53 protein-coding genes and 1 tRNA gene (2 of these 54 cut by a window edge) are annotated in these 56,900 nt (G+C 58.7%); 29 read left to right on the forward strand and 25 right to left on the reverse strand.

Going from position 1 to position 56,900, the window contains the following annotated elements:
- From OSC50_RS05685 to OSC50_RS05720, 8 genes are all read left to right on the forward strand, one after another.
- A protein-coding gene (locus OSC50_RS05685; protein ID WP_181081702.1) for a YkgJ family cysteine cluster protein crosses the window boundary here: on the forward strand, window positions 1–135 show its 3' portion. Its footprint begins 120 nt before the window's first position; only the last 135 of its 255 coding nucleotides appear in the window; its start codon lies off the left edge, out of view; it ends in the stop codon at window positions 133–135.
- A 41-nt stretch (window positions 136–176) separates the two neighbouring features.
- Complete coding sequence (locus tag OSC50_RS05690; protein WP_181081701.1) at window positions 177–782, forward strand: START domain-containing protein; 606 nt, start codon at window positions 177–179, stop codon at window positions 780–782.
- Window positions 783–885: 103 nt separating this feature from the next.
- Window positions 886–1,122 (forward strand): hypothetical protein, encoded by a 237-nt coding sequence (locus OSC50_RS05695; protein ID WP_253508959.1) that lies wholly within the window; start codon window positions 886–888, stop codon window positions 1,120–1,122.
- Window positions 1,123–1,336: 214 nt separating this feature from the next.
- Entirely contained in the window at window positions 1,337–1,678 is a 342-nt protein-coding gene (locus tag OSC50_RS05700) for a ribonuclease E inhibitor RraB (RefSeq protein ID WP_181081699.1), read from the forward strand.
- A gap of 136 nt (window positions 1,679–1,814) precedes the next feature.
- A complete protein-coding gene (locus OSC50_RS05705; RefSeq protein WP_253508957.1) occupies window positions 1,815–2,018 on the forward strand; it encodes a hypothetical protein in 204 nt (67 codons plus the stop codon).
- Between the two features lie 70 nt (window positions 2,019–2,088).
- On the forward strand, window positions 2,089–3,498 hold the full coding sequence (locus OSC50_RS05710; protein ID WP_266246371.1) for a circularly permuted type 2 ATP-grasp protein: 1,410 nt from the start codon (window positions 2,089–2,091) through the stop codon (window positions 3,496–3,498).
- Between the two features lie 4 nt (window positions 3,499–3,502).
- On the forward strand, window positions 3,503–4,453 hold the full coding sequence (locus tag OSC50_RS05715; protein WP_181081696.1) for an alpha-E domain-containing protein: 951 nt from the start codon (window positions 3,503–3,505) through the stop codon (window positions 4,451–4,453).
- A complete protein-coding gene (locus OSC50_RS05720; protein WP_266246369.1) occupies window positions 4,450–5,253 on the forward strand; it encodes a transglutaminase family protein in 804 nt (267 codons plus the stop codon). The genes OSC50_RS05715 and OSC50_RS05720 overlap by 4 nt, the downstream gene beginning before the upstream one ends.
- Before the next feature lie 50 nt (window positions 5,254–5,303).
- Here the strand turns inward: OSC50_RS05720 and OSC50_RS05725 are convergent, their stop codons facing one another.
- The gene (locus OSC50_RS05725; RefSeq protein ID WP_181081694.1) at window positions 5,304–6,110 is read right to left on the reverse strand and encodes a c-type cytochrome; all 807 of its coding nucleotides are present in this window, start codon (window positions 6,108–6,110) and stop codon (window positions 5,304–5,306) included.
- A gap of 645 nt (window positions 6,111–6,755) precedes the next feature.
- Here OSC50_RS05725 and OSC50_RS05730 point away from each other — a divergent pair.
- From OSC50_RS05730 to OSC50_RS05740, 3 genes are all read left to right on the forward strand, one after another.
- The gene (locus OSC50_RS05730) at window positions 6,756–7,961 is read left to right on the forward strand and encodes an acetyl-CoA C-acetyltransferase (protein WP_266246367.1); all 1,206 of its coding nucleotides are present in this window, start codon (window positions 6,756–6,758) and stop codon (window positions 7,959–7,961) included.
- Between the two features lie 16 nt (window positions 7,962–7,977).
- On the forward strand, window positions 7,978–10,125 hold the full coding sequence (locus tag OSC50_RS05735) for a 3-hydroxyacyl-CoA dehydrogenase NAD-binding domain-containing protein (RefSeq protein WP_266246366.1): 2,148 nt from the start codon (window positions 7,978–7,980) through the stop codon (window positions 10,123–10,125).
- Between the two features lie 84 nt (window positions 10,126–10,209).
- Entirely contained in the window at window positions 10,210–10,953 is a 744-nt protein-coding gene (locus OSC50_RS05740; RefSeq protein ID WP_253508949.1) for an amidotransferase, read from the forward strand.
- On the opposite strand, the gene OSC50_RS05745 is transcribed toward OSC50_RS05740, so the two are convergent.
- The 3 genes from OSC50_RS05745 to OSC50_RS05755 all read right to left on the reverse strand — a co-directional run bounded on the left by OSC50_RS05745 (window position 10,931) and on the right by OSC50_RS05755 (window position 13,634).
- Window positions 10,931–11,902 (reverse strand): magnesium and cobalt transport protein CorA, encoded by a 972-nt coding sequence (locus OSC50_RS05745; protein WP_181081690.1) that lies wholly within the window; start codon window positions 11,900–11,902, stop codon window positions 10,931–10,933. The genes OSC50_RS05740 and OSC50_RS05745 overlap by 23 nt on opposite strands.
- Window positions 11,903–12,006: 104 nt before the next feature.
- Window positions 12,007–12,729, reverse strand: a complete 723-nt coding sequence (locus OSC50_RS05750) for a 1-acylglycerol-3-phosphate O-acyltransferase (RefSeq protein ID WP_181081689.1) — start codon at window positions 12,727–12,729, stop codon at window positions 12,007–12,009.
- Window positions 12,730–12,941: 212 nt separating this feature from the next.
- Entirely contained in the window at window positions 12,942–13,634 is a 693-nt protein-coding gene (locus OSC50_RS05755; RefSeq protein WP_034099749.1) for a crotonase/enoyl-CoA hydratase family protein, read from the reverse strand.
- 320 nt (window positions 13,635–13,954) lie between these two features.
- Between OSC50_RS05755 and OSC50_RS05760 the strand changes: the two genes are divergently transcribed.
- The 7 genes from OSC50_RS05760 to OSC50_RS05790 all read left to right on the forward strand — a co-directional run bounded on the left by OSC50_RS05760 (window position 13,955) and on the right by OSC50_RS05790 (window position 22,600).
- Window positions 13,955–14,044 (forward strand) — tRNA-Ser (locus tag OSC50_RS05760).
- A 1,004-nt stretch (window positions 14,045–15,048) separates the two neighbouring features.
- On the forward strand, window positions 15,049–15,306 hold the full coding sequence (locus OSC50_RS05765; RefSeq protein ID WP_266246365.1) for a hypothetical protein: 258 nt from the start codon (window positions 15,049–15,051) through the stop codon (window positions 15,304–15,306).
- 115 nt (window positions 15,307–15,421) lie between these two features.
- The gene (locus OSC50_RS05770; RefSeq protein WP_266246364.1) at window positions 15,422–15,949 is read left to right on the forward strand and encodes a hypothetical protein; all 528 of its coding nucleotides are present in this window, start codon (window positions 15,422–15,424) and stop codon (window positions 15,947–15,949) included.
- Window positions 15,950–15,991: 42 nt separating this feature from the next.
- Window positions 15,992–18,223: a hypothetical protein gene (locus tag OSC50_RS05775; protein ID WP_266246363.1), complete on the forward strand. Its 2,232-nt coding sequence runs from the start codon at window positions 15,992–15,994 to the stop codon at window positions 18,221–18,223.
- Window positions 18,224–19,603: 1,380 nt separating this feature from the next.
- The gene (locus OSC50_RS05780; protein ID WP_266246362.1) at window positions 19,604–20,821 is read left to right on the forward strand and encodes a hypothetical protein; all 1,218 of its coding nucleotides are present in this window, start codon (window positions 19,604–19,606) and stop codon (window positions 20,819–20,821) included.
- Window positions 20,822–21,684: 863 nt separating this feature from the next.
- Window positions 21,685–21,924 carry a hypothetical protein gene (locus OSC50_RS05785; protein ID WP_266246360.1) on the forward strand — a complete coding sequence of 80 codons (240 nt, stop codon included), beginning with the start codon at window positions 21,685–21,687 and terminating at the stop codon, window positions 21,922–21,924.
- 130 nt (window positions 21,925–22,054) lie between these two features.
- Complete coding sequence (locus OSC50_RS05790; RefSeq protein WP_266246358.1) at window positions 22,055–22,600, forward strand: recombinase family protein; 546 nt, start codon at window positions 22,055–22,057, stop codon at window positions 22,598–22,600.
- Between the two features lie 365 nt (window positions 22,601–22,965).
- On the opposite strand, the gene OSC50_RS05795 is transcribed toward OSC50_RS05790, so the two are convergent.
- Window positions 22,966–23,343, reverse strand: coding sequence for a Rap1a/Tai family immunity protein (locus OSC50_RS05795; protein WP_122387589.1), 378 nt, complete (start codon window positions 23,341–23,343; stop codon window positions 22,966–22,968).
- A 211-nt stretch (window positions 23,344–23,554) separates the two neighbouring features.
- Here OSC50_RS05795 and OSC50_RS05800 point away from each other — a divergent pair, with 211 nt between their 5' ends.
- Window positions 23,555–24,235: a zinc ribbon domain-containing protein gene (locus OSC50_RS05800; RefSeq protein WP_266246357.1), complete on the forward strand. Its 681-nt coding sequence runs from the start codon at window positions 23,555–23,557 to the stop codon at window positions 24,233–24,235.
- Between the two features lie 88 nt (window positions 24,236–24,323).
- On the opposite strand, the gene OSC50_RS05805 is transcribed toward OSC50_RS05800, so the two are convergent.
- A complete protein-coding gene (locus OSC50_RS05805) occupies window positions 24,324–25,814 on the reverse strand; it encodes a site-specific integrase (protein WP_266246356.1) in 1,491 nt (496 codons plus the stop codon).
- 245 nt (window positions 25,815–26,059) lie between these two features.
- Window positions 26,060–26,437: a c-type cytochrome gene (locus OSC50_RS05810; RefSeq protein ID WP_266246355.1), complete on the reverse strand. Its 378-nt coding sequence runs from the start codon at window positions 26,435–26,437 to the stop codon at window positions 26,060–26,062.
- Window positions 26,438–26,599: 162 nt separating this feature from the next.
- On the opposite strand from OSC50_RS05810, the gene OSC50_RS05815 reads away from it, so the two are divergent.
- A complete protein-coding gene (locus OSC50_RS05815) occupies window positions 26,600–28,165 on the forward strand; it encodes a sensor domain-containing diguanylate cyclase (RefSeq protein ID WP_266246354.1) in 1,566 nt (521 codons plus the stop codon).
- A 15-nt stretch (window positions 28,166–28,180) separates the two neighbouring features.
- On the opposite strand, the gene OSC50_RS05820 is transcribed toward OSC50_RS05815, so the two are convergent.
- The 3 genes from OSC50_RS05820 to OSC50_RS05830 all read right to left on the reverse strand — a co-directional run bounded on the left by OSC50_RS05820 (window position 28,181) and on the right by OSC50_RS05830 (window position 30,312).
- Window positions 28,181–29,221 (reverse strand): DMT family transporter, encoded by a 1,041-nt coding sequence (locus tag OSC50_RS05820; RefSeq protein WP_266246352.1) that lies wholly within the window; start codon window positions 29,219–29,221, stop codon window positions 28,181–28,183.
- 61 nt (window positions 29,222–29,282) lie between these two features.
- Window positions 29,283–29,618, reverse strand: a complete 336-nt coding sequence (locus OSC50_RS05825; RefSeq protein ID WP_181081685.1) for a hypothetical protein — start codon at window positions 29,616–29,618, stop codon at window positions 29,283–29,285.
- Window positions 29,619–29,733: 115 nt separating this feature from the next.
- Window positions 29,734–30,312, reverse strand: coding sequence for a DUF4337 domain-containing protein (locus OSC50_RS05830; RefSeq protein ID WP_181081684.1), 579 nt, complete (start codon window positions 30,310–30,312; stop codon window positions 29,734–29,736).
- Between the two features lie 164 nt (window positions 30,313–30,476).
- On the opposite strand from OSC50_RS05830, the gene OSC50_RS05835 reads away from it, so the two are divergent.
- Entirely contained in the window at window positions 30,477–31,163 is a 687-nt protein-coding gene (locus tag OSC50_RS05835) for an HAD-IA family hydrolase (protein ID WP_181081683.1), read from the forward strand.
- Window positions 31,164–31,211: 48 nt separating this feature from the next.
- Here the strand turns inward: OSC50_RS05835 and OSC50_RS05840 are convergent, their stop codons facing one another.
- The gene (locus OSC50_RS05840; protein ID WP_181081682.1) at window positions 31,212–31,958 is read right to left on the reverse strand and encodes a 3-oxoacyl-ACP reductase family protein; all 747 of its coding nucleotides are present in this window, start codon (window positions 31,956–31,958) and stop codon (window positions 31,212–31,214) included.
- Window positions 31,959–32,084: 126 nt separating this feature from the next.
- Between OSC50_RS05840 and OSC50_RS05845 the strand changes: the two genes are divergently transcribed.
- On the forward strand, window positions 32,085–33,008 hold the full coding sequence (locus OSC50_RS05845; protein WP_181081681.1) for a LysR family transcriptional regulator: 924 nt from the start codon (window positions 32,085–32,087) through the stop codon (window positions 33,006–33,008).
- A gap of 13 nt (window positions 33,009–33,021) precedes the next feature.
- Here OSC50_RS05845 and OSC50_RS05850 read toward each other — a convergent pair whose 3' ends face one another.
- The 3 genes from OSC50_RS05850 to OSC50_RS05860 form a co-directional block, all read right to left on the reverse strand.
- The gene (locus tag OSC50_RS05850; RefSeq protein WP_181081680.1) at window positions 33,022–33,750 is read right to left on the reverse strand and encodes an aspartate/glutamate racemase family protein; all 729 of its coding nucleotides are present in this window, start codon (window positions 33,748–33,750) and stop codon (window positions 33,022–33,024) included.
- Window positions 33,751–33,763: 13 nt separating this feature from the next.
- Window positions 33,764–35,293, reverse strand: a complete 1,530-nt coding sequence (locus OSC50_RS05855) for an NCS1 family nucleobase:cation symporter-1 (RefSeq protein ID WP_181081679.1) — start codon at window positions 35,291–35,293, stop codon at window positions 33,764–33,766.
- Window positions 35,294–35,761: 468 nt separating this feature from the next.
- Window positions 35,762–36,496: a phosphoadenylyl-sulfate reductase gene (locus tag OSC50_RS05860; protein ID WP_266246349.1), complete on the reverse strand. Its 735-nt coding sequence runs from the start codon at window positions 36,494–36,496 to the stop codon at window positions 35,762–35,764.
- Window positions 36,497–36,647: 151 nt separating this feature from the next.
- Between OSC50_RS05860 and thrH the strand changes: the two genes are divergently transcribed.
- The gene (thrH, locus tag OSC50_RS05865; protein WP_266246347.1) at window positions 36,648–37,265 is read left to right on the forward strand and encodes a bifunctional phosphoserine phosphatase/homoserine phosphotransferase ThrH; all 618 of its coding nucleotides are present in this window, start codon (window positions 36,648–36,650) and stop codon (window positions 37,263–37,265) included.
- Between the two features lie 66 nt (window positions 37,266–37,331).
- Here thrH and OSC50_RS05870 read toward each other — a convergent pair whose 3' ends face one another.
- The 6 genes from OSC50_RS05870 to rloA all read right to left on the reverse strand — a co-directional run bounded on the left by OSC50_RS05870 (window position 37,332) and on the right by rloA (window position 42,716).
- Entirely contained in the window at window positions 37,332–37,688 is a 357-nt protein-coding gene (locus tag OSC50_RS05870; RefSeq protein ID WP_040269126.1) for a helix-turn-helix domain-containing protein, read from the reverse strand.
- Entirely contained in the window at window positions 37,688–37,990 is a 303-nt protein-coding gene (locus OSC50_RS05875) for a type II toxin-antitoxin system HigB family toxin (protein WP_266247508.1), read from the reverse strand. Before OSC50_RS05875 ends, OSC50_RS05870 begins: the two co-directional genes overlap by 1 nt.
- 223 nt (window positions 37,991–38,213) lie before the next feature.
- The gene (pabB, locus tag OSC50_RS05880) at window positions 38,214–39,557 is read right to left on the reverse strand and encodes an aminodeoxychorismate synthase component I (protein ID WP_266246345.1); all 1,344 of its coding nucleotides are present in this window, start codon (window positions 39,555–39,557) and stop codon (window positions 38,214–38,216) included.
- 98 nt (window positions 39,558–39,655) lie between these two features.
- Entirely contained in the window at window positions 39,656–40,642 is a 987-nt protein-coding gene (locus OSC50_RS05885) for an alpha-L-glutamate ligase-like protein (protein ID WP_034099736.1), read from the reverse strand.
- Complete coding sequence (rloB, locus tag OSC50_RS05890) at window positions 40,642–42,174, reverse strand: osmotic stress tolerance membrane protein RloB (RefSeq protein WP_181081676.1); 1,533 nt, start codon at window positions 42,172–42,174, stop codon at window positions 40,642–40,644. The genes OSC50_RS05885 and rloB overlap by 1 nt, the downstream gene beginning before the upstream one ends.
- A gap of 5 nt (window positions 42,175–42,179) precedes the next feature.
- Window positions 42,180–42,716: a retropepsin-like aspartic peptidase RloA gene (gene rloA, locus OSC50_RS05895; protein ID WP_181081675.1), complete on the reverse strand. Its 537-nt coding sequence runs from the start codon at window positions 42,714–42,716 to the stop codon at window positions 42,180–42,182.
- Between the two features lie 268 nt (window positions 42,717–42,984).
- Here rloA and OSC50_RS05900 point away from each other — a divergent pair, with 268 nt between their 5' ends.
- The 6 genes from OSC50_RS05900 (at window position 42,985) to prpD (ending at window position 51,203) form a co-directional block, all read left to right on the forward strand.
- Window positions 42,985–43,695, forward strand: coding sequence for a GntR family transcriptional regulator (locus OSC50_RS05900; protein WP_181081674.1), 711 nt, complete (start codon window positions 42,985–42,987; stop codon window positions 43,693–43,695).
- Window positions 43,692–44,585, forward strand: coding sequence for a methylisocitrate lyase (gene prpB, locus OSC50_RS05905; protein ID WP_266246342.1), 894 nt, complete (start codon window positions 43,692–43,694; stop codon window positions 44,583–44,585). The genes OSC50_RS05900 and prpB overlap by 4 nt, the downstream gene beginning before the upstream one ends.
- Before the next feature lie 41 nt (window positions 44,586–44,626).
- Window positions 44,627–45,754, forward strand: a complete 1,128-nt coding sequence (gene prpC / locus OSC50_RS05910) for a bifunctional 2-methylcitrate synthase/citrate synthase (protein ID WP_266246341.1) — start codon at window positions 44,627–44,629, stop codon at window positions 45,752–45,754.
- A gap of 136 nt (window positions 45,755–45,890) precedes the next feature.
- A complete protein-coding gene (gene acnD / locus OSC50_RS05915; RefSeq protein ID WP_181081672.1) occupies window positions 45,891–48,485 on the forward strand; it encodes a Fe/S-dependent 2-methylisocitrate dehydratase AcnD in 2,595 nt (864 codons plus the stop codon).
- Between the two features lie 11 nt (window positions 48,486–48,496).
- Window positions 48,497–49,687 carry a 2-methylaconitate cis-trans isomerase PrpF gene (gene prpF, locus OSC50_RS05920; protein WP_266246340.1) on the forward strand — a complete coding sequence of 397 codons (1,191 nt, stop codon included), beginning with the start codon at window positions 48,497–48,499 and terminating at the stop codon, window positions 49,685–49,687.
- A 31-nt stretch (window positions 49,688–49,718) separates the two neighbouring features.
- Window positions 49,719–51,203, forward strand: a complete 1,485-nt coding sequence (gene prpD, locus OSC50_RS05925; protein WP_266246339.1) for a 2-methylcitrate dehydratase — start codon at window positions 49,719–49,721, stop codon at window positions 51,201–51,203.
- An 846-nt stretch (window positions 51,204–52,049) separates the two neighbouring features.
- Here prpD and OSC50_RS05930 read toward each other — a convergent pair.
- The 5 genes in view from OSC50_RS05930 to OSC50_RS05950 are tightly spaced (at most 38 nt apart) and all read right to left on the reverse strand, a layout consistent with a single transcriptional unit that may run on beyond the window.
- Window positions 52,050–52,778: an alanyl-tRNA editing protein gene (locus tag OSC50_RS05930; protein WP_253508927.1), complete on the reverse strand. Its 729-nt coding sequence runs from the start codon at window positions 52,776–52,778 to the stop codon at window positions 52,050–52,052.
- A gap of 2 nt (window positions 52,779–52,780) precedes the next feature.
- Window positions 52,781–53,773 (reverse strand): serine O-acetyltransferase, encoded by a 993-nt coding sequence (locus OSC50_RS05935; protein ID WP_181076160.1) that lies wholly within the window; start codon window positions 53,771–53,773, stop codon window positions 52,781–52,783.
- A gap of 37 nt (window positions 53,774–53,810) precedes the next feature.
- On the reverse strand, window positions 53,811–54,725 hold the full coding sequence (locus tag OSC50_RS05940) for a PLP-dependent cysteine synthase family protein (protein WP_253511900.1): 915 nt from the start codon (window positions 54,723–54,725) through the stop codon (window positions 53,811–53,813).
- A 24-nt stretch (window positions 54,726–54,749) separates the two neighbouring features.
- The gene (gene moeB / locus OSC50_RS05945) at window positions 54,750–56,612 is read right to left on the reverse strand and encodes a molybdopterin-synthase adenylyltransferase MoeB (RefSeq protein WP_266246338.1); all 1,863 of its coding nucleotides are present in this window, start codon (window positions 56,610–56,612) and stop codon (window positions 54,750–54,752) included.
- Window positions 56,613–56,650: 38 nt separating this feature from the next.
- Window positions 56,651–56,900, reverse strand: partial view of a DMT family transporter gene (locus tag OSC50_RS05950; protein WP_181076180.1) — the 3' portion only. The gene runs 644 nt beyond the window's last position; 250 of the gene's 894 nt are visible here — the last part of the coding sequence; the start codon falls outside the window, past its right edge — the gene reads right to left on this strand; the stop codon is at window positions 56,651–56,653.

Raw genomic sequence — 56,900 nt, forward strand, 5'->3', positions numbered from 1 at the left:
CTGTGCCAACTGTTCGGCCAACCGGAGCGACCGGCGGTATGCAGTGATTTCAAGGCTGATATCGAGGTGTGCGGCACCGACCAGGCCGATGCGATCCGCCTGATCGGCTGGTGGGAACAGATGACGGCGGCTTGATGGGCTTTACTATCGGAACTTCAACAATAAGGAATACAACAATGGGTTCGCTGAAACGAATAGCTGTCGTGTGCGGTTTTACGCTGGTATTTGCCGCCACTGCCCAGGCTGAGGATTGGCAGGTTGCCAAGGATGAAGACGGCATCAAGGTGTCCCTGAGCGAAGTCGCCGGCTCCAAATATAAGGCGTATCGCGGTGTGACCACGATCAAGGCGCCTGTCGCCAAGGTCCAGGCCCTGCAGGAAGATGTCGCCGGTGCCTGTTCGTGGATTCATGAGTGCAAGTCCCAGAAGCTGGTCGACAAAAAAGGCGATGAAGCCTGGACCTACACCCAGTTCAAGGCACCGTTCCCGGTGACCGACCGCGATTCTTACATCCATGTCACCACCACCAAGGATGCCGACGGCAACGTAACCCGCACGTTGCAGGGCGTGCCGACCTATAAACCCGAAGAAAAAGGCTACGTGCGTGTTGCTCAAGTCGAGGGCTTCTGGAAACTGGTCCCTAAGGGAGCAAATGAGACCGAAGTGACTTACCAGGTGCACACCGAGCCAGGCGGCAGCGTGCCTTCGTGGCTGGCCAACAAGTTCGTGGTCGACGCGCCGTTCAACACCCTCAAGGCGCTTAAAGCGCGCGCGGAAAAATAAGCGCGATTGATCGGGTGCCCCCTGCCTTGGGTGGAACGTTTGGCGAACCCCCAAGGTCCAGATAGAAGTGAGCCCACACATGGGTTTTATCGAGGAGGCACCGATGCAAACGTGGCAAATTACCTTCGTTGATGATCACGGCGTAAAAACCGTAGAGCTGTTCACCTGCGAACAAGAGCCCAGCCTCGAAGACGCTGCGCACATGATTCGCAGCAAACTGGTGCCGGTCGCCGCCGAGCTCGACCTCAATGACCTTGAGGGACGCAAGCCGGAGCCGACGGTCAAGATCCTCAAAGACCAGAACAGTATCCAGATCCTCGATATTTCTCCCTCTGCCTGAATATTCCCTGTAGGCCTGGCAAGCGCCTCTGGTGGAGGTGATTGCTTCGCGCTACTCTGCAAACGAGATCAGCGAATGAATCGCTAAGGTCTGGTCTTGTCAGCTACATGCTTGTTTTCCCGCGGTGAGGTCATTGCCGTAGCCTCCGCGCCAGCAGGGCGCGGGCTTCGGGGAGCACGGAAAGTCTATCCATCGGTCTTGAGGAGCACTTTTCATGAGCACAGCCTATCAAGAAGACATCAGCACCCACGTTCTGCGCCGCATGAAAGAAGGCGGTTTCGATTTCTCGCGTTTCCACCCCATCGAGTTCTACGCGATTTTCCCGGATGAAGAACGGGCGCGCAGGGCGGCGGGCGAGTTTCGTGGAGAGTCCCTGAACGCCCAGGTCAGCGCGCGCGACGATGGCGCGTGGTACCTGGAACTGAGCAAGGTCATGTTTGCAACCTACGACGGCATAGGAGACTTCGAGCAGGACTTTGAAGCAGTGGTCGAGCCCCTCGGTGGCATTATCGAGGGGTGGGGCGTCAAACAGGAGGTGCGCGGTTTGCCGATGTAGTTCGACACTGCCCGCACTCGCAACATCACCACGCATCGGCTGGCCTTCGGGTCGGCCGATGTTGTTTGTGCCGTAGGCAAAGCCCGGCGCATTCTGCGAGCTCTTTTCATGCACCAAAAAAAGCCACCCGAGTAGGGTGGCCGAAGGGAAGAGCGGAGCGCTGAAGGTCTGTTCAGCAGATGGTGGCGATTATCCGCAAGCTTTGCAGGCCGGTGAAATCAACTCTGACTATGCTCTTGATAGTCAAAGCCTGCATTGCGATGAAGCGCGCGACCACACACCGGGCAATCGGCGCACCAGGAAGGTGCGCATGGTGCTTCGTATTTATACAACTCACTGATTCTTAAGTGTTTATGCCGATGGCACGGGCCTTGCGATGGTTCTGGCGTCCGAGTGACAAGGAGTACGGCATGATCCGCACTTATTACGACGAAATGTACGATGGGGCAGGGCAGGTCAGGCCTCACTACCGCGAATTCGCCCGCTGGCTGGCCCGGACCCCCGCTGAACTGCTGGCCCAGCGTCGGCGCGAAGCCGATTTGCTGTTTCACCGTGCCGGGATCACCTTCACCCTTTACGGGGATGAACAGGGCACCGAGCGCCTGATTCCCTTCGACACCATCCCGCGCAGTATTCCGGCCAGCGAATGGCGGATTGTCGAGCGCGGCTGCATCCAGCGCGTCAAGGCACTGAACCTGTTCCTTGCCGACCTCTATCATGAACAACGCATTATCAAGGCCGGAATCATTCCCGCCGAGCAGGTGCTGGCCAACGAGCAATACCAACTGGCCATGCAGGGCCTGGATCTGCACCGCGATGTGTATGCTCACGTCGCCGGGGTCGATCTCGTCCGTGATGGCGACGGCACTTACTACGTATTGGAAGACAACCTGCGTACACCCAGCGGCGTCAGCTACATGCTCGAAGACCGTAAGATGATGATGCGCCTGTTCCCCGAATTGTTCGCTGCCCAGCGTATTGCGCCGATCGACCACTACCCCAACCTGCTGCTCGACACCCTCAAAAGCGCAAGCGCCCTGGATAACCCCAGCGTGGTGGTGCTGACCCCAGGGCGGTTCAACAGTGCTTTTTTCGAACATGCTTTTCTCGCCCGGGAAATGGGCGTGGAATTGGTGGAAGGTGCCGACCTGTTCGTGCGCGACGATCACGTGTTCATGCGCACCACCGACGGTCCCAAGGCGGTGGATGTGATCTACCGCCGCCTCGATGACGCGTTCCTCGACCCGTTGGCCTTTAACCCGGACTCCATGCTCGGGGTGCCGGGCCTGTTGGCCGCCTATCGCTCGGGCAATGTGGTGCTGGCCAACGCCATCGGCACCGGGGTCGCGGATGACAAGTCGGTGTACCCCTTCGTCACCGACATGATCCGTTTTTACCTGGATGAGGAGCCGATCCTGCAGAATGTTCCGACCTTTCAGTGCCGCAAGCCCGACGAATTGTCCCACGTGCTCGCCCACCTGCCGCAACTGGTGGTCAAGGAAACCCAAGGGTCCGGCGGCTACGGCATGTTGGTCGGGCCGGCGTCCACGGCGGCGGAAATCGAAGCCTTCCGCGCCCGTATCAAAGCCAAGCCCCATGCGTATATCGCACAGCCGACGCTGTGTTTATCCACGTGCCCGACCTTCGTCGAGAACGGTATCGCCCCGCGCCATATCGACCTGCGCCCGTTCGTGCTGTCCGGCAAGGACACCCGCGTGGTGCCTGGCGGCCTGACGCGCGTGGCCCTGCGCGAGGGCTCGCTGGTGGTCAATTCGTCCCAGGGCGGCGGCACCAAAGACACTTGGGTCGTGGAGGACTGATGCCATGTTGAGTCGAACTGCCTCGGATTTGTACTGGATGTCGCGCTACCTGGAACGCGCGGAAAACCTCGCACGCATGCTCGATGTCAGTTATTCGCTGTCGCTGATGCCCCAGGACGGGCGCGGCGATGGCCTGCATGAACTGGCGATGCCGCTGCTGATCACCGGCACCCTGGAGGATTACCACGAGCGTCACGGCCAGTTACACGCCGAGCGTCTGCTGCACTTCTTTGCCCTGGACGCGGCCAACCCCGCGAGCATCTACAGCTGCCTGGGCGCCGCGCGGGCCAGCGCCCATGCGGTGCGTGGGCGAATCACCGCCGACATGTGGGAAAACATCAATGCCACTTGGCTGGATATTCGTGAAATCGCCCAACAAGGCCTGAGCCGCTATGGCATGAGCCGTTTCTGCGAGTGGGTCAAGGAGCGCTCCCACCTGTTTCGCGGCGCAACCTACGGCACCATCATGCGCAATGACGCGTTCCGGTTTATTCGCCTGGGCACCTTTATCGAGCGCGCCGACAACACCTTGCGCCTGCTGGATGCGCGGTATGAAATGGCCGGCGACCATGCCGACACGGTCACCGACGGCACCGCTCACGCGTACTATCAGTGGAGCGCGTTGCTGCGCGCGCTGTCCTCGTTCGAGGCCTACACCGAAATTTATCGTGACGCTCCCGGCGCCCGGCAAGTGGCCCAGTTGCTGCTGTTGCGCGCCGATGTGCCGCGCTCCCTGCGCGCCTGCAGCGAAGAGATCGATCAGATCCTCGCCAGCCTGCCCGGCCTGAACGGCCGCCCGGCACAGCGCCTGGCCGCGGAGATGGATGCGCGCCTGCGCTTTACCGCCATTGATGAAATCCTGGAGGAAGGCCTGCACGCCTGGCTGACCGACTTTATTCCCCTGGTCCGCCACTTGGGCGATGCCATCTACCATTCCTACCTGGAGGCGGCATGAGACTTTCGATCAGCCACGAAACCACCTACCACTACGAAGACCAGGTGCGCGCCAGCATCCAGTACCTGCGCCTGACGCCCCACGACAGCGAACGGCAGCAGGTACTCAGTTGGCAGCTCGACCTGCCGCGCCCGGTTCGCGCGCAGATCGACCCGTTCGGCAATATCCTGCATGTGTTGACCCTGGATGAGCCCCACGACGCCATCATCATCGGCGCCCGTGGCCAAGTGGAGATCGATGAATTGCGCGAAGCCGAGCATGAGCAGCAGTCGGCCTATCCGTTCCTGCGCGGTACCCGCCTGACCGAGTCCGATGAAGCCCTGCGCGGCTTCGCGCGGCAGCACTGTCGTCAAGGGCGTGACCGCAGCGCGCTGATCGACCTCATGCACGCGCTCAACGAGGCCATGGTCTACACGCCCGGCGCCACCGAAGTCGACACTTGTGCCGCCCACGCGTTCGCCGGCCGCGCGGGCGTGTGCCAGGACCATACCCATGTATTCCTGGCCTGCGCACGCAGCCTCGGTATTCCGGCGCGGTATGTGTCGGGGTATTTGTACAGCGAGGACAGCACGCACCTGGCCAGCCATGCCTGGGCCGAAGCCTGGTTGGACAACGCCTGGTACAGCTTCGACGTGACCAACCGTCTGGCCCGGCCGGAACGCCACCTCAAGCTGGCGGTGGGCCTGGACTATCTTGACGCCTGCCCGGTTCGCGGCATGCGCCGAGGCGGTGGGCATGAACAAATGCACGCCAAGGTATCGGTGGCGCCGATGCCCGTGATTTCAATCCAGCAGCAATAATCGGGCACCGCCGCGAAGCTCACCGGCCAAACGAAGGTCATCGCTGAGATTTACCGCTGCTGCTTACGCTCCGCCATGTGCTTCAGATAGCCCACCAGCAGGTCCAGCTCAGGATCCGGCAACACGCTGGCGGCGAACGCCGGCATTTTTGCCTGTGGCCAATGCCGCAGGCTTTGCGGGTCGCGGATGTAGCGCTTGAGGAAATCCCCGGCGAAATATTCCGTTGGGTTGTAGGGAATATTCAGATCCGGCCCCACCTGCGCATCCCCCGCGCCGTTGAGGCGATGGCATGCCAGGCAGTTTTTCTGAAACAGCGTAAAACCCTGATTGACCGGATCGTCGGCCGCCAGCTGCGGGTCGGGCAAGAGAGCCGGAAAGCGCTCTGCCACGGTTTTTAACTGCTTGATGCTGGAAATCTGGAACGGCCATTGTTCGGGGCTGACAGGCCCGGCCTGCGGGTCGGTCCACACCAGGTAAAACGGCCCCGCGCTGGGTTTGCCGTCGGCGAGGGCGGGCCAGGGGTGCGCCGGGTCCTCCACCGCCAGCCAGGCGCGGGCGCCGTGGCTCTGCAGCAATGGGCCAGCGCTTAACTCGGCGGCGAAGCCATCCAGTGCAACGGCTTGCACATGGTGCTCCGGCTTCAAGCCCTGCAGGAGCACCGCCATGGGGACTGCGCGATAAGTCATGGCGTGCTTGTAGGAAACGTCATCAGCGATGCGCACCGTCTGTGCATCCGGATGCGTGAGCAAGTCGGCGGTCTGCCAGGTCTTTCTCTCGTGATCGAGTTCGAGGGTCAAGGATGCCGCCGTAACCGGCAGGGCAATCAGCACGAGGAGAAGAGCGAGGATCGATTTCAAGAGGAGCGCTCGGTAAGAAGGGCGACAGCGCTCACGATACCGGAAAAACGCGCGTAAAAAGACAGCCCCTGCCACGGCATCGCTTTACGCGAAGACCCGGCAGGTGCTGCCAAAAACTGCAATTCTGATGCAATGAGTGCACAGAATACGGGGGCTGAACGATCACCCAATGACCTTGGTCAGGTTGGGCAGGATCAATATCAGTGTGGTGGCGAACAGAATGAGTCCCGCCTGACGAACTTTCGAATGCTTGAACATGGCTGACTGCCTTTTGTTGTTATTCCTGAGCGTCAAATACGTGCCGTGATATTTCAGTATGGCGCAGTGACGTGTCGCTTTTCTTACAACTGCCCCGGCAAAACCCGGCAGCAACTTCTTACTGATTGAACCTTAGAGCCCTCGTTCTTCCTCGCTTAGATCCATTTCGTATCAGCTAATCAGCATTTCTGCTTAAAAAGGCATGAGGCACAACGCCATCTTGGCGCCAATGCCTTGGCTAGACAGCTAAAACGATTAATCCGGCAATTAGCTTAGGAACCTACCGTTCGTCCGAGCGTGAGGGTCAAAGGCTGTGAGCGCATCCGTCATTGAAACCGTGTCAATCGGGCTTAAGGTAAGGGCTCATATGCACGTTTCGAGGATGTCATGACCCAAGCTTTGATCTTTGATGCGATACGCACGCCCCGTGGCAAAGGCAAGGCTGATGGCGCCTTGCACAGTGTCAAACCGGTCAACCTGGCCGCCGGGTTGCTCACGGCGCTGGCGCAACGCAACGACCTCGACACTCGGCAAGTGGATGACATCGTGCTCGGCTGCGTGACCCCGGTGGGCGACCAGGGGGCCGACATCGCCAAGACTGCCGCACTAGTCGCCGACTGGGCCATCAGCGTCGCCGGCGTACAGGTCAATCGCTTCTGTGCCTCGGGCCTGGAGGCGGTCAATCTGGGCGCGATGAAAGTGCGTTCAGGTTTTGAAGACCTGGTGGTGGTCGGCGGTGTCGAATCCATGTCCCGCGTGCCCATGGGCAGCGACGGCGGCGCCTGGGTGCTCGACCCGCAGACCAACCTGCACAGCCATTTCACCCCCCAAGGTATCGGTGCGGACCTGATCGCCACGCTGGAAGGGTTCACCCGTGAGGACGTCGATACCTTTGCCTTACAGTCTCAGCAGAAAGCAGCCAGGGCCCGTGCGGACGGTTCTTTCAGCAAGTCGCTGATCGCGGTGCAGGACCAGAACGGCATTGTGCTGCTGGATCATGACGAATTTATCCGCGCCGACTCCACCCTGCAGGGGCTCGGCCAGCTCAAACCCAGTTTCGAGATGATCGGGCAGATGGGCTTCGACGCCACCGCGTTGCGGATCTACAGCCATGTGGAGCGCATCCACCATGTGCACACGCCGGGTAACAGTTCCGGCATCGTTGACGGTGCCGCGCTGATGCTGATCGGTTCCGAGTCCAAGGGCCGGGAGCTGGGGCTGCAGCCACGGGCGCGCATTGTCGCCGCAGCGGTGACCGGCACCGACCCCACCATCATGCTCACCGGCCCCGCTCCGGCCACCCGCAAGGCCTTGGCCAAGGCCGGTTTGCGTGTGGAAGACATCGAATTGTTTGAGGTCAACGAAGCCTTCGCCTCGGTGGTGCTCAAGTTCATCAAGGACATGGGCATCGACCCGGCGCGGGTCAACGTCAATGGCGGCTCGATCGCCATGGGCCACCCGTTGGGCGCCACCGGCTGCGCAATCCTGGGCACCTTGCTCGACGAACTGGAGGCACGCCGACAGCGCTACGGCCTGGCCACTCTGTGTGTGGGCGGTGGCATGGGTATCGCCACTGTAATCGAACGTCTCTGAGCCTTAGGAATTAGTCATGACCGATGCCATTCGTTACGAAATAGGCCAGGACCGGATCGTAGTGCTGACCCTCGACCTGCCCGGCCAGAACGCCAACACCATGAACGCTGTATACCGAGAAGCCATGGCCGCCACCGTCACACGGCTGGAAGCGGAAAAGGACCACATCGCCGGCGTGGTGATGACCTCGGCCAAGAAGACGTTCTTCGCCGGCGGCGACCTCAACGAGTTGATCAAGGTCGAGAAGGCCGACGCCAAGGCGTTCTACGACGGTGTGCGGGTGCTTAAGGCGCAGTTGCGTCGCCTGGAGACCTTGGGCAGGCCGGTGGTGGCTGCCATCAATGGTGCGGCACTGGGCGGAGGCTGGGAGATTTGCCTGGCCTGCCATTACCGCATCGCCCTGGACGATCAATCGATACAGCTGGGGTTGCCGGAAGTCACCCTGGGTTTACTGCCCGGCGGCGGGGGCGTGGTGCGCATGGTGCGCCTGCTGGGCCTGGAAAAAGCCCTGCCGTATTTGCTCGAAGGGAAAAAAGTGCGGCCGCAGCAAGCACTGCAGGCCGGTTTGGTCCATGCGCTGGCCACGGACCGCGAGGCGATGCTGGCCCTGGCTCGTGCCTGGATTCTTGCCAATCCCGAGGCCAGACAGCCCTGGGACAACAAGGGCTACCCGATCCCCGGCGGGACACCATCGCACCCCAAAATCGCGCAAATGCTGGCGATTGCGCCATCGATCCTGCGCAGCAAAACCCACGGCTGCTTCCCGGCGCCGGAGAAAATCCTCTGCGCCGCCGTCGAAGGCGCCCAGGTGGACGTCGAGACCGCCCATCTGATCGAAACCCGCTATTTCACCGAACTGGTCACCGGGCAAGTGGCTAAAAATATGATCGGCACCTTCTGGTTCCAGCTCAATGACATCAACGCCGGCCGTTCACGCCCGCAGGGTATTGCGCCTTGTGTGACGCGCAAGCTCGGCGTGCTCGGCGCGGGCATGATGGGCGCGGGTATCGCTTATGTCAGCGCCAGTGCCGGGATCGACGTGGTGCTCAAGGACATCAACCTGGCGGCGGCCGAGAAGGGCAAGGCGCATTCGGCGGCGCTGCTCGACAAGAAGCTCGGCCGTGGGCAATTGAGCACTGAACAACGCGAAAGCATCCTGGCGCGGATCCATCCTACTCAAGATGACAGCGACCTGGCCGGCTGTGACCTGATCATTGAAGCGGTGTTTGAAGACCGCGAACTCAAGGCGACTGTGTCAGCCGCCGCCCGACGTGTGGTGGGGGCCGACGCGGTGATCGCATCCAATACCTCCACCTTACCCATCAGTGGCCTGGCCACGGCGGTGCCGGACCCGGCCAGGTTTATTGGTCTGCATTTCTTCAGCCCGGTGCACAAGATGGCGCTGGTGGAAATCATCAAGGGCGCGCGCACCTCGGATGAAACCCTGGCCCGCAGCTTTGATTTCGTACGCCAGATCAAAAAAACTCCTATCGTGGTCAACGACAGTCGCGGCTTCTTCACCTCAAGGGTGTTTGGCACGTTCACCAGCGAAGGTATCGCCATGCTGGGCGAGGGCGTGGCCGCGCCGTTGATCGAGATGCAAGCGCGCAAGGCGGGCATGCCGGTAGGGCCGCTGGCGGTGTCCGATGAAGTCTCCCTCAGCCTGATGAACCATATCCGACAGCAAACCGCCAAGGACCTGCAGGCCGAAGGTAAGGCGATGCGGGCCCATCCAGCCACAGCGCTGATCGACCTGTTCGTCAATCAATTCAAACGGCCAGGCAAGGCCGCCGGCGGCGGTTTTTATGAATACCCCAGTGGCGCGCAGAAATACCTCTGGCCTGAGCTTAAACAACGTTTCGAGCGGCCCGAACAACGGATTGCATCCCAGGACGTGCGCGACCGGTTGCTGTTTATCCAGGCCATCGAAACCGTGCGCTGCGTGGAGGAGGGCGTGTTGATGTCCACGGCGGACGCCAATGTGGGCTCGATCCTGGGCATCGGCTTTGCCGCGTGGAGCGGCGGCGCGCTGCAATTTATCAATCAGTACGGCCTGAACGACTTTATCGCCCGCGCCCGCTATCTGGCCGAACAGTATGGCGAGCGGTTCACACCGCCGGCGTTGTTGCTGGAGAAGGCCGCGCGCGGGCAGCGCTTTGTATAGGTGCGGCGGGGGCTTGCTTTGCAGGTAGGTTTGCAGGCAGGCTTGAGGTGTTCAATATTCCCATCGCCGTGTCAGGTATTTTTTATGTCGCTACGCGTCTGCATCCTGGAAACCGATATCCTGCGTCCAGGCCTGATCGATCAGTACCAAGGTTACGGACAGATGTTCAAGCGCCTGTTCGCCAAGCAGCCGATCCCTGCCGAGTTTGTCGTGTACAACGTGGTGAACGGAGAATACCCGTCGGACGATGAGCGGTTTGACGCCTACCTGGTTACCGGCAGCAAGGCCGATTCCTTCGGTACCGACCCGTGGATCCAGACGCTCAAAACCTACCTGCTTGAGCGTTACAAGCGCGGCGACAAATTGCTGGGCATCTGTTTCGGTCACCAGTTGCTGGCACTGCTGCTGGGTGGCAAAGCCGAGCGCGCCACTCAAGGCTGGGGCATGGGCATCCATGATTACACGCTGGATGCCAAGACCCCCTGGATGAGCCCCGAGGTGCCGGAACTGACCCTGCTGATCAGCCATCAGGACCAGGTGACCACCTTGCCGGAGGGCGCCAAGGTCATTGCCTCCAGCGAGTTTTGCCCGTTCGCCGCATACCACATCGGCGATCAGGTGCTGTGCTTTCAGGGCCACCCGGAATTTATCCAGGACTATTCGCGCGAGTTGCTGGAGATTCTTCAGACAACCTTGGGTGAAAAGGTCTACTCAAACGGTGTGGCCAGCCTGGCACGCGAGCACCACGGCGTCACCGTGGCGGAATGGATGATGCGCTTCGTGGCGCACACGCCCGAGGCCGAGGTTAAAGCCATCCCGAGCGCTTGAAACTGGCCCATAGGCTGGTGCATCCCACCGCAATCAGCCCGAGCACCGCAAAGTAGCCGTAGTGCCATTGCAGCTCGGGCATGTTCTGGAAATTCATCCCGTAAATCCCTGCCACCGCAGTGGGGAACGCCAGGATCGCCGCCCAGGCGGCGAATTTGCGCTGCACCACGCTCTGGCGCGACGCCTCCAGCAACACCCCGATCTCGATGGTCTGGCTGGCGATGTCGCGCAGGGTGGTCAGGTCTTCCATCTGACGTGTGACATGAATCTGCACATCACGGAAGTACGGGCGCATGTTTTTGTCGATAAACGGGAAGCTCAGCTTTTGCAGTTCCTGGCTGATCTCCACCATCGGCGCCACGTGACGTTTGAGCCGCAGCACGTCGCGCCGCAGGCTGTGCAGGTTCTGGATATCGCGTTCGCTCAACGAACTGCACAGCACATTGCGCTCCAGCTCATCGATCTCGGCGTGAATCGCCTCGCTGACCGGCTGGTAGTTTTCCGTGACGAAATCCAGCAGCGCATACAGTACGAAATCTTCCCCATGCTCCAGCAACAGCGGCCGCGCCTCACAGCGCTGGCGCACAAAACCGTAGGACGCCGAATGACCGTTGCGCGCGGTGATCACGTAACCGTTGCCGGCGAAAATATGGGTTTCAATAAATATCAGTTTGCCGTTCTCGCGCACCGGCGAGTAAGTGACGATAAACAGCGCGTCGCCAAAGGTTTCCAGCTTGGGACGGCTGTGTTTTTCCAGGGCATCTTCGATGGCCAGTTCATGCAGGTTGAACTGGCGTTGCAGGTTGGCCAATTCCTGGGCGTTGGGCTCTTCCAGGCCGATCCATACAAAATGGCCGGGTTTGGCGGCCCATGCCGCGCCTTCGTCAAGGGTGATATCGGTGACTTTCTTTCCGGCGCTGTACACGGCGGCCGCAACAACTCTACCCATGGTGCTGATCACTTCTTATAGGAGGGGACAGATGTTGGGCAGCTTAGCCTGAATGGCGTTCCGTTGGAGCAGCGAGCAACCCCAGCCCTGCAAAGGAGACGGGATTACACGCTGTTCAGTTGCCCATCCATTGCCTTGATGCACGCATCCATCTGCGCCTGACAGGCTTGCATCAAGGCTGGGATATCCTCCGAGGTCATGCCAACGGTAGGAATAGGTGGCAACGAGCGTATGAGCACATCACCGCTGTTCCAGCGATTGAGTTGCATATGGGTGACGTAATTGCTGACACATACCTGCACGATGGGCACGCCGGCGGCAATCGCCATATGAAACGCGCCTTTCTTGAAGGGCAGCAGGCCCTTGCCCAGGTTGCGCGTACCTTCCGGGAATACCCAGATTGACGTGTCTTCGTGTTGCAGTGTGCGTGTGGTGGTAAGCATCGCCCGGCGCGCCTTGTGCGCATTGCCCCGGTCGATCAACACATTGCCCGCCAGCCAGAACAACTGGCCGAACAAGGGCACCCATTTCAGGCTCTTCTTGGCGATGCACACGGTACGGTGGGGCACCACGGTGCCGAACACGAACAAGTCATAGTTGGACTGATGGTTGGCGATAATCACGCAGGTGCCCGGTTTATGGCGCAGCGAGTCGACATCGGCCTTCACCTTCAGCCCCAGCAACCACATGGCAGGCACCGCATAGAGACGGGCGCACAGGCGGCTGTTGTCCGGGTTGAACGGACGGCAGACGCCGATCAGCACGCCCAGCACCCCGGCAACTATAAAGTGCAGGCTCATCAGCACCATCCGTAACAGAAAAAGCATCCACATGGCCTATCGAAACAAAAGGGGGCGCAGTGTACGGATGTGCACTGTATTCGGCAATTGGCGCTATAGAGTGAGGAGATGGGCGATGTTTGAGGGCATGTTTCTGTATCTGTCAGAGACTCCAGCCTAGAGCGGCGGGAGTTTTTTCAGATATGGCTGTAAGACAAAGCCCGACGCAAGGTCGGGCTTAGACGCACGCAACGAAGGACTTAGCTCAGAATATGGCCCTGATCCTGGATAATCGCCTCGTCCAGCGCTTCCAGCAGCGCTTTGCGCACTTTCAATTTGGTGTGCTTGTGGGCGTTCATGTTGATCTTCTTCAATTGCCGTGCAGCTTCCAGGGCTGCTGCGTGCAGTTCTTCGGGGGCGACCACCTTGTCGAGGAAGCCGGCCTGCAATGCGCCCTGCGGGTCGAACATCTCGGCGTTGATCACCGAGCGATGAAACGCCGATTTGCGCAGACGGTCCCGCGCCAGCTCGATGCCGGCGTGGTGCATGGTCATGCCGATCATCACTTCGTTGAGGCCGATGCTGAACGGACCTTCGACACCGATCCGATAATCCGCCGACAACAACAGAAATGCGCCCTTGGCCACCGCATGCCCAGGGCACGCCACAATCACCGGGAAGGGGTGCGACAACAGGCGCCGCGCCAATGTGGAGCCCGACGTCACCAGGCCGATTGCTTCTTTAGGGCCGGCGGTCATCACCTTCAAATCGTAACCCCCGGACAGAATTCCCGGCGTGCCGGTGATCACCACCACCGCCCGATCCTTCTCGGCCTGGTCCAGCGCTTCGTTAAACGCACTGACCACCGCAGGGGAAATGGCGTTGACCTTGCCGTTGCTCAAGGTCAGGGTCGCGATACCGTCTTCGAGGTGGTAGGCAATCAGCTCACTCATGACGCGGTTCCTTGTAGGGCTTGTTATAGAAGAATGCAGCAGACGTTACCCACCGCGCCCGCCCGGGTAAAGCGCCATGACTGACTGCCCAGTCAGGCTTTTCTTGCATGCCCAAGCGTAGACGGCCTGCGGCGTGGCGCGGCAAAGCCTTAAGACCGGCATCAGCAGTGCCCGAGAATGGCACAATCGCCACCCCGCGCCGGGCAGGCTCCGGCATAGCCGGCTAACCGCATGAATATTCTGAAAAAAACCTTTGCCATCAGAAAGGCTTTCGACTACATTAGCGCGCCTCGACAGACTGAACTGGTTTGACGAGATACGGTGAAGTGTCCGAGTGGCTTAAGGAGCACGCCTGGAAAGTGTGTATACAAGAAATTGTATCGAGAGTTCGAATCTCTCCTTCACCGCCAAATTAAAAAACGCCTGTAACTTCAACGAGTTACGGGCGTTTTGCATTCTGGGTTGTACTACTCAATTGTACTACTCGTCCTCAGCTTTCTCAGTCCGATACCGCCTTCTAATATCCGCCCCTCCAACAACACCAAAGCCCTCCAGTTATTCAGCAATCGCCACGCGCACTTTTCAATACCAAGCCATCCCGCCCTACCAACTATTTTGTCACTAGTCAAGCAAAAATGAAGATTTATATTGACAGATAATCATTCTCATGGGATAATAACTTAATGAGAGAACAAAAGTTTTCTTGTCCAGTCGCAAGGTATTCGGGATGCCTTTCCACGGTATTTGCAGTTACTGGCGGCGCCAACTGCTCCACTTTCCTCTTGTATGCCGACGCTCCTTCCTCCCTGTTTGGCATTCAATCAGCCCGTTAACGCGGGTTCTTTCTTCGATCACGCCATAGATGCTTAGCCGCTAGTGTCGTAATCAAGCACAGGTTGATCGTTTACGCGAATGGACGATGCAACTTACCCACAACTCTAAGCTTGGGTCAGGACTTCGACGGTAGTCTGTGGGGATATACCGTCAATAATTTCCTTCATCAGAGTCCTTAAGTCGTAGGGGCTTCCTCCATGGCCTGATGACGGTTCCGCCAGTAACTGCTACGACAACTGGCACCCATTATTCAATGCACTTGAGGCATCCAGTTGCATCCCTTTAGGCCAGCTCTTTTGCTGGCCTCTTTTTGCTCGCTCACCAATCTTTCACACATTCACAAAAGGAACATATATGTCCAAACCTGCATCTCTTTTCACCCGTTGTGCTGCTTGTGGCACGTCTGTAGTAACTTCCTACATCACCAATGGCCCCCGGTACTGTAGCCACCGCTGCTATATGCGAGTGTGGCGCATGACACAGAAAGCCAAAACATTCGAACAAGCTCCACAGTCGCTTACTGAACAGTTCTAATAACTCGCAACCCCTATTCCCAAACTCATCAATAAGGAAAACAAGCATGAACATCAACATCGAACACCTGACAATCAACATCATCCAGCCTCTTGAGGCTTTGCAGGAAAAGCCAGTTACCCAAGTTAGACACGGGCACCGCACCCAAGAGGTGGCTCAGTTGAAGCTTGAAGATGCCAGACTTAAACAGGTCGCTGCTCAGAAACGTGCAGACCGTCTTCAATACAAACTCCGTATTGCTGAAAGGCTTCGCACACTCTTTGGTGACGACGTTGCTAATAGCGTGATGGCAGGTGGTTTCTGATGCTTGCTATCTATTGTATGTGTACATCCGCTGGAGCACTAGCTTGTGCTTGCCAAGCCTTTAATACTGCCATCATGGCTCTCAAACAAAACATCAAAAACAATGGAGACTCCAAATGACTACAACATACGACCCAAAGGTAAACCGCCGTCACCTCAAAGCTGAACTAGCCGAATACATCAAAACTGCTATTGAAGCTGCGAAGAACGGGCTTCCTCAACATGAAGGGAGTCTAAACCCAACTGCAAGAGTCATCTTCTATGTAAGAACTACCCACGAAGCCATGACTCGCTTTGCCACGCTTGCAACTGAAGGCTGGACTCTCGACGAAGACGATTTGTGTCTGGTGCAGAAAGTAGGCGTACCACTATCGTTCACGGCTATTGCTCCAGAAGATGTGTTCAACGAACAGTTTCTTGAAAAAATCGTTAAACGTGCAGAGTACGACTACCAGAAAGAGATTGACGACCACAACAAGCAAGCTCAAAAGTTGCGGGATCGTGATGACTTCATTGAAGCCGAGTTCAAACGCATGGAAGAAGAGCGTCTTGCCCAATTGAGGGCACAGCTTGCGAAAGAATACGACTCTAAAATCAACCCTAGATACGTCAACTCTGAAGCAACACAGCTTCACGCTCGTTAACAAGAGGGGCGTTTGTCCCTCTCCCTATAAGGATAAACAACCATGTCGATGCACGAGGAAATCGCCCGACTTACAGGCACATTGAGACTTAATGTTGAAGGTGCAGCAGGCTTCCAACGTTTCAACAGAATGATGCAAAACGCGAGCAAGCAGCTTCTTCAGTTGGGCGCTGATTATGCAAAGCTCTCTGCTCAAATGTCGAAGGGCTTAAAACTGAAGATGGACACATCAGCCATCACCAAAGCCAAAGCCTCTCTTGATAGTGCTATTAAGCGTCAGGCACGAGCTGAAGCAGCTTTGAGTAACCAGCAACGCAAGACTTTCACCGCAGAACTGACTCAGCACAAACTAAAGTATGCTGGCACCAAAGCGCAGAACCAGCTCAACAGTGCTTCTCTGCAAAGCCAGAAGGACGCCGCTGTTGTCGCAGCCAAGGCAGCAGCAAGCCAAGCTGCCGGTGGTGCAGCGTCTAAGGCTCAATTGGCGACTCAGAATGCGCTCGTGGCCTCCGTCGCTAAGCAAACCCGACTACAGGCTATTCAGCAGAAACTAGCAGCGAACACTCAGAAGGCAGCCAACAACCATTTGATGAGCCAAGGCAAGTTGCAACGTATTCAACAGCAGATGAATCACGCCCAACAGCAAGCCCATATTCGTGCTCAACGCGCAGCAACTCAACAGGCAGCAGCAGCCCAGACAGCAGCCAACAAGGCCCAGAACAGCACCCAGAGCGCCGCTAGATTCCAGATGACCCAGCAACGCCATCAAGCTTGGCAAGCACGCCAGAACGCACCAGCACCCGCTAATAACGGCATGTTCGGCTCGGGTATCGGCGGAGTCCTGGCCCTTGGCGGAATGATTGGCGGTATCGGGATTGCAGTGTCTTCTCTGAATGCCCTTATTGGCAGACTTGGAGAACGTATTGAAGAGCGTAAAGAGAGCGTCAAGGGTGCAGAGGCATTCAACTCTAACTTCACTGCTATCAGTCGTGACCCAGCCCAGCAGAAAATGTGGCGAGACGAATACATCAAGGCAGCTAACGACAGTGGCACCAGCATTGATGTAGACAGTGCAAAAGACTTTCGTAACTTTGTGATGGCCCAGCTTGCCTATGGTAAGAAGCCTGACGGGATTATGAAAGACTACAAGCTTCGTCAACAGGTGTTCGCCATCAGTGGTGCAAGTAAGGACGATGCTAAAGAGCTGAACAAGCAACTTGGACAGATGGCGTCTGACGGCACAGGTAACAAGCAAGACTACGACATTATCAACGACCGTATGCCAATGATGGCCCCATACCTTGCCCGTGCTTACGGAGAGGAAAAGGGAATCAAAGACCCGATCAAAGCGCGTCAAGCTCTCAACAAGGGTCTGAAGGGTGGTGATGGTGTTAAGTACAGTTGGTACGAACGTGCCTTCCAACTGATGGCCGAAGAAAATCAAGGCATGCTAGAGGATCGCAAGAAGACCGTAACTTTCACTCAGGCTCAAGCTGACAACCAGAAGTATCTAAACGACAACTCGGTTAACACTGACGCCAATTTGAGCGAGGCCATGAAAGACAACGTTAAGGCTTGGCAAGATGTTAACACTGATCTTGAGTCCACCCGTGCCGCACTCAAGGGATTTGACGAAGGTCTGACAAACGCCCAAACCAGTCTTCTAAGGTTCATGTTTGGACGCAACCTGGACGGCTCCACGAAATCGCAAGGCGATCAGATGGCAGACCGTATGACCACCGTTGATATGCCTGCCATGTTCAATTGGTTTAACACTCCAGAGTACGACAAGGTTGACCCACTCGGTAATCGAGACAAAGGATTTTATGACAACTTCCTAGACAAGATTTTTGGTGTAACTGAACGCAATGCTCAAGCACGTAAAGATCGTGACATGTCACTTGGCGAATTCAAGCTCCCTGAACTTGACTCATCTACTCTGACGCCAAAGCCTACGATGGATAAGACTTACAAGATTCCTAACAGTATGTCGTCGCTTGCTGACACTTTCAGTGCGATGCAGAGTGCAATGTCTGACTCAGGGCAGATGCAGGCCGCTACAACAACAAGCCAAGTGTTCAATCAGCCTATCACCGTGAACAATCAAGTCGATGTCACAATTGCAGGTAGTGCAACCGAGAAAGACGCTCAAGAGTTCTTGACCAAAGTCAGGTCTGAGATCGGAACTCTAGAGAGTAAAATTCCTGGCCTGTCTGCTGATGCAGTTCGCAGTATGCTTGGACAGGCTAGGGCGCAACAGGCAGAACGACAGTGACAGCTTTTCTAAACTTCTTCAGGATGGTGGCCCTGTCACTCATCCTGATCTTCATTTTCTACACATATCAGTCACAGCAAAAACTTGCTAGAGATACGAGCCTCATGATTGACGAATCACGTCGATATGCAGATAACCGTATTCTTGAATCCCAGAACAGAGTGCTCGACACAGTGACGGAAGTATCCAAAGCAACCCGACTGCTAGCACTAATCATCTGTAAGCGAGAAAACAATGATCAGTTGTGCAACCTGCCACCTAGATAGGAGAATCCAACAATGAATATACAGTATAGCCAGATCAAGAATCACCGTGATCGGTACGAAGCCGCTTACAGCTACATTGCCGACACTTTCGGGCAACACACGCCATACATGATGCCTGATCTTGTTAGTCGTTTGGTAACGGCCATCACACGCGGCGTCCCTGAACATCAGTTCAGGACGGACGCCGAAACTATGTTCAGTGTGTGGAATGAGTCAGAGTGACCACTCCATTTAACCCACTATTACTGGATGACTTGAGGGAAGCCCTTGGCCTAACCGACCTCCGTGCAACCGAACATGTCTGGCTCGCACTTCAAGCTTTAAGTTTGAGCGGCACCGATATCGAGGTACTTAGAGTCGAAAAGTCCGCCCCAATCACGTCTGCCGAAAGAACTATCCAAATCCTCCAACAGAGGTTTGGCAAGAAATAAATCTTGACAAAGTTGTCCTAGAGGCTTGACGTGTGAGAGTTTGATGTTAACATTAGATGTGAGGGTTTCATTGCCTTCTAATTTTCAGTTTCATCCCTTTCTTGCTTTATCGCTACAAGTCCCGACAGTGCATTATGAGAGCTTCTTTGCTCTAAGTGCCACTACAGCACTGCTCAGCCTTTAAACTCTTCCTAGAACGTCCCTGACGAGCTTCTGGCTGGCCTGTTGCATCCTGTTTAAACACAAACACCCAACTCATCAAAATGGAGAACATCCTGTGTCCGATTACAACGATATCCAATGTGCCCCAGACGAAGCACAAGCCGCTAAACGATACCTTTCATTCTGGTACGGCGAACACGTCCCGGTCCTCTTTAAACCACTGATCGATCACTTGATCAGAAGTGTTATCGCAGGCAGAAGCGAGAGAGAGTTCCGTGAAGATGCTTACACCATGTATGCCGTCAGGGAAATTCCCGGCCTACGCTCTCGCCACTGACACATTCATTCATCAAATGGAGAAAGCTTTATGCCCGTTCAAAACAAGCGTGGCGGCATGTTCAAGCAAGTTAACACTTGCCAGCACTGTCTAAAGGAGTTTGTAGCGAATCGAAGCTACAAGTTCTGCTCGCCGCTCTGCCGCTTCATTCACACATCTAATCCAGCCCAAGAAGGAGCTATACATGACGAAGGCAACATCCAGTAAAGCAACACGCCGCCCAACTTGCCAGAACCCAGCCTGTAAAAAGCGTTTCACCACTTCTGTAGCATCTGCAAAGTATTGTTCTGCCAAGTGCGGTGACGCTAAACGCAACAGCCGTAAGAGGGTTGACCCGCTAGATAAGGCTGCTAAGTCTGCTTTCTTCATGTATCTGGCTAACGAGTGTATTCGTGCTGGTACAATCGAAATCCTCAGAGGCCATACAGTTGAATCCTTGTGCGAACTCCACAGTCTTTACGTTGCTAACATGAAGTGGAACGGGTTTGGCGATTCCAGTGCTTACGAACTAAGCCACATCGCACCCGTAAAAGGGCATGACTGCATCGGCGTGTTGTACGCCGAAAATCTCGTATCTGCTCCCAAAAGTCTGAATCGCGCGCACGGCACCAGACATTACGGACATGGTAAGGCAATCCATCGACTAACCCTCAATCATAAGCTCAACGTAGATAAGCGTTGGAACAGTGTTTCTGAAGTGCGTCAGATGGTGATTAGCTACCTTGGGCGAGAACTGGTGTGCTCCGTGATTAAGGCTTGCAAGATCAAGCCGACACAACGTCACCAAGTGACAGAATGGATTCTCGCTCATTACGACCCATCGAACCCAACTCATACAGCCGCGCTTCCCGATCTGGATCAGGTGCATAACCTCAAGGCCAGAGAGCTGGCCCACGTTAAAGCAGCCATGCTAGACGAAGAGGCTGGCGTTTACATCTCCACCCCACCAACACATCCAGCCATCGTGCTGCGCGACGAACTCACCAGATTGAGCGCCTACCGTCCTGAGCTTGAGGTCTACGCATACGCACTGGACGATGCTCTGGCTACCCAAGGTGACGATTACAGTCTGTTTTCCAAGCACCACGAAAAGATGTTGTTCGACGTGTTGCATGGAAAGTCGATTGCCGTGATGGCTGACACGCTGGAAATGATTGTTGGCGAGAACACTGCCCACAGCTTCATCACCTACAGCGGCAAAGCTGCCCGATACAACGTCAAAGCTCTGGACTACTTCGACCTACCTGTCCACTCGGGTGCAAGGCTCCACAAGACGTCTCTGGCAGCTTTCAAAGTTTCGATTAGTGTCCGTGGTGCGCGTGAAGTTGAGCAAAGCTTCAGCTTCCCATTGCACGAAGTGGTGCTCGATCCTTGGGGAAACGAAGTGGTGGCTCCTTTCTGACGTCACTCGTTGTTCCTGGCCCGTCTCTCATGACGGGCCTTTCTACGTCTTCAGGAACACTCCACGCCCCGCAGGTAGGAGAGATTCTACCGGGATCGAATCCGCTACAGCCCATGTAATACGGGGCTTTCAGCCGGTTTAGGCTGACGCACAATCACTCGAAAGAAGTGTCGTCGATAGCCTGAAGCTATCGAAAGTGCTTGACAAGAAGGGTGGGTTAATTGACACTGCGTGTCCTCACGCGGTGTATGCTCCAACTGGAATTGCACCTGCGGAGCATCGATCCTCGCACCACCGCTGTTCTTCCTGACACCCCGCCCATACATACCAACGTCACTACGAAACCAAGCTTCTGCTCTTGATCTTGCTTCTGTCCGTTAGGACACGTGTTATCCCTCTCAGAACGTCCGTTCTGGATAGCACCCCCTGTCGGTTACGACAGACTAATGTTCTCTCGTGATGTATTTTTATATAAATAAAACATCAATAATACACCAGTAAAACTACGTTTTGATTATATTTACCCTCAAAACGATCAGCTTTCAGTGTCTCCCTCCCGGACCTCGGTCCAAGTAACTCCCCACCTTCAAGTTTGCCCACACCCCAAGCGGGCTAAGGCTCACAGCCAAGTGTGAACAATCTTGTATTGCAGAAGCACCAAGTTGTCGTGCGTAGCACATGGCTGGTTCTACTTGACTTTTCGCTTTCTCTCTCGCGGCGGCGGCAAAATTTCGCACTTTGGAGGGGCGGTACATCATCCGCAAGGATTTACAATCACATCCTTGTGGAAATAGCAAGTATTTTATCTTGTTTTTTCGTTTTTCTTCTGTCATGGTTTCTCCACACCCAACAGGAGCGCCCCCATGACAGACTTCAATGAAACCAATATGCACGCAGCACTGACCCCTATTGCTAATGGAACCATGACCCAGTGCAAGGAAAGGATTAATCAAAGCGGGCTTTATCGCGCCCTCTATGATCATCGGTACATCACGGGAGCGGCTTCCGAGTCTCTGAACTTCCTTACCATTGACGATGTGTCGCTGACTCTCTTGGGGTACACGTTCTTGGACTCTTTTACAGCGGCCTGCCGTGTGCAATAGGGCAGGGTCTAGGGCACACGCTCCGTGCATACGCCAGAACTAGCAGAAGCGTGTGCATTAGGGTTGATTCTGGTAGTGCATACAGATAAGATGCACACATCTAGAGTCATAAGCACACGGGATGCCTGACATGACCAACATCGCCTACATTCGAGTTTCGACAATTGACCAGAACACTGACCGTCAACTTGATGGAATGACGTTCGACAAAACATTCACTGACAAGCTGTCTGGTGCGACTACTGATCGTCCTCAACTGCTCGCCATGATCGATTGGGCACGTGCTGGTGATGTTGTTCACGTGCATTCGATTGACCGTCTGGCTCGCTCCATGTCCGACCTGCTCAAGATCGTTGCTGACATCAACGCCAAGGGTGCACACGTCAAGTTTCACAAAGAGAGCCTGACATTCACCGGCGACGACTCGCCCATGCAGAAACTCATGCTGAACATGATGGGCAGCTTCGCCCAGTTCGAACGTGAAGTGATGAAGGAGCGTCAAAGGGAAGGTATCGCCAAGGCTAAACAGAAGGGTGTCTACAAAGGTCGAGTGAAGTCAGTTGATGATGCTGCGATCCTGGCCCTGCTGGCTTCTGGCAAGTCTGTACGTGCTGTCGCTGCTGAACTGGATATCAACCCGTCCACTGTGCAACGTGCAAAGAAGAATGCCGCATAACGGGCCAGTAGTAGACATTCTACCGGAATGGATTCGCCCCTAAGCCACGGTTTACGGGGCCTGTAGCCACTTTTAAGTGACGCGATCCCGCCTGCACCACCCCTGGCAAACACCTTCCATACGCGTCCACAGCAGCCAGAATAGGCATGAGTGCAGCTAGACCTCGCTGACGATGGTGTCAATTATTTTGAGAAAGCTCAGCTTTCAAAACAGGGTGGCCGTGTTCGCATTGAGTAGCTCAGGTGATAACCCCGGTTTCGGGATGTCTCGCCCCCATTATTTTTCCCTGAGCTGAATCGAAGAATGCCTTCAAGTGCATGGCTCTCGCGGCGCGGGATTTGGGATTTCGCCTGAAGAATGCGATGTCACTTGCAGGGGTAAGCATCTTGGATGGCAAACATCGCTAAAGTAGCGTCATCTGTGTCTTTGAGTTCGGTAGTCCTTAAGTAATCGACTACTATTTGTACAGCCTCGCCTACCGTCACAGGTCTTTCAGGAAAGCAGGTTTTAAACTCGCTCGAAAGGTGGCTATTCAAGCTCTGCATTGTTTTTAGAACCCCCTCAACGAGCCCTACGCACATCCCTTCAGCGACAGATGGCCCGCCCTTGATTTGGTCGCCAGTCACATAAGGAAGTACACCCTGGCACTGCGCAAGCAAAGCATTCCCGCCAGTGAAGTCAGCGACGACCGACCCGCTACACAACATCCCAACCATTGCCACCGTCATTAACAGTGCTTTCATACTGCGCATCCTTGACAAGCTGTTGTTCAGACCGGCCACAGCTCGGCCGTTATTTTTCCCTACCTGATTTGAGTCTTGTCGAAAGGTGCAAACTCTCTCTGGGCGGCGGCTGGAGTTTCGTCTGGAAAATGCCTTTGCCATCTGCCTATCAGACAATTGCTGCACCCGAACGGTAATGGCAAGATGATACCTTCTGATCAAGGAAGAAAAAATGGCACTTATCGCGTGTTACGAATGCTCGAAGGAAATCAGTGACACCGCCCAGTCGTGTCCGGGTTGCGGCGCTCCTGTAAAATCGACCATCAATACAGTCGATCCAAGACCGTACCAACCAGCACACCGTATGGTTAGCCTCCAGCTCTTTCTTGGAATGGTTGTATTCGCCCCAGTCTGTGTATGGTTCCTGCTTCGCAAGGGATACTCAACTCAATCCCGTGTGATCGGATTTGGATGGCTTGTTGTCTACCTATTCCTGGGGCCGCTGAGCAGTCACACGCCAGACTCCACACGAACGACATCAACGGCGAGTAGCGCCTATTCAACCTCCCGCCCCGTGGAGCAGTATCCTGAAAGCACTGCAACATACGCGCAGGTGAATGCTGATATCGGATGCAAAAGCACTTACAGCGACCAGAAAAAAGACGACATTTTCAAAGCTAAGTACAAAGATCACTGGATGACATGGGGCGGCGAAATCGTCCTGCTAGAATCCGATGAGGCTTCATTGAACGTCGACCACGTAGGAACTCAAGACCTCAAGGTCGATTTCGCGGACAAGACTGCTGGGTACAATCTTTCAAAGGGCAGCGAGCTGAAAGTCAGATTCTTGATGAAGAGTGCAGGGGGTTGCTTCCTGCCCTTTAGTGGCGAAAAGGCCACAGTAGTTCGATAGCACCGCGTTCATGCTCACAACCCAGACGCTTCCTCATTCTTCTGGGTTGTCGAGTTCGGTAGCGCTGGTATGATTTGAACCTCTTGAGTCATTTGGTGTGCATATTGAGTGCAGGTAGTTTGGTTATTGCCGCAAGCTTCTGTTTTGTGCTCGCGCCCTTTGAATAAACATCGTGCGTCACGGACCCAGTTTCGTGCCCAACCAGTTCCTTCGCCAAAGCATCTGGCACATCAGCCCTGATCAGTTCTGTCACCACCGTGTGCCTAAAGCTGTGGAAGACATGGAGCCTACTGAAGCCTGCCGCCGTGCGTAGCCTGCCAAACGCTTTGGAGATTGCGTGTGACCGCTTGCCATACTTATCGGCTGACTCTGCTGGAATCAGAAATGTGTCTGTACTGTCCTTGACCAGACGGTCAACCGTTGACAACAGGCTTGGATGAATCGGCACCACACGCTTACTCGCCTTGCTCTTGCTCCTTGGGAAGTCAAAGCACTGAACACCATCAATAGTGATCACGCTGTCTTTAGTCAGCCTGCATAGCTCTTCAATCCTGGCCCCCGTGTACCAGCCCAACGCGATAAGGTCGGCAAGCGGTTGATCATCGTTATCCAACGCCGCACGTTGCAGCTTCAGGGTGTCAGCCTTCGTATATATTTCCCTGTCCTTGCCTGCTGTCTCCGCACCTCCACCTTGCGGCAGTTCGTGACCAACAAACGGATTCACCTTGTCTTTAAACTGGTCACGCCACCCGGCGTCATACTTCATTGCCCACTTCCAAAACGCAGTGCCAGCCATCAAATACTGACTCAGTGTCGCAGGTGCCCGGTCTAGGGATTTCAGCCAAACGTCTACGGTGTCAAAGGTCAGAGGCAGGCCGTCTTTCTTCAGAAACTCCGACAGGCGCTCCATCTTCCCGACCTGTTGATCGATATGTTTCGGAGCACCACCACGACTCTCCCTAAACTCCTTGAACGTCTTCAGGCGTGCTGTGGTGATCGGCGATCTGACCTTGTGAGAAGTAGGGTCAGCTAAAATGACTTGCATCTCTTCCGCCTCTGACGACGAAAAGTCGTTAGCGTGGGCAGTCAACCCTCCCCACGTTTCGAGCAGCATTTTATGTACCAGATCATGAATCGCAATCTCGCCCTCCAAGCCGTGCTTGGCATACACAGCGTCTGCTTCAGCTCGTCGCCGTCTTCCGTCCTCCGTGTCACTGAATACGAATTGCCGCAGCTCTTCTAAGTGAGCCGGATCGATATCGAGATTCGTGGGTTTAGTTTCACCAAGGGCTGTGTCGATCTTGAGTTGGCGGGTGATCTGGCTGAAGTCTTGGGCGTCCTGAGCTATTCGCTCTTTCCAAGAATCACCACGATTGGTGCGCTTATCCCGTGCTGCCTGAAACTGAGCTTTCCACTTAGTGAGGACCGGAAGACGTGCGTCCATCGCTTCCTTACGCAGTCCAGTCTTCAACGACTGAATCAGCACCTTGCAGCCAATGGCTTTCTGTACATCAGCAGGTACAGCCAGCCTGACGTACCAAGTGGATTCGCCTTTCTTCTGGATTAAATTGTCTGCCATTGAAGCGCCATAGAACGGGAAGTGGTACAACGGATTGTACTACTCATTTGTACTACTATGCACGCTGAAGGCCCCGTAATACGCGGGGTTGTGGCCCAAACGACCATCAAAATCGAATCTCTCCTTCACCGCCACATTCTACAAACACAAACCCCTGGTTTCTTATAAAGAGCCGGGGGTTTGTGGTTTCTGGGGTTCGCAAATACAAGGCCCGGCACGGTAGGTAGTGCCCAGCCCCTGTCTCGTCACCGACTTTTTACAATCACCCCTCGCATATAGTCATTCAAGTCCCGCAGATCCTGAACGCTCCATGCGTGCGCCGGCAGCTTTACACCATTTTCCTGCAAGGTCCTCGGAATCAAGTTGCCATTTGGGCGAAGGATGACTGACGCCACGATAACACCTGGGTATTCATTTAAACGTTGCTTGAAAGCCGGTGTGGTCAGGTCAGGCGTGGGCGGGGTGCTTTTTCTCGCTAAAGGGCCCGTCGCTTTGAGGTCTGGCCCGTGGCACATGGCGCATCGCTGTAAAAACAGGGATTTGCCGTTGGCAGTGTCTGCGAAGGCGAGTGATACCTGGGACAGCGACAGCATTCCCAGTGAGGCGATGACGAGCATTTTCATGTGGCTGCAGCCCTATTATCCAAAGCAGATCCGAATTCCATTTTCTAACCGCCCGATGGGTGCCAAGCTTGGTGTGAGAAGCCCGCATTCCTGCCGGTGTACCGGGCGATTCATACTTTAACTTGTTTGTTGTACCTCCTGCGCCTCACCCGGATTGCGTAAATGACCACTCGACCGAAGCCCACACTCAACCTGCGTAGCCTGATTCTTATTTTTGTCCTGTTTTCTGCCGTTGCGACGCTGGCCAACAGTTTCTGGGTGATGTTCAAGATTCAGAAGCAAGAGCTGATTGAAAATGCACTGGACGCCAACCAGGCCTATGCCGCCCGTATTGCTCGCAGTGTCGAGCAGGTACTGAACGCCGACCTTGATAAGTTGAAGTACGGTTCAGCCGGGATTGGCAAAACGTTTGGCGACAACAGTGCGTTGACTCGGGAAGCCAAACGCCTGGTTGAGCAGGATGCCAGTTTCAACTCCGTACTGGTCGCCGACGCGAACGGCACCATCGTTGCTTCTGCCCCCGAAAGCCTTCAGCTCAACGGCCGTACGTTGCAGCACAAAGAGCCCCTGAGTCTGCGCACGGCGAAAATCAGCAACGCCTTCAGATCCATCACCGGCAACCTGGTGGTCTTTATCTCTCATCCCATATTCGATGTGAAAGGGCAGTACCTGGGCTTGATCGGCGGCACTATTCGGCTGGAGCAGAGCAATACCCTTCAAGCCCTCATGGACACGAATGTGCGTAAAGACGGCGCGCATTTCTACTTGATCGACGGCGCCCGCCGGGTGCTCTATCACAATTATCCCGAGCAGATAGGCAGCGTGAGGGGCGCGGATTTGATCGCCGATGCATCGCTCAAAGAGGCCGCGGGCACATTGCAGGCTGTGGATGAGCACGGTGTGGAAATGCTCGCCGGCTTTGCTCAAGTGCCCAGCAGCGGGTGGGGCGTGATCTCGCAGCAGCCCCTGGAAAATATCCAGGCAGTCCTGCGCCGGACAATGATCAAAATCGCTCAAGGTATCGCGCCACTGGGGCTGTTCGGGATCATTCTGATCTGGTGGTTGGGGACCAGAATTTCGGCCCCGTTGTCGCGGCTCGCCGACTGTGCCAAACGCTTGGACACGCCGGACAGTTATGCGCGCATCAGCGCTGTACCTGCGCGCTATTTTGAAAGCTGGCAGATCCGCAGAGCGTTGTTGCTGGGGGCAACCCTGTTGCAGGAAAAGATCGGCAAGCTCAATCAGCAGGCCCACACGGATACCCTGACAGGGCTGGCCAATCGCCGTGCGATGCAGGACGTTCTGTCGCTCTGGCAGGAGGCGGGCAAAGCGTTCGCCGTGGTGTCCATCGACATTGACCATTTCAAGCGCGTCAACGATACGTTCGGGCACGGCGTGGGGGATGAAACGCTGCGTGCCGTTGCTCAACTCATGCAACAGAATTCACGCGCCAACGACCTGCCTTGCAGGGTAGGTGGGGAGGAGTTCGTCCTGTTATTGCCGGGCAGTTCACTGCACACAGCGGCCGACGTTGCTCAGCGGCTGCGCGCCTTGATTGAGGCGGCTAGCATCGAGACCGTCGGGCATGTTACGGTCTCACTCGGGGTGGCTTTGTGGCGTGCTGATGGCGAGTCGATATCTGCCGTCCTCGAGAGAGCGGATCAATTGCTGTACCAGGCTAAGCAAGGCGGACGCAATCGCGTGGTGGTTGAGCCGGTGCCGGACTGAGCTGCGGCCAGGCGCTCAATGCCGGTGTCGATGATGCACATCCGGAAAGTGCGCATGGCTATGCCTGAGCGGGCTGTGCACATGCACATGGCTGTGAGGCTCTTTCGGGTCCCATTCAAAGGCATGTTCATGCTGATGATGTTCGTCATGCACATGCCGATGGCCGTGTTCCGTGGCTTCGTGCTGATGTTCGTGGGCGTGGCGTTCGGTCAGGTGCAGCCACACGCCTGCCGCCATTAATGCCGAGGCGATCCAGAACGCGTTCGATACCGACTCGCCCAGCGCCAGAACGGCCAGGACCGCTCCGAGGAAGGGGGCGGTGGAGAAGTAGGCCCCCGTGCGCGCGCTGCCCAGGCCGCGCAACGCCAGTACAAACAGCACCAGGCTGATGCCGTAGCCGAGCAAGCCCACCAGCAGGATCGGCGCCAACTGTGTGGCCGCCGGCCATTGTGCGCCGAGGTAAACGGCCAGGGCAGTATTCACCAGGCCGGCGATCAGGCCTTTGATGCCGGCGATAAACACCGCATCGGAGGCAGAGACCTTGCGCGTCAGGTTGTTATCGATGCCCCAGCACAGGCAGGCCAGCGCGACCGCCAGCGGCCCGCTCCAGTCGTGACCGGCGCCGACGCCGTCGGACCACGACAACACCAAGCCGCCCAGCACAATCGCGATCATCCCCAGCACGATACGGCGGTCGGCGTTCTCTCGGAACACGAGCCAGGCGATCAGGGCGGTAAGTACCGATTCCAGGTTGAGCAGCAGTGAAGCGGTCGCGCCTGCGGTGCGGATCAAACCATACATGAGGGCAACGGGGCCGAGGATGCCGCCGAAGAGGATGGCGCCCAGCAGCCAGGGCCATTCAAGGGGCTTCAGCCCGCTGGGCCGCCAGCCGCGATCGCGGATCAGGCGTACCACGCCGAGGCCGAGGCCGCTGCCGAGGTACAGCAAACCGGCCAGCAGGAGGGGCGAGAGGCCCATGCCGAAATGTTTCGCGAGCGGGGTGCTGGCACCGAACAGGGCGGCGGCGCAGAGGGCGTAAACGATACTGAGGTTCATGGGCCATCCTCGAAAGGTCGGCCCATGATACGTCGCGGGCGTGGGCGAGCGCCCGGGCGATTTAGTGCGCGGTTTTCAGCTTGACCACATCACCGGAGATCTTGGTGGTGTAGCCGCTGAGCACCCAGGCCCAGAACCATTTTTCCTGCACTTGGGTATTGATCAGCGCGTCGCCGCCTTTAGCCTGGATGGCGGCTTGCTGCGCGCGCACGAAACGGCTGTTCTGACCGATCGGGATCAGGCCGAACAACATGATGCCGGTGGCGCTGGCTTCGCTGTGACCGAGCACGGTGTATTGGCTGCTGTCGTACTGTGGGGATTTGATGGCGGTGCCGGTGCAGCCGGCCAGGGTGAAACCGAGTACTGCTGCTGCAACCACTTTGCTGACGTACTTCACTGTGTAACTCCATGAACTAAAGCCCAGGATTCAATTCCTGGGGGCGCGTACTGTAATCGCTGCTCTGACGAATTGAAACGAATCTGAACGATTAGGCTCGCTCACGCCGCGCTGGCTAAACATGCAGCCACGCCAACCCGCCCAGCACCATGGCCACGCCTGCGGCCGTATAAGAAAGCCGCTTCAACCATTCCTTCCTCGTCAACAAAGTAATTGCCGCCAACGAAATCGCGATCTGAATCGCAGTCATCGCCTGGGCCCAGCGGTGGTGCCGATGCAGCGCCTGTTCGGATTTTTCATCCCACTCCCGTGAAGTGGCTTCAAGCTTTTCTGCCTGTTGGCGCACGGCCTCCTTCTGGTTTTTGTAGCGTTCGATCTCTTCCCGGTAATGCGCGGCATCCACGCCGGGGATATGGGTGGCCAGCTCCGCCAGGTTTTGTCGGCTGGACTTGGCCTGGTAGTAATTCCACTGGTTGGCGGCTTCGGTTTTGATGATCGCGGCGTTGTTCTTGTCCATCGCCGCTTCACTCTCGGTGGAACCGGCCTGGTAGCTGAGCATGGCGCCGAGGGTGGCCATCAACGCGGTCATCACGGCGATGCGACTGGCGAAACTATCCCCGCGGGCGTGGGCATGTTCGGTGGTGTGTTCGATATGTTTTTCGTGGGGGCTGGGGACTTCGAAGGCTTCGGACATGGCGGCGTCTGTGAACGGCGTGAGGGATACTGATTCTTCACCAGCCAAGCTGTCGCGATCCTGTACGCGACGCGGGATCAACCGCGCCCTAAAGGTTGCCCGCGTGTCGGTGTCACCGTTATTGTGCTGAACCCTTTTAGTCGTTCTCCCAAGGATCCGTTGTGATGAATGCACCGCGTACCGCTGTCCCGATCAAGGCCGTGATTTTCGATATGGACGGGTTATTGCTGGATACCGAAGGCATCTACACCGAAGTGACGCAGATTATCGCCGAACGCTACGGCCGCACCTACGACTGGGGTATCAAGCAGCACATCATCGGGCGTGGGGCTCAGGACCTGGCTGAATACGTGGTCAAGGCGCTGGAACTGCCGATCACTCCGGCCGAGTTTCTGCAGATCCGCGAACCGCTGATGAGCGAGCGTTTCCCCAAGGCCCTTGGCATGCCCGGCGCTGAGGCTTTGGTGCGGCACTTGAAAGCGCACAACATCCCGATTGCCGTGGGCACCAGCTCGTCGCGCAATTCGTTCGGCCACAAGACCACCTTGCACCGCGAGTGGTTTGCGTTGTTCGACACCATCGTCACGGCGGACGACCCGGAAGTCGGCGCGGCCAAGCCCGCGCCGGACATCTTCCTCACTGCCGCGCGCCGCCTGGGTGTCGACCCCAAAGATTGCCTGGTGTTCGAAGATTCGCCGTTCGGCGTGACCGCTGCCAAGGCCGCCCAGATGACTGCCATCGCCGTGCCCGATGAAGCCATGGCCGACAGCAAGTACCACCACGCCGACCAGATCATCCGCAAGCTCGCGGACTTTGATCTGGCGGCCTATGGCTTACCGCCGATGACCTGAATCGAACACGGTCAACAGGTGAGAGGGGCAAGCCCCTCCTGCACTGGGTCAGGCGCTGAAGCCACCGTCGATGGTGAGGCTCGCGCCTGTGATATACCCCGCTTCCGGCCCCGCCAGATACGCCACAAAACTGGCGATCTCCTCCACATGTCCGTACCGCCCAATGGCCATCAAGCCGATCAGGCTCTCGGCAAAGTCGCTGTTGGCCGGGTTCATGTCGGTGTCCACCGGCCCAGGCTGCACGTTGTTAATGGTGATGCCACGCGGCCCCAGGTCTCGTGCCAGGCCCTTGGTCAAACCGACCAGCGCGGCTTTGCTCATGGCATACGGTCCGCCGCCACCGAAGGGCATGCGCTCGGCGTTGGTGCTGCCGATATTGATCACGCGGCCGCCTTCGCTCATGTGCTTGGCGGCTTCCTGGGTGGCGATGAATACGCTGCGCACGTTGATCGCGAGGGTCTGGTCGAAGTCTTCCAGCGTGAAGTCTTCCAGCGGGGCGATGGCCAGCACGCCGGCGTTGTTCACCAGAATATCCAGACGGCCGAATGCCTCGACGGTGGCGGTGACCGCGTTGCGGATCGCGGCGGCATCGGCGCTGTCGGCGTGAATGGCCAGGGCTTGGCCGCCGGCGTTGATCACGCTGTTCTGCAAAGCCTCAGCCTTGGCCGCCGAGCTGACGTAAGTAAAGGCCACGGCAGCGCCTTGGGCGGCCAGGCGCTGGACGATCGCGGCGCCGATGCCGCGCGAGCCGCCTTGGATCAAGGCGACTTTGCCGTTCAGGGTGTGTGCAGTCATGTCGATCTCCTGTCTGTTCAAGGCGGTATGCCTTGTGGTTGCAGCCGAGTATCGACCTCGCTCGCTCAGGCCGGTAGACCGTGATTGCTATAGTCTGTGTAAACCAGAAGTTTAGAGTGGGGCGATATGGAAAGCTTTGGCAGTATCGAATGCTTTGTGCGCAGCGCCGAAGGCGGCAGCTTTGCCGAGGCTGCGCGGCACTTGAGCCTGACCCCTGCGGCGGTGGGCAAAAGCGTGGCCAAGCTTGAAGCGCGCCTCGGTGTGCGTCTGTTTCAGCGCAGCACGCGGCGCCTGACCCTCACCGAAGCCGGCAAGCTGTTCCTCGATGAAGTCAGCGGCAGCCTTATCACCATCCAGAACGCCGTAGCCAACCTGGCCAGCGCCGAAGGGCGGCCGGTGGGCACACTCAAGGTGAGCATGGGCACTGTGTTCGGCAATCGTTATGTGATGCCATTGTTGGCGCGATTCATCGAACGCTTTCCGGATATCAGCCCTGACTGGCACTTTGATAATCGCCAGGTAGACCTGATCGGCCAGGGCTTCGATGCGGCCATCGGTGGTGGCTTCGAACTGCCTCAGGGCGTGGTGGCGCGCAAACTGGCGCCAGCCCATCGAGTGTTGGTGGCGTCGCCGGGTTACCTGGCCACACGCCCGCTGGTGCGAGGGCCAGAAGACCTGGGGCGCTGCCTGGGCATCCTGATCCGCTCGCCGCAAACCGGCCGCGTGCGCACCTGGCAGTTGACCGGTCCCGAGCGTGAACAGCGCCCCCTCACACTCAAACCGCGCATGACCCTGAGCGACTCCGAAGCCGCCTGCTGCGCCAGCGCCCAGGGCCTGGGCATTGCGCTGGTGAGCATGCCCATGGCGGTGCCGTTTCTGGACAGTGGCGCGGTGGTGCGGGTGCTGCCTGAGTGGTATGTGGACGATGGCAATATTTCCATCTACTACGCCGAGCACAAGCTGCTGCCCGGCAAAACCCGGGCCTTTGTGGATTTCATCATCGAGCAGTTTGCCGAACAGCGTCTGGGGCAGCGGTTCAGCGCGGTTTAATCGAATCGTGGGCCTATCGCCCGAACATCCCCGGCCAGCCGATCACCTTCTTCGGCCTTGGCGTGGCATAGGTCCTGATCTTCGACGTCGACAACCCCAGGCGCACCAGCGATTCGGCAATAGTCACCGCCGCCGTTACGCCGTCCACCACCGGCACGCCGGTGCGCTGGCGAATCTGCTCATCCAGCCCGGCCATCCCGCCGCAGCCGAGGCAGATTACCTCGGCCTTGTCGTCGTGGATGGCCCGCTCGGCCTGGCGCACGATGGCCTCCATGGCGGCCAATGGGTCTTCTTCCAGTTCCAGCACGGCCATGCCGCTGGCGCGTACCGAGGCACAGCGCGCGTACAGGCCGGCCAGTTTCAGGCGGTCTTCGATCAATGGCACGGTGCGGTCCAGGGTGGTCACCACCGAGTACGCATGGCCAAGAAACATGGCAGTGCTGGCGGCCGCTTCGGTGATGTCCACCACCGGCACGTTGAGCAACTCCTGCAGGCCTTCGCGACCGTGTTCGCCGTAGCCGGCCTGGATGACCGCATCGAACGGCTGGTCATAGGCCATCACGCGGTCCATCACGGCGATGGCAGCCAGGTAGCTTTCGAAGTTGCCCTCCACCGATTCGGCGCCGAAATACGGGGTGAGCCCGACAATCTCGGTGCCCGGTGCCGCCACGGCCCGCGCCTGTTGGGCAATGGTTTCGGTGATGGAGGCGGTAGTGTTGACGTTGACCACGAGGATGCGCATGGGGTGTCCTTGATTAATGACTGACGTTATCGACTGCAATGCTTTCGCCGCTGACATCGGCATAGAAAGGCTGGCGCTTGGCGATCAGCCGGTACAGCAGCCCTGCAATACCGGCGCCAAACAGCCAGGAAAACGGCGAGACACTGGCGAACCCCGGCAGCAAGGCGAGCAGGATGGCGATCACTGCCGCCGGAATAAACGCCGCCACCGCGCGCAAGTTGACCCCACGGCTGTAGTAATAGGCGCCCAGCGGGTCTTCGCTGTAGAGCTGCGGCACGTTCACCTGGCTTTTACGGATCAGCCAGTAATCGACCATGATCACGCCATACAGCGGCCCCAGCAGAGCGCCCAGACCCGAGAGGAAGTACACGATCACCAGCGGGCTGTTGTAGAGGTTCCACGGCAGGATCAGCACCGCCACGGTGGCGCTGATCAGCCCGGCGCGGCGGAAATTCAGGTACTTGGGCGCCAGGTTGCTCAGCACAAAGGCCGGCGCGACGAAGTTGGCCATGATATTCACCGCCACCGTCACGATCATGAAGGCCAGGCAACCGAGCACCAGGAACAGGGTGTTGGGGATCGCCGCGATGATCTCGGTGGGGCTCTCGATCACTCGACCATTGAGCTGGAACTGCCCGCCGCACAGCAGTACGGTGATGGCGGCGAACACCAGGATATTCACCGGCAGGCCCCAGAAGTTGCCGACCACGATGGTCCTGCGGCACGGCGAGGACCGCGCGAAATCGCAGAAATTGAGAATCAGCGTGCCGTAGATCGACAGCCACAGTGCGCCGCCGGCAAAGATATTGCGCCACATCTCACCGCCGCTCAGGGGCTCGCGGACCGACCAGGCAATATGGCCGTCCACCTGGAAGTACATCCAGCCGGCCAGGGCGGCCATGGTCAGCAGAATCACCGGGCCGGCAAACCCTTCATAGCGCCGCACCATTTCCATGCCATAGGCCAGGATCACCAGTTGCACGAACCAGATCGCCACGAAACATACCCAGCCCAGGGTCGACAGGCCGAGGATCGAGTTGTGGTCGTAATCGGCAAAGCCTGGATGAATCGCTGTCAGCAGCACGCGGAAAACCACCGAAGCCAGGTAGGTCTGGATACCGAACCAGGCAATCGCGATCACCGCACGGATCAACGCCGGTATCTGCGCCCCATGGATACCGAAGCTGATGCGGCTGATCACGGGAAACGGCACGCCGGTTTTTTGCCCCATGTACCCCGACAGGTTCATGAAGAAGTACACCAGCGCCGCACCGATTCCCAGGGACAGCAGTATCTGCCAGCCGCCCAGGCCCAGGGCGTATAGGCCGATGGCGAATGAATAGTTAGCGATGTTGTGCACGTCGTTGGTCCACAGCGCAAAGATGCTGTAGCGCCCCCAGCGGCGGCCTTCCACCTTGGTCGGCGCCAGGTCCTTGTTGTGCAGGCGCGGGCTCAGCACCAGCGGGCCAGGGCTCATGGCCTGATGGTTCACGGCGCAGGAGGGCAGATCCAGTGCGATGTCGTTCGAGAGGCTTGTACGCATTCCGGCAGGCTCCAAGGCATCTGCAGCAAAGCCGCGGATGGCAAAGTGTATGTAGGTTTTGTATTTATTGTATACAAAGAGCTTTTCACCTTAAGCCACATGCGTGCCAGTTTTGGATCTATCAAAACTGTGGGTAATTTCGTTTTTATAGGTGGGATAAATAACTATCTGAATTCAAAGCGATATAAATTGACCGTTTGAACAGCTATTTATTTTTCTGTTGAGGCAGGGCTATTCGCCAGTACGCAGGATGATGCGGAACCGGTGTTACGTTATGGTGCGGATTTCTGAGAATTGCACACATAAATGGCACCTATGGTTACAAGCATGTGTACATCAAAAAGTTAAACTCAAAACAAATGTGGGAGGGGGCTTGCCCCCGATAGCGCAGTGTCAGACAGCGCTAAGCTGGCTGATCCACCGTTATCGGGGGCAAGCCCCCTCCCACCTATTTAACTGCGTCAGCCCTTAGGCTTTGCTGATGATATTCCCGGCGTGCAGCCCGCATTCTTTCTGCGTGGCTTCTTCCCACCACCAACGGCCTTCGCGTTCGTGTTGGTTCGGTAACACCGGGCGGGTGCATGGCTCGCAGCCGATGCTGATAAAGCCGCGTTCGTGCAGGCTGTTGTAAGGCAGCTCCAGCATGCGGATGTAGCCCCAGATTTCTTCGCTGCTCATCTGCGCCAGCGGGTTGAACTTGTACAAGGTGCGTTCCGGGGTGGAAAACGCTGTGTCGATTTCCAGCACCGCCACCTGGCTGCGAGTGCCGGGGCTCTGGTCGCGGCGTTGGCCGGTGGCCCAGGCGCTGACGCCGGCGAGTTTGCGGCGCAACGGCTCGATCTTGCGGATACCGCAGCACTCGCCGTGACCGTCCTTATAGAAGCTGAACAGCCCCTTTTCCTTGACGAAAGGTTCCAGCTTGGTCTGGTCGGGCGAGATCAGTTCGATGTCGATCTTGTAGAACTCACGGACCTGTTCGATAAACCGGTAGGTCTCCGGATGGAGGCGACCGGTGTCGAGGCTGAACACCTTGACGTTTTTGTTCAGCTTCCAGGCCATGTCCACCAGCACCACATCCTCGGCACCGCTGAAAGAGATCCACAGGTCGTCGCCGAACTGGCTGAACGCCAGTTTGAGGATGTCCTGGGCGGATTTGTTGGCGTAAGTCGCGGCGAGTCCAACGACGTCGAAGGCTTGGTTCATCAGCACGGTTCCTGCAGGTCAGTGGCGCTGAGCGCTCTATAGGTGGGCGATGGTACCAAAAACCGTCCTGCGTTGCGGCCACGGGCTTGAATCGCTAGAGTTCGGCAGCCCTTTTGTTCGCTCAACCAATAACACCAATATGGAGTGTCTTGTGGAAATCGCCTGCCTTGACCTGGAAGGGGTGCTGGTGCCGGAAATCTGGATCGCCTTCGCCGAAAAAACCGGCATCGAATCCCTGCGGGCCACCACCCGGGACATTCCCGACTACGATGTGCTGATGAAACAGCGCCTGCGCATTCTCGACGAACACGGCCTGAAACTCGCCGATATCCAGGCAGTGATCGCCACCCTCAAGCCGCTGGAGGGCGCCGTCGAGTTCGTCAACTGGCTGCGCGAACGCTTCCAGGTGGTGATCCTGTCCGACACCTTCTATGAATTTTCCCAGCCGCTGATGCGCCAGCTGGGTTTCCCGACCTTGCTGTGCCACCGCCTCATCACCGACGAGACCGATCGCGTGGTGAGCTACCAACTGCGCCAGAAAGACCCCAAGCGCCAATCGGTACTGGCCTTCAAGAGCCTGTACTACCGCGTGATCGCCGCCGGCGATTCCTACAATGACACCACTATGTTGGGCGAGGCTGACCAGGGGATTTTGTTCCATGCGCCGGACAATGTGATCCGCGAATTCCCGCAGTTTCCGGCGGTGCATACGTTCGAGGCGTTGAAGCAGGAATTTATCAAGGCGTCGAATCGGTCGTTGAGTCTTTAAAGCTTTCAGCGCTACTGAGGGCCCCATCGGTGCAAGCCACGATGGGGCGCAGGTTAAGCCTGAGCCTCAATTGCCTGCCAGCAAGCTTTCATAAGGAATGCGCAGGCCTTCATGTAGGCGTTTGATCATCGACAAACTCAACTTGCGCTTGTGATTCAGCACTTCGGAAACACGCCCGCTCGTACCAATGAAAGGCTCAAGATCGCGGGCTGTCATGCCCAACTGCTCCATGCGGAATTTAATCGCTTCCACTGGATCCGACCCAGGCATCGGGAAGTGTTCGGCCTCGTATTTCTCGATCAAGATGGCCAGGATCTCCAGTTCATCACCTTCGGGCGAGCCGGCTTCTGCGCCCCATAGCTGCTCGACGCGTGCGAGCGCGGCGGTCAGGTCTTCCTGACTATGAATGGGTTTGATGTTCATCAGATGGCCTCCGCATTGATCTGATCGTAGTGCGCATGGGTTCCCACGAAACGTATGAAGCCAAGTTGTCGCTGATAATCGATAGCCATGATCACTCGATACTTATTGCCGCCCACGTTAAATACAACTCTGCCACTCTTCAGAATGCTTGCCGTCCTGAGCTGTGCTTTCAGCGCTTGCGGTGTCGGATAAATGGCCTGTTCCATGTGGCGATACCATTCGGTGAGGGGGGCTTTTGCATCGGTATGAGCGGGATGGCTTTCCCAGAATGTTCGCAGGGTGGACCGCGCAATTATTCTCATCGCCGCGTCCTCCCAATTTGGGAGATGATAGGTGCGGTCAAGGGGATATGCAAACGAGGAAATGATTTCTGGCAAGCAGACAGTCGCTTCATGTGGTCCTTCACAACCGGCGGTGGATAGTCAGATTTGGAACCTATCCTCCCCCTCGAACCCAGTCCAGCGCGGTTCTGATTCAGGCTTTTTCCAGTGGGAGAGGGCTTGCCCCCAGTCGACTCCCCAGCCTCTACAACCCTTCCAACGTCCGCAACAACACCGCCACCTTTGTCAACGACTCCTGATACTCCGCCTCCCACTGCGAGTCCGCCACGATCCCGCCCCCGCCCCAGCAGCACACTTGCCCGTCCTTGACCAACAGGCTGCGGATGGCAATCGAGCTGTCCATCTCGCCGCGTACGTCCAGGTACATCAGCGAGCCGCAGTACAGGCCGCGCCGGGTCGGTTCCAGTTCATCGATGATCTGCATGGCGCGGATTTTCGGCGCGCCGGTGATGGAGCCGCCGGGGAAGCTGCCGGCGATCAGGTCCAGGGCGTCCTTGTCGTCGGCGAGGGTGCCGATGACGCTGCTCACCAGGTGGTGCACGTTGGGGTAGCTTTCCAGGCTGAACAGCTGCGGCACGCTGACCGAACCGGTGCGGCAAGTACGGCCCAGGTCGTTGCGCAGCAGGTCGACGATCATCAGGTTTTCCGCGCGATCCTTGGGGCTGGCCAGCAGCTCCGCGGCGTGGGCGGCGTCTTCTTCGGGTGTGTGGCCGCGCGGGCGGGTGCCTTTGATCGGGCGGGTTTCGACCCGGCGCTCGCTGATGTGCACGAAACGTTCCGGCGACAGACTCAGCACCGCGCCCTGGTCGGGCAGGCTCTGGAACCCGGAAAACGGTGTCGGGCAGGCTTCGCGCAACGCGCAGTAAGCGGCCCAGGGATCGCCGCTGCACGGCGCGCGAAAGCGCTGGGAGAAATTGACCTGGTAGCAGTCGCCGGCCTGGATATAGTCCTGGATGCGCACGATGGCCTGGCGGTACGCCTGCGCTGTGATATCCGGCGTCATCGGCCCCTGGAGCCCGAAGGTGGCCGAAGTGGCGACGGGCGCTTGAGTGAACTGCGCCATTAACCGTTGCCGTTCGCTGTCGATCAGGGCCGGATGAAACACCAATTGGCTGGTCTGCGCCTGGTGATCACTGACCAGCGCCCAGGCATACAGGCCCAAGCGTGCATCCGGCAGATGCAGATCGTCTACCGCCAGGGTCGGCATCTGCTCCAGATGCCGGCCGAAGTCGTAACTCAAATAGCCGATCAAACCGCCGGCAAACGGCAGGTCATATCCTGCCGGCAGGTCGGCCTTACCCAACTGCGTAAGGTTTTCCCGCAGGCGTTGCAGGAAATGCTCACCACTTTCGTCAGGCGATACCGTCAACGTGGTTTCCGGCCAGGCGCTGAGCAGGTCATAGCGGCCGCGGTCGGCCGTCGGGCGGCCGCTGTCGAGCAGCACTGCGCCGGGGGCGTGGCGAATCGCCGCGAAATACTCAGCGGGGTTGGCCCGGTAGGGCAGCGGATAAACGGTGCAGGTCGACATGCGGGGTGGATCAGCCAGGACGCGGGGGAGGGGATTGTAGTCCCCTGTAGGATTTGCTCCTAGAGGGGATGTCGGGGATAGACAGTTCGAAGGCCGGATCAGCCTTCAACGGGCGGAATATGGCCGAACATCGCCTGCACGAACTTCACCCGCTCTTCCACGGTTTCCGTCACGCCGGCAGCCTTCAGTTCTTCCAGCCGCGCCTCTACCGCATGGGTACGCAAGGTCAGGCCGCAGTCGTTGGCGATCTGGATATTCAGCCCCGGCCTTGCATTCAGCTCCAGGATCAGCGGGCCTTTTTCCTGGTCGAGCACCATGTCCACGCCGATATAGCCCAGCCCGCACAGTTCATAGCAGCCCGCCGCGAGCTTCATGAAGCCGTCCCAGTTGGGCAGTTGCACGCCGTCCACCGCGTTGGTGGTGTCGGGGTGTTTGGTAATGATGTTGTTCAGCCAGGTGCCGCGCAGGGTCAGGCCGGTGGCCAGGTCGACGCCCACGCCGATTGCGCCTTGGTGCAGGTTGGCCTTGCCGCCGGACTGCCGGGTCGGCAGGCGCAGCATGGCCATCACCGGGTAACCCATCAGCACGATGATGCGGATGTCCGGCACGCCTTCGTAACTGATGCTTTTGAAGATCTGGTCGGGCACCACGCGGTATTCGATCAGCGCGCGGTCGCGGTGGCCGCCCAGGGAGTACAGCCCGGTGAGAATGCTGGAAATCTGATGTTCGATCTCCTCGTGGCTGATGATCTTGCCGGACACCGTGCGGTAGCGCCCTTCAAAGCGGTCGGCCACCACCAGGATGCCGTCACCGCCGGCGCCCTGGGCCGGCTTGATCACGAAATCGCTGCGCCCGCCGATGATCTCGTCGAGCTTGTCGATTTCCTTTTCGGTGGAGATCACCCCGTACATTTCCGGCACATGGATGCCGGCCGCCAGCGCCCGTTCCTTGGTGATGATCTTGTCATCCACGATCGGGTAGAGGCTGCGCTTGTTGTACTTGAGCACGTAGTCGGCATTACGCCGGTTGATGCCCATGATCCCCCGCGCCTCCAGGGCTTTCCAGGTCTTCCAGAAGCCGAACATTACGAATCAGCCTTGAGGAAGGCCTTGAACCGCACCAGTTCGGTCAGGCGATAGCCGCGATAACGACCCATGGCCAGCATGAAGCCCACCAGGATCAGCAGGATCGCCGGGAAGGTGAACACAAAGTAGATCAGCTCCGGCACGCTCATGATGATGTGTGCCAGGGACGCAGCGAACAGCGTACCGATCGCCACTTTCAGGGCATGGCTGGCGCCGCGTTCTTCCCAGGTAATCGACAGGCGTTCAATGGTCATGGTCAGGATCACCATCGGGAACAGCGCCACCGACAAGCCGCGCTCCAGCCCCAACTTATGACTGAACAGGCTGATCGCGGCGATCAACACCACCACAAACGTCAGCACCACCGACAGCCTCGGCAGCATCTGCAGTTTCAAGTGTTCCAGGTACGAGCGCAGGGACAGCCCCAGCGCGGTGATGATGGTGAACAACACAATTCCGAAGCCCAGCTGTGTTTCACGGAACGCCAGGGCGATCAGCACCGGGGTGAAGGTGCCCAGGGTCTGCAGGCCGATCAGGTTGCGCAGGATCAGGATCACCAGCACGCCGATCGGGATCATCACCATGATCATGAAGGTCTGCTGGGTCTGCAGCGGCAGGCCGTACAGCGAGTATTCGAGGAAATTGGCGTCGGTGTTTTCGTCGGTCAGCTTGGCCAGGCGAATCGCGTTCATTTCGCTGTTGTTGAGGCTGAAGGTGACCATGGCTTTCTTGCCGCCATCGACGGTGATCAGGTTTTCATCGCCGGTCCACCACAGCAGGCGGTCGGCGGGCAGGCCCGGTTCGCCGGTTTCCGGGTTGAAGTACAGCCAGTCGTTGCCATTGAAGCTGCGCAGCCACAGTTCCGGGGTTTGCGGTTGGTCGGCGACCAGGCGGATGGTGTGGACTTTTTCCACCGGCACGTGGGCGATGGACAGCAGCAACTCGACGATCTTGGCTTTGTGCGGCGTCGAGGGGTCGCCCGCCAGCAGCAGCTTCACATTGTCATCGTTGAGGTTATTGGTGCGCTTGATGGCTTCGGTGATAAAGGTCTCGACGTCGGCCGAGTGCTGGCGGATCGGCGCCAGCAGGGCTTCGGCGGCGATTTTTTCCGGGCCTTCCACGGCGATGCTGTCACGGAAGGTCGGGCCTTTGATCTTGGCTTTTTCGCCGCTGTAGCGCTTGGTCAGCACCAGGCGGTAATACAGGGTCTGGTTGCCCTTGGCCCGGCGCGCCGACCAGGTGACCTTGCGATTGCCGTCGATGCGGTTGACGCTCACCCCGTAGTTATTGGAGATGAAGCTCTCATTGAGACTGACGAAGTCACGGCTCAACGGCGGCACGAACATCTGGATCTTGACCGGGTCCTTGGGGCTGGCGACGAACTCGACCTTGGCGTCGATGTTCCACAGGTCATCCGTGGCGTCCTCGGTCACGGGGATCCCCAGCACGAAGATCTGGTAGGCGGTGACCGAAATGCCCAGCACCACCAGAAGGGTGATGAGGATTTTCAGGTGCAGGGTCAGAGAGCGCATTCGGTTTACTCGGCGGTATGAGCGTCGGCGGCGCAGGCAGGTTTGCCTGCTGCATATTTAAGACTGGGGTCGACCAGCGCATCAAAGCGTTTGAGCGCTTCGGAGCCGATCAGCAGCGGATATTGGAAAGCGCTGCGGTCAGTCAAGTTCACTTCTATGCTGCGTAAAGCGGTGCCCATGCAGATATCCAGGGCAATCACCGGGCGGGCGGTGTAGTTCTTGTCCTCATCGGGGTCGTAGTCACCGGCGCGGCGCTTGATCTTGCTGACGCGGGCCAGGGGGCGTTCGATGGGGTGGGAATGGGCGGTGTCGATGGCCAGGTAGAAGCGCACCCAGGATTCGCCGTTGCGTTTGAAACGCTTGATATCGCGGGCGCTGAGGGAGGCGGTCTTGGCACCGGTGTCCAATTTGGCGGCGACTTCCAGGTCGATACCGGCCAATTGGGCATATTCGTTGAGGCCATACACGGTCTTCTCGGCGGCGGCGCCAAGGCTCGGGATGGACAACAGGCAAAACATTAGGGGGAGGGGCTTGAGTCTCATAGATCCTGACGCGGTGCAGTGCGATGTTCATTCATGGCGACTGGCATGACTGCGCAATCTCTGGTGCGCCGTTTCATCAAGCGATGTCAGGCAAAGGCGGCGGGCATTCTAGCATGATGCTTTTCTGGCGCCAGCGCTGGCAGCCGGCCATGCTCCTAAGCGACGCGTCGAGGTTATTAGACGATTGTCGACAATATGCATTTATTCTTTGACTAAACGTGATTGATTGGCTAGTTTTTGCCGCATTGGTTTTCAAGGTGTCGACAATATGCCGGTTCAATCAGAACTTCCGACGGTGGCGTCAGACGAGTCCCAAACGATGTCGGAGAACGTCTTTCGGCGGATCCAGGCAGCCATCGTCAAAGGTGAGATCGCCCCCGGCAGCAAGATTTCCGAACCGGAGCTGGCGCGCACCTACGGCATCAGCCGTGGCCCGCTGCGTGAAGCGATCCACCGCCTGGAAGGCCAGCGCCTGCTGGTGCGGGTGCCGCACGTAGGCGCGCGGGTGGTTTCGCTCAGCCATGCCGAGCTGATCGAACTGTACGAAATCCGCGAATCCCTGGAAGGCATGGCCTGTCGCCTGGCCGCCGAGCGCATGACCGATGCCGAGATTGAAGAGCTGCGCCAGGTGCTGCACACCCATGAGCGGGACGCGGCGTTCCAGGCCGGTGTCGGCTACTACCAGCAGGAAGGCGACTTCGACTTTCATTACCGCATCATTCAAGGCGCGGGCAACCGCACGCTTACCCAGATGCTCTGCGGCGAGCTGTACCAGTTGGTGCGCATGTACCGCATCCAGTTCTCCACCACGCCCAACCGCCCCCGCCAGGCGTTTGCCGAGCATCACCGCATTCTTGATGCGATTGCCGATCGCGACGGCGAACTGGCCGAGTTATTGATGCGCCGGCATATCGGCGCTTCCAAACGCAATATTGCCCGTCATTTCCCAGGCGGCGCCCCTGATAGAGGTGAGTCATGAGTTCGAACAACAAAAGCACACCCGGCCAGCGCTTCCGTGACGCGGTGGCCAGCGAGCACCCGTTGCAGGTCGTCGGCGCGATCAACGCCAACCATGCGCTGTTGGCCAAGCGCGCCGGCTTCAAGGCCATCTATCTCTCGGGTGGCGGGGTGGCCGCCGGTTCCCTGGGCGTGCCGGACCTGGGTATCACCGGGCTGGACGACGTACTGACCGACGTGCGGCGCATCACCGACGTGTGCGATTTGCCGCTGTTGGTGGATGTGGACACCGGCTTCGGTTCCTCGGCCTTCAACGTGGCGCGCACGGTCAAGTCGATGATTAAGTTCGGCGCGGCCGCCATTCATATCGAAGACCAGGTGGGCGCCAAGCGCTGCGGCCATCGTCCGAACAAAGAAATCGTATCCCAGCAGGAAATGGTCGACCGCATCAAGGCCGCCGTGGACGCGCGCACCGATGACAGTTTCGTGATCATGGCGCGCACCGATGCCCTCGCCGTCGAAGGCCTGGAGTCCGCGCTGGAGCGTGCCGCCGCGTGCATCGAAGCCGGTGCCGACATGGTGTTCCCGGAAGCGATCACCGAGCTTGAGATGTACAAACTGTTCGCTGCGCGGGTAAAAGCGCCGATCCTGGCCAATATCACCGAATTCGGCTCGACCCCGTTGTACACCACCGAACAGTTGAAATCTGCGAATGTTTCCCTGGTGCTGTACCCGCTCTCGGCCTTTCGCGCCATGAACAAGGCCGCCGAAAACGTGTACACCGCGATCCGTCGCGACGGCACCCAACAGAACGTGATCGACACCATGCAAACGCGCATGGAGCTTTACGATCGCATCGACTACCACACCTTCGAGCAGAAGCTCGACGCGCTGTTCGCCGCCAAGAAATAAGCGCAGCGCCTCCCTGATAATTACAAAATTGGAGAAGAACCATGGCTGAAGCAAAAGTATTGAGTGGCGCCGGCCTGCGTGGCCAGGTGGCCGGGCAGACTGCACTGTCCACCGTGGGCCAGGCCGGTGCCGGCCTGACCTATCGCGGCTACGACGTGCGTGAATTGGCCGCCGACGCGCAATTCGAAGAAGTCGCCTACCTGCTGTTGTACGGCGAGTTGCCGAGCAAAACCGAATTGGCGGCCTACAGTGCCAAGCTGAGCACGTTGCGCGACCTGCCGCAGGCGCTCAAAGAAGTGCTCGAACGTATCCCCGCCGACGCCCACCCGATGGACGTGATGCGCACCGGTTGCTCGTTTCTGGGCAATATCGAGCCGGAAAAAGACTTCGGCGCCCAGCGCGATGTCACCGACCGCCTGCTCGCCGCATTCCCGGCGATCATGTGCTACTGGTATCGCTTCAGCCACGACGGTAAGCGCATCGACTGCGTGAGCGACGAGCCGAGCATCGGCGCTCACTTCCTGCATCTGCTGCACGGCAAGAAACCGAGCGAGTTGCATGAAAAAGTCATGAACGTATCGCTGATTCTCTACGCCGAACATGAATTCAACGCCTCGACGTTCACCGCGCGGGTCTGTGCCTCGACCTTGTCGGACCTGTATTCCTGCGTCACCGCCGCCATCGGTTCCCTGCGCGGCCCGCTGCACGGCGGCGCCAACGAAGCGGCGATGGAGATGATCGAGCGCTTCGCCTCGGCCGAAGAAGCGGTGGAAGGCACCCTCGGCATGCTGGCGCGCAAGGACAAAATCATGGGCTTCGGCCACGCGATCTACAAAGACAGCGACCCGCGCAACGAAGTGATCAAGGGTTGGGCGAAAAAACTCGCCGATGAAGTAGGCGACACCGTGCTGTTCCCGGTCTCCGAAGCCATCGACAAAACCATGTGGGAACAGAAGAAACTGTTCCCCAACGCCGACTTCTACCATGCCTCGGCGTACCACTTCATGGGCATCCCGACCAAGCTGTTCACGCCGATCTTCGTGTGCTCGCGGCTTACAGGATGGGCGGCCCACGTATTTGAGCAGCGCGCCAACAACCGCATCATCCGTCCAAGCGCCGAGTACATCGGCGTGGAGCAGCGCAAGTTCGTGCCAATCGAACGTCGCTGAATGGGAATACCGACGATCCCGAAGTGGAAACCGGACCCAGTGTGGGAGGGGCAAGCCCCCTCCCACATTAAGTCGCATTTCAATTTTGGATCGGAGCAGGTCCTCCTTTTGCAATCACCGTGACCGAGTCCTGACGATGAACACTGAATTTCGCAAACCGCTCCCCGGCAGTCGCCTGGATTACTTCGACGCCCGTGCGGCGGTCGACGCCATCCGTCCCGGCGCCTATGCCACGCTGCCTTATACCTCTCGTGTACTCGCCGAGAACCTGGTGCGCCGTTGCGAGCCTGCCACCCTCAACGCCTCCCTGAGCCAGTTGATCGAGCGCAGGCGCGATCTGGATTTTCCGTGGTTTCCGGCGCGTGTGGTGTGTCATGACATTCTCGGTCAGACCGCACTGGTCGACCTCGCCGGCCTGCGCGATGCCATCGCCCTGCAAGGCGGTGATCCGGCGCAGGTCAATCCGGTGGTGCCGACACAGCTGATCGTCGACCACTCCCTGGCCGTCGAAGCCGGTGGTTCCGACCCGGACGCGTTCGAGAAAAACCGCGCCATCGAAGACCGTCGCAACGAAGACCGTTTCCACTTTATCGAATGGACCAAGAAAGCCTTCAAGAATGTCGACGTGATCCCACCGGGCAACGGCATCATGCACCAGATCAACCTGGAGAAAATGTCCCCGGTGATCCAGGTGCGCGACGGCGTGGCGTTCCCCGATACCTGCGTCGGCACCGACAGCCATACCCCGCATGTGGATGCCCTGGGCGTGATCGCCATCGGCGTCGGCGGCCTGGAAGCCGAAAGCGTGATGCTCGGCCGCGCGTCGTGGATGCGCCTGCCGGAAAGCGTGGGTGTGGAACTGACCGGAGAACTGCAGCCTGGCATCACCGCCACCGATATGGTGCTGGCGCTGACCGAGTTTCTGCGTCAACAAAAAGTGGTCGGCGCCTGGCTGGAATTCTTCGGTGAGGGCGCGTCCAAACTGACCCTCGGCGACCGCGCAACCATCTCCAACATGGCCCCGGAATACGGCGCCACGGCGGCGATGTTCTACATCGACCCACAGACCATTGCCTACCTCAAACTCACCGGCCGCGAAGACCAGCAGGTCGCGCTGGTCGAGCAATATGCTCGCCATACCGGGTTGTGGGCCGACGATCTCAAGGGCGCGCAATACGAGCGCGGCCTGACCTTCGACCTGTCCAGCGTGGTGCGCAACATGGCCGGCCCGAGCAACCCGCACGCCCGCGTCGCCACCCGCGACCTGGCCGCCAAAGGCATCAGCGGCCAATGGGACGAAGTGCCCGGCCAAATGCCCGACGGTGCGGTGATCATTGCCGCCATCACCAGCTGCACCAACACCAGCAACCCGCGCAACGTAATTGCCGCAGGCCTGTTGGCGCGCAACGCCAACAAACTGGGGCTCACGCGCAAGCCGTGGGTCAAGTCGTCCCTGGCGCCAGGCTCGAAAACCGTGGCGATGTACTTGGAAGAAGCCGGCCTGGGCCATGAACTGGAAAAACTCGGTTTTGGCGTGGTGGCGTTTGCCTGCACCACGTGCAATGGCATGTCCGGCGCGCTCGACCCAGCGATCCAGCAGGAAATCATCGACCGCGACCTGTATGCCACCGCCGTATTGTCGGGCAATCGTAACTTCGATGGGCGCATCCACCCGTACGCCAAGCAAGCCTTTCTCGCCTCGCCGCCGCTGGTGGTGGCGTATGCGATTGCCGGCACCATCCGTTTCGATATCGAGAAAGACGTGCTGGGCTTCGACGCCGACGGCAAGGAGATCCGCCTGCAGGACATCTGGCCGAGCGACGCAGAAATCGACGCGGTGGTCCAGGCGTCGGTCAAGCCGGAGCAGTTTCGCGCGGTGTATATCCCGATGTTCGCGATCCACGAGGACACCGGCCCGAAAGTCGCGCCGCTGTACGACTGGCGTCCGCAGAGCACCTATATCCGTCGTCCGCCGTACTGGGAAGGCGCGCTGGCCGGGGCGCGGCCGCTCAAGGGCATGCGGCCGCTGGCGGTGCTGCCGGACAACATCACCACCGACCACCTGTCGCCATCCAATGCGATCATGCTCGACAGCGCCGCCGGTGAGTACCTGGCGAAAATGGGCCTGCCGGAGGTCGACTTCAACTCCTATGCCACTCACCGTGGCGACCACCTGACCGCGCAGCGCGCCACCTTCGCCAACCCGAAACTGTTCAACGAAATGGTGGTGGAAAACGGCAAGGTCAAGCAGGGTTCCCTGGCGCGCATCGAGCCGGAAGGCAAGGTCACGCGGATGTGGGAAGCCATCGAAACCTACATGGAGCGCAAACAGCCGCTGATCATCATCGCCGGCGCCGACTACGGCCAGGGCTCGTCCCGTGACTGGGCGGCCAAGGGCGTGCGCCTGGCCGGCGTGGAAGCAATTGCCGCCGAAGGGTTCGAGCGTATCCACCGCACCAATCTGGTGGGCATGGGTGTGTTGCCGCTGGAGTTCCTGCCGGGTACCAACCGGCACACCCTGCAGATCGACGGCAGTGAAACCTATGATGTGGTCGGCGAACGCACCCCGCGCGCGCAACTGACGTTGGTGATCAACCGCAAGAATGGCGCCCGTGTCGAAGTGCCGGTCACCTGCCGCCTGGACACCGCCGAAGAAGTGTCGATCTACGAGGCGGGTGGCGTATTGCAGCGTTTTGCCCAGGACTTCCTGGAATCGGCGGCGACCGCCTGAGGAGGATGACCATGGCACACGCACCGCAAATCAAAATCCCCGCCACCTATATGCGTGGCGGCACCAGCAAGGGCGTTTTTTTCAGCCTCCAGGACCTGCCCGCGTCGGCGCAGGTGCCGGGTGCGGCACGCGACGCCTTGTTGTTGCGAGTGATCGGCAGCCCCGATCCCTACGACAAGCAAATCGACGGCATGGGCGGCGCCACGTCCAGCACCAGTAAGACGGTGATCCTGGCCAAGAGCACCCGCGCCGATCACGACGTGGATTACCTGTTCGGCCAGGTCTCCATCGACAAGCCCTTCGTGGACTGGAGCGGCAACTGCGGCAACCTGTCGGCGGCGGTGGGTTCGTTCGCCATCAGCGCCGGGCTGGTGGACCCGGCCCGTGTGCCGCGCAATGGCGTGGCCGTGGTGCGCATCTGGCAGGCCAATATCGGCAAAACCATTATTGCCCACGTGCCGATCACCGATGGCGCGGTTCAGGAAACCGGCGACTTCGAATTGGACGGCGTGACCTTCCCGGCCGCCGAAGTGCAGTTGGAATTCATGGACCCGGCGGCGGACGAAGAGGGCGGAGGCGGCTCGATGTTCCCCACCGGCAATCTGGTGGACGAGCTGGAGGTGCCGGGCGTCGGCACGTTCAAGGCCACGCTGATCAACGCCGGCATCCCGACGATTTTTATCAACGCCGAAGACCTCGGTTACACCGGCACCGAACTGCAAGGCGCGATCAACAGCGACCCCAAGGCCCTGGCGATGTTCGAGACCGTGCGCGCCCATGGCGCTCTGCGCATGGGCTTGATCAAGCATCTGGACGAAGCCGCCCAGCGTCAGCACACGCCCAAGGTAGCGTTCGTGGCCAAACCCGCCGATTACGTGGCCTCCAGCGGTAAGGCGATCAAGGCCGGCGACGTGGATTTGCTGGTGCGCGCGCTGTCGATGGGCAAGTTGCACCACGCCATGATGGGGACGGCGGCGGTGGCGATCGGCACGGCGGCGGCGATTTCCGGGACGCTGGTCAACCTGGCGGCCGGTGGCATCGAGCGCAACGCCGTGCGCTTCGGGCATCCGTCCGGCACCTTGCGCGTGGGGGCCGAGGCCACCCAGGTGGACGGTGAATGGGTGGTGAAGAAGGCCATCATGAGCCGCAGTGCCCGGGTATTGATGGAAGGCTTCGTGCGCGTACCCGGGGGCTCCTTCTAAAGCGCAACACCAATCCTTGTGGAGAACTGCCATGAGCGCCAACGTCGACCAGAACAACCGTCCTGACTATGATCAGGTCCTGCAGGACATCGCCGATTACGTTCTCGATTATCGGATCGCATCCCAGGCCGCCCTGGACACCGCACGCCACTGTCTGATGGACACCCTCGGCTGCGGCCTGCTGGCCCTGCGTTTCCCCGAATGCACCAAGCATCTGGGGCCGACGGTGGAGGGCACGGTGGTGCCGTTCGGCGCGCGGGTGCCGGGTACTTCATTCCGGCTGGACCCGGTCAAGGCCGCGTGGGACATCGGCTGCCTCGTGCGCTGGCTCGACTACAACGACACCTGGCTCGCCGCCGAATGGGGCCACCCTTCGGATAACCTGGGCGCCATCCTCGCCATGGCCGATCACCTCTCGCAAAAGCGCGTGGCCAATGGCGATGCGCCCTTGACCCTGCGCGCGGTGCTGGAGGCGATGATCATGGCCCATGAAATCCAGGGCGTGATAGCCCTGGAAAATTCGTTCAACCGTGTCGGCCTCGACCATGTGCTGCTGGTGAAAGTCGCCTCCACCGCGGTCAGCGCCAAACTGATGGGCGCCAATCGCGAGCAGTTACTGTCGGCGCTGTCCCATGCATTCGTCGACGGCCAGGCGTTGCGCACCTACCGCCACGCGCCGAATGCCGGTTCGCGCAAATCCTGGGCGGCGGGGGACGCTTCAAGTCGCGGCGTACGCCTGGCGGATATCGCGCTGCGTGGCGAAATGGGCATCCCGGGGGTGCTGAGTGCGCCGCAATGGGGTTTCTATGACGTACTGTTCAGCCACACAAACAAGGACTTGGCGCTCAAGCCCGAAGACCAGCGTGCATTCAGCTTGAGTCAGCCTTATGGCACCTATGTGATGGAGAACGTGCTGTTCAAGATCAGCTTTTCCGCCGAGTTCCACGCGCAGACCGCCTGCGAAGCGGCGGTGAGGTTGCATCCACAGGTCAGGGACCGCCTGCACGAGATCGAACGCATCGTGATCACTACCCATGAGTCAGCGATTCGCATCATCTCCAAGGTCGGCCCCCTGGCCAACGCCGCCGACCGCGACCACTGCCTGCAATACATGACCGCCGTGCCCCTGGCGTTCGGCAACCTGGTGGCCGAGCACTACGAGGATACTTTCCATGCCGCGCACCCGATCATCGACGTGCTGCGCAACAAGATGGTCATCGTCGAGAACCCGCGCTACAGCCGTGAATACCTGGAGGCCGACAAGCGTTCGATTGCCAATGCGGTGCAAGTGTTCTTTACCGATGGCACTTGCACCGAAGAGGTGGCGGTGGAATATCCGATAGGTCATCGCCGCCGTCGGGCGCAGGGCATTCCATTGCTGGAAGACAAGTTCAAGGCCAACCTGGCCACGCGGTTTACCGCGCAGCGCAGTGCCGAGATTTTTGCGTTGTGCAAGGATCAGGCGAAGCTTGAAGCCACCCCGGTCAACCGTTTCGTGGACTTGTTCGTGATCTAGCAGGATGCGCCGAGCTAAACCTGTGGCAGGGGCGGTGCGACGATTTGACAAGCCTGCTCACCACAGCAAGCCCGTTCACTACAAGAACCTCATTTTCTCAGGCTATGTTTTCACCGAAGACATGCAGCCACCAACCCTAACCACGATGCGAAGCGAGCCGCTCTTGCTCTCGCTTTTGACCTCAGGCGCCCCGTTAACCACGCTGGCCGGAATTCGGCATTGATTTGGGGGGTAAACCGGCAGGGATGCCGGTTTAGCCGCCCCGCGCCATGGATGGCGCGTGGCGGCGGCCCCCCAAATCAATGTCGGATTCCGGGCACACCGAGCCTGAGCGAGGTGCCGAGTGGTGGGGCGAAGCGTTTTTGGTTACTTTTGGCGCTCTTCCAAAAGTGACCCGCCGTAAGGGCGGAACCCATAGCCGCCATGACCGCAGCAACGGATATGTACTCGGTCTGACCCAACATCCTGGTCGGCTGTCAGGCCGCCATCGGGGGCAAGCCCCCTCCCACAGTTAGATTCCTCTGGGTCAGAGAGGGATCACCACTCGCTACATCCAAACACCTAACTCAGCAACACCGCGCCATCCGGCGACTCGGTGCATTTGGCCCCGATAGCCATAGATATCTACACACGTTTCAAAGGTTGAAATAACTCTGTGGTGAGCGGGCTTGTCCCGCGTTGGGCTGCGAAGCAGCCCCATTTGAGGCGAAGTGGTTTAGCTGACACACCGAGGTGCCTGGGTTTGGGGCCGCTTCGCGACCCAGCGCAGGGCAAGCCTGCTCACCACAACAAGGCTGCTCACCACCATAGCCTGCACCACAACCCCTTCCCATATTTGAAGGGCATTCACTCGAACCGAAGGATCACCCGGCGGTTGTGCTTGCTCTTTTTTTCGATCTTTTCGCAGAACACCCGGCCGATTTCCTCGGTGTTGAGCACGTGGGTGCCGCCGCATGGCTGGATATCGATCCCAGCGATTTCAATCACGCGCACCGAACCCTGCACTACCGGTGGTGCGACGGCCTGGGTGCGAGTGATCTGCAGCAGGGTGGTGTATTCCGAGGCCGGCATCGACAGCGTCTTGACCGGATGCGCCTGTTCGATCAAGGCGTTGAGGTCACGGGTGATGCTATCTTTGTCGAGAGTCATTTCCGGCAGGTCGAAATCCAGGCGCCCCTTATCGGCGCTGATGCTGCAGCCGGTCACAGGCGCGTCGATAAGCGAGCACAGCAAGTGCAGGCAGGTGTGCATCTTCATGTGCTGGTAACGCCGCTCCCAGTCGAGGCCGGCGTCCACCTGTACGCCGGCGGTCAATTGCTCGGGGCACTGCTCGACCTGATGCCAGATGATCGAGCGCAGCACCGGGTCGCGCACCGTGCCCGTCACCGCCACTCGGGTTCCGTCGGGCAGAGTGATATGCCCGGTGTCGCCCGGTTGGCCGCCGCCTGTAGGGTAGAACAAGGTGTGCTCCAGGGCGATGCCGTGTTCGCTGACGGCAATCACCCGGGCGCTGAAGGCGTTCTGATAGGGCGCGCTGTCGAACAGCGCCAGGGTTTCCATGGTGTGCACGGACATGTTCAACCTCCGACGATCGATGGGCTGGCTTGCAACAGGTGGCGCACCATTGCGCTCAAGCCAGGGGGGGAGAGCAGGGTGATTTCAAATTCCGGCCCGCAGACCTTCAGGTTCAGCGGCAGGCGCGGCAGGTGGCTGGCGGGCTCTAGCCGGTGCAGGCGAAATTGCAGGTGGTGGCGCTCCTTCACCGTGGGCTCGAGCATCAACCCCGGCAGCGGGTGGAAGTCGGCGTCCAGTACCGTGACCTTGTGGCTGGCCGTGATCTCGCCCACCACGTGCAAGCGTTCGTCCAGGGCAAAGGCACCGAGGTACTGGCTGTGGTCCGACTCATCGTTCTTTTGCAACTGGATCTGGTTGACCACCTTCACCTTGGTGCCGGCGGGCACGTCTTGGGTAATCACGCAGGACGGGCTGATAAATACGTTGTCGCCGATCTGCACATAGCCGAGCACACGGGCGCCGGAGCCAACCTCGACATTGTTGCCCAGGCGCGGATGGCGCTTGCCGTCGGGGTTATTGGCGATGCCCCGGGCGCCCAGGGTTACGCCGCAGAGGATGTAGCAGTCATTGCCGATCTCGCAGGTTTCGCCGATCACCGTGCCGTAGCCGTGGTCCAGCACGAAACGCCGTCCGATGCGTGCTGCCGGGTGTATCTCGGCGCCGGACAACACCTTGCCCTGGTTGCTGAGCTTCAAAGCGATACGCGAGAAGACGCCGTTGATGCGGTCGGGGAAATTCCACACCAGGTGGGCGAGGCGGTAATACAGCACGGCCTTGAATGACGCGTAGGACTCCAGGATCAGCTCACCACGCCCTCGGGAGGCCGGGTCGCGGTAGGCGTATGCGATCAAGTCTTCGGCCACTGCCTGGGCCGCGTTCTGGATCAGCGGCGCCAGATGGGGTTCCAGCTGCTTCATCTGCGCGGGCGTGAGGGTCTTGATGAGATGGGTGAGCAACTCATCGTGCAGATGTTGCATGTCGATAAAGCCACCCATGGAGGCACCCCCGCGTTCTGGATCATTGAAAAACCGGTTATTCGAAACTGGGCAGGTAGCTGTCGGCATTGTCGTAGACCATGGTCAACACCACCGTTTCGGGCGGCAGTTCGGGGGCGAGCCTGGCAATGGCCACCATATTGGCGGCGGAGGACAGGCCCAGGCTGATGGCATCGGTGCGCATGATGCGCTTCATCATGTCGAGACAGTCCTGGTGCGACACCTTGAGCATGCCGTCGATCACATCCAGGTTGAGGATGCTGGGAATCAGTCCGATCGACAGGCCCTGGATGTGGTGCGGCGCGTGCCGGTTTTGTAACAGGTCGCATTCCTCCGGTTCCACGCCCATCACCCGGATGGCCGGCCAGGTGGTCTTCAGCGTTTCACCGATCCCGGTGATATGCCCGCCGGTGCCGATGCCGCTGACGAAATAGTCCACGCGGCGGTCGCCGAAGGCACGGATGATTTCCCGTGCCGTGGTATCGCGGTGGGTCTGCGGGTTGGCGCCGTTGCGTTGCTGGTTGAGCATCACGTAGCTGGGGTTTTCCAGCTGCAGTTCCATGCACTTCTCACCATGGGAATTGTTACCGAGGCGGCTGTCCGACAGCACTACCTTGGCTCCATACAGGCGCAGCAATTTCTGTTTTTCCGGGCTGTAATTGTCGGGGATCACCAGCACCACTTTGTAGCCGAGCACGTTGCCGGCCATCACCAGACCGATACCGGTATTACCGCCGCTGGGTTCGATGATCGTTTGCCCGGAGTCGCGGATCAGTACGCCGCGGCGCTCGGCGTCGAGGATCATGCCCAAGGCGATGCGCGCCTTGTGGCTGCCGCCGGGATTGAGGGATTCGAGCTTGGCGTAGACCTCGATACCAAGGTCTTCGGAAAACTGCGCCAGGCGCACGATGGGCGTCTGGCCAATGGCGTCGAGAATAGAGTTATGCAACATCAGGTAGGAGCCCATGGCGGGTGATCAGTACAAAGGCATGTCGGGTTCGACGTCGCGAACCCAGTGTTTCATGCCGCCTCGCAGGACTTTGGTGTTGGCAAAGCCCGCCGCCAGCAACGTGCTGGCGGCCTGCTCGGCGCGGCTGCCGGCGTAGCAGATCAGGTAATGGGTGTTATCGCGGCTGAGGCGATCGAGTTGCCCGTCCAGCTCGGCCAGGGGGATATGCACCACGCCCGGCAGTTTGCACACCTCCAGTTCGCTGGCGTCGCGTACGTCCAGCAGCACGTCGGCGCTGCTGGGGTGTTCGATGACCTGTTTGAGCCCTTGCGGCTGGATGTAGCGTTCCTCGGCCAGTGCGGGTTGGCGTGGCACGGCATCGGCGCACACGGCTGGCGCCACGGTTTCGCTGTGGCGCAGTTCCGAGCAGCACGGGCAATCGGCGCGACGCTTGAAGCGGATTTCGCTGAATTTCATCGCCAGGGCATCGAAACGCATCAGGCGGCCGGATAACGGTTCGCCAAGGCCGATCAGCAGTTTGATCGCCTCGGTGGCCTGGATCATCCCGACCACGCCGGGCAACACGCCGATCACACCGCCGGCGCTGCAATTGGGCGCCAGTTCGGCGGGCGGGGCGCTCGGGAACAGGCAGCGATAACACGGCCCACCTTGGTAGTTGAGCACGCTGATCTGACCGTCGAAGCGGTAAATGGCGCCATATACCAAGGGCTTGCCCAGCTGTACGCAGGCGTCGTTGACCAGGTAGCGCGTGTCGAAATTGTCGGTGCCGTCGATCACCAGGTCGTAGGCACCCACCAGCTCAAGGGCATTGTCGGCGGTCAGCGCGGTGTCGTGCGCGTTGATGCGGATATGGCGATTGAGGTCCTGCAGGCGCCGTCTGGCGGACTCGACCTTGGGCAGACCCAGGGTGCTGTTGCCATGCACGATCTGGCGTTGCAGGTTGCTGCTCTCCACCACATCGAAATCCACCAGTCCCAGGGTGCCGACGCCGGCCGCCGCCAGGTACAGGCTGATCGGCGAGCCAAGGCCGCCGGTGCCGATGATCAGCACCTTGGCTTTCTTGAGGCTCAACTGGCCTTCGCGACCGACGCCGGGCAGGGTGATGTGACGCACGTAGCGCTGCACTTCTTCATTGCTCAAGGTGTCGACGCCGATGCCGCCGGAGGTGGCGAGCAGCACTTCGATGCTGGCCTTTTCGGGCAGCAGGTCGTCGGCCGCGATCAATTCGTCTTCGGCGGTGAACAGGAAGTGTTCCTTGAGCTGGTTGTTCTTTTCGTGGAACAGATGCGGGCGCAATTGCGGGTGGCTGTTGCAGAGGTTTTCAATGACTTCGCGCAATGTCGATCCGGCGCCCTCGAGGGTCGATTCCGGTAGCTTGGCCACGCGAACCAGAATGTCGGGGAAAGAGACAGCGTTCATGGACAACTCCGTGTGCAGGTCGTTGAAAGGTTGTGCGGCGAAATGCTTGCCGTCCCAGGCAAACAACTTGGAGCCCAGGGCCTGGCCCTGGCGAACGTCGACTACCAGGTAGCTGACCGGGTAGATCGGCTCGCCCATGAACAGCGCCTTGTCCTGGTCTTCGTCGCTGAAATAGGCACCGACATCCGGGTGCGAGTGGTAGATCACCACTACCGGGTTGTCGCTGCGAAACGCCTTGTTCAGCAGCAGCGTGTCGGCCACCGAGAAGGTGTAGCCATCGGCCGCGCTGCGCGGGTACATCTCGGGGTCCTTGCGGTGCAGTTCATTCTGGATATTGCTGCCCAGGTACACACTGCCGTCGGCGAAGACAAAACCACAGCATTCTTCGGGATAACTGCGGCTGGCGTGGGCGTAGATCTGTTCCAGGGCATCGGGGCGGAGCACTTCCATGTTTCTCTCGCGTTGCTGGGGTGGTTGGGTCGGGCGGGTCAATTTTTCTTGGCCAGCAGTTTTTCAATCGGCAGTTTGGTGATTGCAAAGCCGGCCAGCAGGATCGCCGAGTAGAGCATCAAGTCATGGGAGATCGGCACGCCTTCATACCAGGCGCCGATGATGACCGCGAATACCGGGAAAATGATGAACACGAACGACAGGATGATCGGGCTCAGGCGCTTGAGCAGCATGAAGTACACGATAAATCCGCCCACCGAGGCCACCAGCCCCAGGTAGAGCAACGCG

The sequence above is a fragment of the Pseudomonas quebecensis genome (assembly GCF_026410085.1).
Taxonomy (GTDB): Bacteria; Pseudomonadota; Gammaproteobacteria; order Pseudomonadales; family Pseudomonadaceae; genus Aquipseudomonas; species Aquipseudomonas quebecensis.

What these genes read in the sequence shown, in the direction of transcription:
- OSC50_RS05690 (WP_181081701.1), top strand. Translation starts at nt 177, where the DNA reads ATGGGTTCGCTGAAACGAATAGCTGTCGTGTGCGGTTTTACGCTGGTA.
- OSC50_RS05695 (WP_253508959.1), top strand. Translation starts at nt 886, where the DNA reads ATGCAAACGTGGCAAATTACCTTCGTTGATGATCACGGCGTAAAAACC.
- OSC50_RS05700 (WP_181081699.1), top strand. Translation starts at nt 1,337, where the DNA reads ATGAGCACAGCCTATCAAGAAGACATCAGCACCCACGTTCTGCGCCGC.
- OSC50_RS05710 (WP_266246371.1), top strand. Translation starts at nt 2,089, where the DNA reads ATGATCCGCACTTATTACGACGAAATGTACGATGGGGCAGGGCAGGTC.
- OSC50_RS05715 (WP_181081696.1), top strand. Translation starts at nt 3,503, where the DNA reads ATGTTGAGTCGAACTGCCTCGGATTTGTACTGGATGTCGCGCTACCTG.
- OSC50_RS05720 (WP_266246369.1), top strand. Translation starts at nt 4,450, where the DNA reads ATGAGACTTTCGATCAGCCACGAAACCACCTACCACTACGAAGACCAG.
- OSC50_RS05730 (WP_266246367.1), top strand. Translation starts at nt 6,756, where the DNA reads ATGACCCAAGCTTTGATCTTTGATGCGATACGCACGCCCCGTGGCAAA.
- OSC50_RS05735 (WP_266246366.1), top strand. Translation starts at nt 7,978, where the DNA reads ATGACCGATGCCATTCGTTACGAAATAGGCCAGGACCGGATCGTAGTG.
- OSC50_RS05740 (WP_253508949.1), top strand. Translation starts at nt 10,210, where the DNA reads ATGTCGCTACGCGTCTGCATCCTGGAAACCGATATCCTGCGTCCAGGC.
- OSC50_RS05745 (WP_181081690.1), bottom strand. Translation starts at nt 11,902, where the DNA reads ATGGGTAGAGTTGTTGCGGCCGCCGTGTACAGCGCCGGAAAGAAAGTC.
- OSC50_RS05750 (WP_181081689.1), bottom strand. Translation starts at nt 12,729, where the DNA reads ATGCTTTTTCTGTTACGGATGGTGCTGATGAGCCTGCACTTTATAGTT.
- OSC50_RS05755 (WP_034099749.1), bottom strand. Translation starts at nt 13,634, where the DNA reads ATGAGTGAGCTGATTGCCTACCACCTCGAAGACGGTATCGCGACCCTG.
- OSC50_RS05765 (WP_266246365.1), top strand. Translation starts at nt 15,049, where the DNA reads ATGAACATCAACATCGAACACCTGACAATCAACATCATCCAGCCTCTT.
- OSC50_RS05770 (WP_266246364.1), top strand. Translation starts at nt 15,422, where the DNA reads ATGACTACAACATACGACCCAAAGGTAAACCGCCGTCACCTCAAAGCT.
- OSC50_RS05775 (WP_266246363.1), top strand. Translation starts at nt 15,992, where the DNA reads ATGTCGATGCACGAGGAAATCGCCCGACTTACAGGCACATTGAGACTT.
- OSC50_RS05780 (WP_266246362.1), top strand. Translation starts at nt 19,604, where the DNA reads ATGACGAAGGCAACATCCAGTAAAGCAACACGCCGCCCAACTTGCCAG.
- OSC50_RS05785 (WP_266246360.1), top strand. Translation starts at nt 21,685, where the DNA reads ATGACAGACTTCAATGAAACCAATATGCACGCAGCACTGACCCCTATT.
- OSC50_RS05790 (WP_266246358.1), top strand. Translation starts at nt 22,055, where the DNA reads ATGACCAACATCGCCTACATTCGAGTTTCGACAATTGACCAGAACACT.
- OSC50_RS05795 (WP_122387589.1), bottom strand. Translation starts at nt 23,343, where the DNA reads ATGAAAGCACTGTTAATGACGGTGGCAATGGTTGGGATGTTGTGTAGC.
- OSC50_RS05800 (WP_266246357.1), top strand. Translation starts at nt 23,555, where the DNA reads ATGGCACTTATCGCGTGTTACGAATGCTCGAAGGAAATCAGTGACACC.
- OSC50_RS05805 (WP_266246356.1), bottom strand. Translation starts at nt 25,814, where the DNA reads ATGGCAGACAATTTAATCCAGAAGAAAGGCGAATCCACTTGGTACGTC.
- OSC50_RS05810 (WP_266246355.1), bottom strand. Translation starts at nt 26,437, where the DNA reads ATGAAAATGCTCGTCATCGCCTCACTGGGAATGCTGTCGCTGTCCCAG.
- OSC50_RS05815 (WP_266246354.1), top strand. Translation starts at nt 26,600, where the DNA reads ATGACCACTCGACCGAAGCCCACACTCAACCTGCGTAGCCTGATTCTT.
- OSC50_RS05820 (WP_266246352.1), bottom strand. Translation starts at nt 29,221, where the DNA reads ATGAACCTCAGTATCGTTTACGCCCTCTGCGCCGCCGCCCTGTTCGGT.
- OSC50_RS05830 (WP_181081684.1), bottom strand. Translation starts at nt 30,312, where the DNA reads ATGTCCGAAGCCTTCGAAGTCCCCAGCCCCCACGAAAAACATATCGAA.
- OSC50_RS05835 (WP_181081683.1), top strand. Translation starts at nt 30,477, where the DNA reads ATGAATGCACCGCGTACCGCTGTCCCGATCAAGGCCGTGATTTTCGAT.
- OSC50_RS05840 (WP_181081682.1), bottom strand. Translation starts at nt 31,958, where the DNA reads ATGACTGCACACACCCTGAACGGCAAAGTCGCCTTGATCCAAGGCGGC.
- OSC50_RS05845 (WP_181081681.1), top strand. Translation starts at nt 32,085, where the DNA reads ATGGAAAGCTTTGGCAGTATCGAATGCTTTGTGCGCAGCGCCGAAGGC.
- OSC50_RS05850 (WP_181081680.1), bottom strand. Translation starts at nt 33,750, where the DNA reads ATGCGCATCCTCGTGGTCAACGTCAACACTACCGCCTCCATCACCGAA.
- OSC50_RS05855 (WP_181081679.1), bottom strand. Translation starts at nt 35,293, where the DNA reads ATGCGTACAAGCCTCTCGAACGACATCGCACTGGATCTGCCCTCCTGC.
- OSC50_RS05860 (WP_266246349.1), bottom strand. Translation starts at nt 36,496, where the DNA reads ATGAACCAAGCCTTCGACGTCGTTGGACTCGCCGCGACTTACGCCAAC.
- OSC50_RS05870 (WP_040269126.1), bottom strand. Translation starts at nt 37,688, where the DNA reads ATGAACATCAAACCCATTCATAGTCAGGAAGACCTGACCGCCGCGCTC.
- OSC50_RS05875 (WP_266247508.1), bottom strand. Translation starts at nt 37,990, where the DNA reads ATGAGAATAATTGCGCGGTCCACCCTGCGAACATTCTGGGAAAGCCAT.
- pabB (WP_266246345.1), bottom strand. Translation starts at nt 39,557, where the DNA reads ATGTCGACCTGCACCGTTTATCCGCTGCCCTACCGGGCCAACCCCGCT.
- OSC50_RS05885 (WP_034099736.1), bottom strand. Translation starts at nt 40,642, where the DNA reads ATGTTCGGCTTCTGGAAGACCTGGAAAGCCCTGGAGGCGCGGGGGATC.
- rloB (WP_181081676.1), bottom strand. Translation starts at nt 42,174, where the DNA reads ATGCGCTCTCTGACCCTGCACCTGAAAATCCTCATCACCCTTCTGGTG.
- rloA (WP_181081675.1), bottom strand. Translation starts at nt 42,716, where the DNA reads ATGAGACTCAAGCCCCTCCCCCTAATGTTTTGCCTGTTGTCCATCCCG.
- OSC50_RS05900 (WP_181081674.1), top strand. Translation starts at nt 42,985, where the DNA reads ATGCCGGTTCAATCAGAACTTCCGACGGTGGCGTCAGACGAGTCCCAA.
- prpB (WP_266246342.1), top strand. Translation starts at nt 43,692, where the DNA reads ATGAGTTCGAACAACAAAAGCACACCCGGCCAGCGCTTCCGTGACGCG.
- prpC (WP_266246341.1), top strand. Translation starts at nt 44,627, where the DNA reads ATGGCTGAAGCAAAAGTATTGAGTGGCGCCGGCCTGCGTGGCCAGGTG.
- acnD (WP_181081672.1), top strand. Translation starts at nt 45,891, where the DNA reads ATGAACACTGAATTTCGCAAACCGCTCCCCGGCAGTCGCCTGGATTAC.
- prpF (WP_266246340.1), top strand. Translation starts at nt 48,497, where the DNA reads ATGGCACACGCACCGCAAATCAAAATCCCCGCCACCTATATGCGTGGC.
- prpD (WP_266246339.1), top strand. Translation starts at nt 49,719, where the DNA reads ATGAGCGCCAACGTCGACCAGAACAACCGTCCTGACTATGATCAGGTC.
- OSC50_RS05930 (WP_253508927.1), bottom strand. Translation starts at nt 52,778, where the DNA reads ATGTCCGTGCACACCATGGAAACCCTGGCGCTGTTCGACAGCGCGCCC.
- OSC50_RS05935 (WP_181076160.1), bottom strand. Translation starts at nt 53,773, where the DNA reads ATGGGTGGCTTTATCGACATGCAACATCTGCACGATGAGTTGCTCACC.
- OSC50_RS05940 (WP_253511900.1), bottom strand. Translation starts at nt 54,725, where the DNA reads ATGTTGCATAACTCTATTCTCGACGCCATTGGCCAGACGCCCATCGTG.
- moeB (WP_266246338.1), bottom strand. Translation starts at nt 56,612, where the DNA reads ATGGAAGTGCTCCGCCCCGATGCCCTGGAACAGATCTACGCCCACGCC.